The sequence below is a fragment of the Streptomyces sp. NPDC014882 genome (assembly GCF_043081325.1).
GTDB lineage: Bacteria > Actinomycetota > Actinomycetes > Streptomycetales > Streptomycetaceae > Streptomyces.
Map to the genome: position 1 here is coordinate 1 of NZ_JBIBWL010000009.1, position 44,479 is coordinate 44,479.

Here is a 44,479-nt window from a genome sequence, read left to right on the forward strand (position 1 = left end):
CCGACCCCAAGCCCTACATCTGGACGAAGACCGCGGACGAGATCCTCGAACGTCTCGCCAACTATCTGAACAGAATTCCTGACTCAGAAGACTAGGGCGTGTCCGACACGTGCCCGCGGCGTCGCGGTGTCCGGCACACACGCTCGCGGCGTCGCCGGAACGCCTCCGTGGCTCCGCCACGAGGACGCTCCGGCGCCTTGCGGCCGCACGCACCGGACACCGCTCCTTCTCCCGCGTTCACGTGTCGGACACCTCCTGGCCGGCGTCCGCCGGCGCAACCCGTCGGCGCGGGCCGGTGTTCCTCCTGACGTACCGCATCCGAACGGATGCTCACCGTGTCGTCCACCACCCCAGGAGCCCCGATGCCGAACAGCCCAGCCGTGGACACCCAGGTCGCCGTCGTCGGCGGCGGGCCCGTCGGCATGCTGCTCGCCCGGGAACTGGCCCTGCTGGACGTACGCGTCACCGTCCTGGAGAGGCTGCCCGCGCCGACCGGCGAGTCGAAGGCGGGGACACTGCACGCCCGCACCGCGCAGACCCTGCACCGGCGCGGACTCCTCAAGGCCGTGCAGCCCGGACCGCCCGCCCCGCCGGTGGGCCGCGGCCCCGTGCCGTTCCACTTCTCCGGCATGTTCGACCTCGACCTGAGCACGGTCGTCACCGAGGGCCCCGTGATGGTGGGCAGCCCGCAGGCATGGGCGCAGGAGGTGTTCGCGGCCGACGCCGAACGGCTCGGCGCGCGCGTCCGGCGCGACCGCGAACTCGTCGGCCTCGACGAGGAGGCCGACGCGGTACGCCTGACCGTACGCGACTCCCGGGGCGCCACGGAGACCCTGCGCGCCTCCTGGGTGGTCGGCGCGGACGGCGCCCGCAGCGCCGTGCGCAGACTGACCGGCATCCCGTTCACCGGCACGCCCGCCCGCGTCGGCGCCCTGATCGGCGAGGTCCGCCTGCTGGACCCGGCGCGGGTGCCGCAGGGCTGGCAGCGCAACCCGCGGGGCTGGACCCTGGTGTGGCTCAACCTGTTCGGGCGCAGCCGGGTGTGCACCTACGACTTCCGCGGCCCGCACCCGGACCGGCAGGCGCCCGTGAGCCTGGACGAGTTCCGGGCGGAGGTGGAGCGGATCGCGGGCCACCCGGTGCCGATGGACTCACCGAGCTGGCTCACCCGCTTCAGCGACGCCGCCCTGCAGGCCGAGCACTACCGCCTCGGCCGGATCCTGCTGGCCGGCGACGCGGCGCACGTCCACTTCCCGGCCGGCGGCCAGGGCGTCAACCTCGGCCTCCAGGACGCCGTCAACCTGGGCTGGAAACTCGCCGCCGAGGTGCACGGCTGGGCGCCGCCCGGACTGCTCGACACGTACGAGACCGAGCGCGCGCCCGTCGCCGAGGCGGTCCTGGAGAACGTGCGCGCCCAGGTGGCCCTGATGGACCCCGACCCCCGCATGGACTCGCTGCGCACGCTGTTCGCCCGGATGATGCACTTCGACGACGTCAACCAGTACCTCGGCGGCATGATCAGCGGTGTCGACGTCCGCTACGACACCGGCGGTCCCGGCGACCCGCTGGCCGGCCGCTTCGCCCCCGACGTGCTGCTGAAGACCGGCGACTCGGTCACCAGCCTCGCCGAACACCTGCACGGCGCACGGCCGTTGTTGCTGCTGCTGACCGACTCGGAGGAACTCCTCGAGGTCGTCGAGCCCTGGCGCTTCCGGGTGGACGTGGTGACGGCGACGGCGGTCGAGCAGATCGGCACGGACGCCCTGCTGGTGCGGCCCGACGGGTACATCGCCTGGTCGGCCCTGGGCGAGCCCGGGGACGCGGACGCGCTGGCCGGGGCGCTGGGATGCTGGTTCGGGGACCCCGCGTAGGCGGCGGGGCCCCCACGGCGGCCGTCACGGCACCGTAGGGGCCCCGGCCCTCCCGGCGGATCGCTCGCCCGGCGACCGGGAAGACGGTGGACTCAGCGCGGACTCACGCTCCTGGCCGCGCCGCCGGCGTACGCCGGCCGTACGTTGCGATGGATGTCGAGGGCCGCGGTGGACTTGTTGAGCGTGATGTAGTGCAGGCCGGGTGCGCCTTCGGCGAGGAGGCGTCCGGCCATGGCCGTGGCGTGCTCCACGCCGATCCGGTGGCCCTCGGCGGCGTCGTCGCGGGCGTTCTCGAGCCGGTGCGCGAGGTCTTCGGGGAAGGCCGCGTGGGACAGTTCGGCGAAGCGGCGGATCTGACGGACGTCGGTGGCCGGCATGATCTCCGGGACGATCGGGACGTCACAGCCGGCCGCGGCCACCCGGTCGCGCAACCGCAGGTAGTCCTCGACGCGGAAGAACATCTGGGTGACGGCGTAGTCGGCGCCCGCCCGGCACTTGGCGACGAAGTGCCGGATGTCGCTGTCCCAGTCCGGCGAGCGCGGGTGCATCTCGGGGAAGGCCGCCACACCGATGGTGAAGTCCCCCAGCGAGCGGACCAGTTCGACCAGTTCCCGGGCGTAGGTGAAACCGGCCGGGTGCGGCGTCCAGGGGCCGTTCGGATCGCCGGGCGGATCACCCCGCAGCACCAGGACGTCCCTGATCCCCGCGTCCGCGTACTGGCCGATGATGTGCCGCAGTTCGGCCACCGAGTGCCCGACGGCTGTCAGGTGGGCGACGGGCCGCAGGGTTGTCTCGGCGGCGATGCGCCGGGTGACCTCGACGGTCCGCTCGCGCGACGAGCCGCCGGCGCCGTAGGTGACGGACACGAACGTGGGGGAGAGGGACTCGACGCGGCGCACGGAGTCCCACAGGGCACGCTCGCCCCCGTCGGTTCTCGGCGGGAAGAACTCGAACGAGAACGAGGGAACGCCGCTCGCCAGCGCCTCGCGCAGGGAACTCATGGACGGCCTCCCGCGTGGACGTGGCCGGCCGCGACCACCCCGCGGGCGGCCGGTTCCTCCCGCGGCCCGCTCATGACAGCCCCGCCAGGCGCGGCTCCATCTCACGGGCCGCGTCGTGCCCGTACGCACGCTCGACGCGGTCGATCAGATCCGCCGCGAGCAGCTTGTACTCCTGCGTACCGACCGTCTCCAGGACGACCGACGCCAGTGCGCAGCCGAGCTGCGCCGCCCGCTCCTCGGGCCAGTCCCAGCCGAGGCCGGCGAGGAACCCGGAGCGGAACGCGTCCCCCACCCCGGTCGGGTCGGCGATCTTCGCCGTGGGGACGGCGGGCACGTCCAGCCGGGGCAGACCGCACCGGGCCAGGGAGACGCCGTCCGCGCCCCGGGTGGTGACCCACGTACCGACGCGTTGCAGGATCTCCCGTTCGCTCCAGCCGGTGCGCTCCCGCAGCAGGGCGGACTCGTACTCGTTGGTGAACAGCAGGTGCGCCCGGTCCACGAGGCGGCGCGCCTGGGCGTCGTCCAGGCGGGCGAGCTGCTGCGAGGGATCGGCGGCCAGGCGGGTGCCGGTGCGCCGGGCGGCCTCGGTGTGGCGCAGCATCGCCTCCGGGGCGTCGGCGCCGACGAGCACCAGGTCGAAGCCGCCGCAGCGGTCCGCGACCGCGGCGAGGTCGATCTTCGCGGCGTCCGCCATGGCGCCGGCGTAGAAGGTGGCGATCTGGTTCTGCGCCTCGTCCGTCGTGCACACGAACCGGGCGGTGTGCAGCGTCTCGCTGATCCTGACGGAGTCCGTGTCCACCCCGGCGGCGCGCAGCCAGGCACCGTACTCGGCGAAGTCGGCGCCCGCGGCACCGATCAGACGCGGGGTCAGTCCGAGCCGCGCGAGACCGAAGGCGATGTTGGCGGCGACACCGCCGCGCCGCACGTCGAGACGGTCGGCGAGGAAGGAGAGGGACACCTGTTCCAGCCGGTCGGCGATCAGTTGGTCGGTGAACCGACCGGGGAAGGACATCAGATGGTCGGTGGCTATCGAGCCGGTCACGGCGATTCGCACGACGCTCTCTCCTTGAACCCGGGGTCGAAGGGTGCGGCCCGGTGCCCGGCGGCCGGGTCGCGCGGGGCGCCGGGGACGGGCCCCGGCAGCGGGGAACCGCCCCGGCACGCAAGCCTGCCGCGCGCCGCTGAAGCGCCGCTCGAAGCCGCCCGCTGTCCGCCGCCGCCCGCTGTCCGCCGCCGGTCGCCGCCCGCCGCTGTCCGCCGCCGGCCGCGAGGCAGACGTCCGGATACCGCTGGTACGACCGTCCGGGATGATGCACAGTGCCTTCATGGACGGACGACGGCTGGACGGTGCGGCCCTCGCGGCGGCGCCCCGCGGATACACGCTGACCGGCGGCGACGGGCGGCCCCGCCGCAGCGACGTGGCCGGCCGGTTCGGCGGCTACCGGCGCGGACGGATCTACGGACGGCTGGACTGCCCCTCCGCCCTGCGGCACATCGCCCGCGGGAACTACGTGCGCCACCGTGTGTTCTTCGCGGACGAGGCGACCGCCGTCGCCGCGGGATACCGGCCGTGCGCGGTCTGCCTCCCCGAACGCCACCGGGCGTGGCGCACGGGGGAGCCGTCGTGAACGAGCCCTCTCCCCGGCTGCTCCCGGAGACCCTGTCCGACTACGCCCCCTGGCCGGTGGCCCGGCCGCACACCGCCCGCGAACTCGCCCGGCTGCTCGCGCTGCTGGAGGGCTGCGGGTTCCGCGGCGGCAGCGTCGCGCTGGGACACGGCCGGGACGCCGCGTCGAAGGACGCCGCCGCCGCGTTCGCCGACGCCTGGCAGAGGAGCGGCGGACAACTCGCCGCGGTGGCCGACTGGCCGGAGGACGCCGCCTCGTGGCTGCGCCAGGCTCGCCGGCTGACCCGTCCCGAGCCGGACGCCTGGGTGGTGGCCGCGGGGGCGGCCGGCTGGGTCCAGATGAGCCGCCGGCTGCGGCACAGCACCGACTGGGACCCGCGCCGCACCTTCGGCTTCGCGTCCGCCGGCGACTCGCGCGTGGTGACCGCCGCGGGCCCGGGAGTGCTGGACGGGATGCGCGGCGCGACGGCGGACGGCAGGCTGTGGACGATCCGCCGGGGCTGGGTGGTGGAGTCCGACGCCGAGTGACCGCCGGCCGGGCGCGGGGGAACGGATTCCCCGTTCCCCCTCCACTCCTCCTCCGTTCCTCGTGCGCCGCGGTCTCGTCGCGGGAGGTCTCCTCGAGGATGCCGACCCCGCGTTCCCGCCCGGCGGCCGACCCGGTCACGGTGAACCGGGCGGCAGAGGAATCCCACAGGCACGACCGAACCCCTCCCGGCTCGCAGGCACGCAGGTCAGGAGGGGGGACAGCGGTGTAGATCCTGACGGCTCCCAGATGCCCCGGGAGGGACCGGGGAGCGCGCTGACCTGCCGTGATGGGCATGTGATGGCTGCTGACCTGCGTGAATGATCTTTTGGTCTTTTCGCGCTCGTGCCGGTCGATGAGGCTGGAAGTCCCAGAGAAGTCCCAGGGGACTCCCCCTGCTGACGTGCGTCTTTCGGCTCTGTACGTCCGCGCGGGATCGTCGGCGCCTCGTTTTCGACGAGAGCACTGCAACCTTGACGTCGAGCGCCTGGCGCTCAGCCGATGCCGTGCGAGACCGCGGGGTCCTGATGATCGACGACACCCGTCGGCTCCCTCGCCGGCTGGCGCACGTCGGCTCGGGCATCGTGGCCGGCGCCGGTTTCCTCGGCACGGAGGCGACCGGTGCCTGCGCCGCCCGCGGCATCCCGGTCACCGTCGTGGACACCGCCTCACCGCTGGAACGCGTCCGCGGCGGCTGCCTGCCCGCCGCGATCACCGCACACGCTGCGGCGCGCCGTATCCGCTTCGCGCAGTCCACCGGCCTCGTCACCCGACCGGCGATTCCGTCAGCGGTGTGGTACTGCCTGACGACCCTCACGCCGGGAAAACTCAGTCCCTTCGGTGGATCGGTGGATGAGGTACCCCCGGGGGGTGCAGGGGACGCGGGGGGTGCAGGGGACGCGGGGGGTGCGGGGGACGCGGGGGACAAGGGACGGGGGTGCCGGGGGCGGCGAAGCCGGGGAGAGGGGGGTGGGGTGGAATCGGGGGCGTGTCTTCGCGGTGTTTGCGGGTGGTGGTGGGGGTGCCGGGGGCGGCGAAGCCGGGGAGAGGGGGGTGAGGCGGGACCGGGGGCGTGTCTTCGCGGGGCTTGCGGGCGGCGGCGGCCTTGGCACGGTCGAACGCAGCCCGGCCCTTGTTCGCCGCAGCGCGGTTCAGTTCGGAGCCGACGACTCGCCGCATGGTCTCGTGTCCGGCGATCCCCTGCCCGCCGTCCTGGGCGTTCCGGACCGCGTTCTTCCAGGCTGCCCGGCCATCACGGGCCTTGGTGAGCCCCAGGTCCATCGTCTGGGAGAGGCCCTGCCGTGTGGCGCCCCAATCAGGCGTGGGCAGCGTGATGTTGTCGACGGTGGTGCCGGCCAGGCGGTCGGCGAGGGAGCGCCTGCGGCCTCGGAGGGCGGGGACGCCATTGGCCCAGAAGACGGTCACCGCGACCATCCAGCACAACACCGACAGCGCGACTGAGCCGCTGACCAGCACGCAGCAGGCCACCGCGAAGCAGCCGACGTCGGCCAGCGTGGTGACACCGGCTCGGATCGCGGCCCGGCGAGGCCCGAGGACGCCGGGCTCAGTGGGGGAGACGCGCAGGCCGACCAACAGCTTGCCCACTGTGCGGTTGGTCACCACGAGCGCCGTGAAATGGTAGGCAAAGGTGATGAGTACCAACGCGACGAAGGCCTGCTGGACGGCACTCACAGCGGAGCCCCAGACGTGGTCCCACACCTGCTCGGTGGCATCGAGAGGGTGACCTCCCGAGGTGAGAACCTCCCAGGCGCTGCTGCCGACCAGCTCGGTGGTGTCGGTCATCTGCGCGCTGATGCGATCGAAAGTGAAGGAGCCCAGAAGCACGGCCACCACGACCGCGAGGGCGAAATCGATCAGCCAGGCCATGATCCGTCGACTGGCCCCAGGCATATGCGGCCCGTCGGCTAAGACGAATTCTCCGGATGCTCCTGTCCTCGCGGACCTCGAATAGCGAGACATGCACGCCCCCGTGATGAAGAGTCAGCAGGCAAGAGCCGACAGCCACACGTTAGCGCAGCCTCATGGCGTCGGGCAGGTGCGCATGGGCAACGGGAACCGGACGCGGACCGGGGTGCGGTCGTGCGCCGTACAGGGAAGATCGGTGTTTGCTGGTTGTGGCCCCCGGGGAGATCGGGACCGGATACGGTTCGAATCGAGGGGGTAATCGACGTGCCGCAGGAACCGTGGGCCGAGCTGGGGGAGACCATCAGCGTGATTCGCGCCGAGTTGCAGAGCGCCATGGAGACGGGCAAGGAGGAGTCGCTGAAATTCAGGACCGGGCCGGTTGAACTCGAGTTCACGGTGGAGGTCAAGAAGGACAGTGGAGTCAGGACCAGAATCTTCGTTCTTCCGTGGACGGTTGAGGCCCAGGGTGCTGCAAGTTCCAGTCGGAGCCATCGTGTCAAGCTCACTCTGCAGCCGGTCGACGGCGACGACAACGATCTGAAGATCTCCGCCGACTCCCCGCAGCGTCCGAAATAGCGCGTAATGGCGCGTACGGTCCGTGTGGAGACCAGCTCGTCTGGTGAGGGGCAGGACGGGGGATGGACCAGGCACGGGTCATGGAGATCTGGAATCCGGTCTCGAAGAGGTCGGGCAGCGGGTACCTGATCGGTGACCACGTGGTGCTCACTGCGCACCACGTCGTGGCCGGAGTTCCCCTGCGCGGCGGCGTGGAGGTCCGGCAACTGGATCCGGAGGGTGGCACGGACTGGACGGCCGCCGAACCGGTGTGGCTGCCGGAAGCAGCGGCTCCGGGGGTGCTGCCGGACGTGGACGGTGCGCTGCTGCGGATCACCGGGCCGAACTGGCGACCGCCGGTGACTCCCCCGGTGCGCTTCGGGCGGGTCGTGGGCAAGCACCGGTTGCCCTGCCTCGGACTGGGTTTTCCCGACGCGGTGACACGTCCCGGCCACGCACGGGACACCATGCCCATACGCGGACATGTGGACCCGTTGCACGGCATGAAATCGCGGATGACGACGGTGCAGGTCGACGAGGGCATCGTGCCCAGCCGCTCCGGCTGGAGCGGCAGTTCGGGGACCGGGCTACTGTGCGGACCGCACCTGATCGCGGTCGTGACCACGGAGAAGAGCTTGGCCCCCGGCGTGCTGGAGGCCGTTCCCGTCAGTGCTCTCGCCGAACTGCCGGGATTCGAGCAGACCCTGAACGCCCACGGCGTCCACTTCGTCACCGAGGACATCGACGGGGCGCCTCCGGATCCCGACGACGAGCCGGACTACACGCCGATCGCCATGCCTCCGCCCTCCTTACGGCACCGCCTGAGGAAGCTGCTGGCGCCCGCAGCGGCAGGGACGACGACCCTGGCGCTCTTGGCGCTGTCCCCGCCCTCGCCGGGGGTCGCTTGGCCGGTCGGGTCGGCACTTTCCGGTCTTCTGGCCGGGTGGAGTATGGGTTGGTTCCGTGGCCCGCGGTCGGCGGGAGACGGTCGGGAAGCCGCCGTCGGAAAGCTGCGGGAGGCCGTTCGAGCAGAGGTGGGGCGACGTCGCCGGCAACTGCTGGGCAACGACAACAAGGCCATCAACGTCACTTTCGTCACCCTGCCGCAGGACGGCAGGGACGCGGACAGGGCGTGGCCGCGCGGTGATTTCGACGGCATCGCCCGTTACCTGGACGCCCTCCGGCCCCAACGCCTGGTCATCACGGGCGGTCCCGGCTCGGGCAAGACGCTCCTGGCTTATGAACTCGTTCATCGGTTGCTCGCCCGTAAGCACTACAACGGTCCGGTTCCGGTCCCGGTCGACCTGTCGGGGTGGGACACCAGCGTGATGTTCGCCGACTGGTTCAGCGCTCGCCTGGGTCAGGAGTATCTGGGCGGTTCCGAGACCAGGGCACGGGACTTGTTGGCCTCCGGCCGCGTCATGCCGGTCCTGGACGGCCTCGACGAGATGGACCCCGCGGACGGCGCGCGGCCCAGGGCCGTCGCCGCACTCGCCGAGTTCAACCGGTTCTCCGGGCCGTTGGTTCTGACCTGCCGTTCGGACGAGTACGCCGGGCTCAGCCGCGCCGGTCAGCGTCTGCTGGACTGTGCGACGGTGCGGATCGAGAGGGTCCGTCCCGTCGACGGCTGGCGGTTCCTGGACGGGCGGACGAGGGACAGGGCCCGGCTCGCCGAGTTGGAACACGATCTCTGCGCAGCGGGAACGGCCATGGGAGCGGTGCTGTCCTCACCCTGGATGCTCACGCTGGCGTCGCTGGCCTCGCAGACGGAAACCGGAGCCGCGAGACTCCTTGCCTTCATCGGGACGCCGGCCTCGGGTGGCCGAGCGCAGGAAGAGTTACGGGCGACCTTGCTGGAGGAGCTCATTCCGTCCTTGTGCGAGCCGGATCCGGCCGACCGGCGCCGGCGGTACCAGGCGGAAGCCGTGACCCAGTGGTTGCGGCTGCTCACCGCGGGCCTGCGCGGCGGCCACGGGGCACCAGCCGACGGCAGCGGCGCCGTCATGCCGTCCCGAGACCTGGCCATCCACACGCTGTGGCCGGTCGCGGGGCCGCGCAGCGCCCGCTACGCCGCCGCGGCGATCACCATGGCCTGCTGGCTCCCCGCCCTGTTTTCCCTGGCGGTCTGCCTCCACCGCAACCACGCCCTGCCCCTGCCCGGCGCAGTGCTGCTCGCACTGCTGATCCCTGCGCCGCTGCTGTCAGCCTGGAACGCACGCGCACGGTACGTCGAACCCCGCCGCATCCTGTTCCAGCGGCTTGGCAGCAGACTCGGCTGGAGCCGGGTATGTCTGGGGGCCACACTGGGCGGCGTCCTCATGCTGCCGCTGACGCCCGTGTTCGGTCCGGGTTTCGCGTTGGCCGCGGGGACCGGTTCCGCCGCAGTCTTCGGCTTCGGCCTGGCGCTTTCGGTGCGGGCGGACATCGACCGCCCTCATCTGATGGCCGTCAGCATCCCGACCGCCCTGTCGGTGGCAGCGGGGGCGGGATTCCTCGTCGGCCGACTCGGCGATTTCATCGGGCTCATCGCGGGATGCGGTGCCGGAGCGATCGGGTTGGCGGTGGGGGTACCTGCAGGGCTGCGCGCAGCTCGGCGCAACAATGGCGGAGAGCCGGACCCGGATCCGCCCGGGGTGCCAACGCCGCTGTCTCCCTTGCGCAATGACGTGATGGCAGGAGTGGTGTCCGGCGTCGTCGTCGTGGTACTCACGCTCTACGCGACGCTGTGCGTCGAGTGGTTGCGGGTTCCCTGGCCCTTCGCTGTCCTCACGGCCCTGGCCTGCGGTCTGGCTGCCGGGCCCGGTTTTGTCGCAGTCACCGGTCGCCAGTACCTCGGGCTGCTTCTGGCCATGCACGGAAAGCTGCCGTGGCGCCTGACCGCATTCCTCCGCTGGTGCCACGAACGCGGTCTGCTGAGGTCAGCCGGCACCGTCTACCAGGTACGTCACGACGAACTTCTTGAGTGGCTCCGGCGCTGACCCCTGTCGGCGCACCCCGCTTCGGCACGCGGCGTGGTGACAGCCCGCCACCGGCCTCCGGTCTGCGCAGTCAGGACCGGGACGGCGGTCCCCCGGGGTCGAACGCGACCGGGAGACCAGTGAGGCCCCGTCGGCAGGCGCAAGCGCGGCTGCCAGGTGTCCGACGCCGGGTGGAGTACGAGTCGGCCGGGGGTTGTCGCTCTGGTTCGGACGTGATTACTCGATGTCCGGATCATCGGCTTCTTCGAGGAGACGGGCCGCGAGGTCGTCGGCCCACTCCACGGCCCAGGCGCGGAGAGCGGTGATGGTGGCGTCATCGAGCCCGTAGGCGGCGAAGGCTTCGTCGTCGGTCCACTCGGCGCCGGTGAGGTTCGACTGCAGATCCTCGCGCTCGAAGCGGCCGCGGGCGTGGCGGCGGCCGAACTCCTCGAGCTCGGCGTTGGTCCAGCGGCGGGAGGCTGCGAACACGTCGATCAGGTCGCGGGGCGCTCCGCGGTCGGCGAGGGCACGGACTTTGGTCCCGATCACGTCCTCCTCCGCGAGGACGGGTCCGTACGGGCTCTGGGCGACGGGCCGCCAGAAGATCTCCTTGAGGATGTCGACCTCGCACTCCTGCCCGGTGGCCGCGTCGGACACGCTGAAACGGGCGGACAGCGGGGCGGTCTCCAGGGCGTGCACCTTCCAGCCGCGGGCTTCCAGGCCGGCGCGGAGCGTGGCTGCGATGTCGGCCATGGGTGCCGGGTTCTCGGTGGCGACATCGAGGTCCTGGCTGGGGCGATTCACGAGGCGGTGCGCCCGCACGGCATATCCGCCGGTGAGGACCAGGGGATACGGCGAGCCGAGCGCGATCACATCCGCCAGGAGCCGCGTGTGCAGCTCCGGCATGTCCGTCACGCGGCTGCCCGGCTGCCGGAGGCGAGCTGGGGGAAGGCGTCTTCCCACACCGTGCGCACGGTGCGGCCGACGAGGGTGCGCAGCACCGGCCACATCTGGAGGAGAAGATCCCGGTTGAGGAATTGGGGCAGATCGTCGCGCAGGCCCTCGTGCAGGACAGTGCGGTACAGGCCCATGCGCTGACGAGGCTTGCTCATGTCGTACGAGGTCATCCCCGACCAGGCCATGTGCAGCGGCAGCTCCACGACCCCCTGGGTCGGGCCGCGCAACTGGTCCAGCGACTCCGGTAGACGCCGCCGGAACTTCTCCCGGTACAACGCGAGATCCTCGGCGACCGCACCCGAGAGGCCGCTCGGAGCGGGTGCGGGATGCTGTGTGCTGGAGGCCATGACTCCATTATGGCGGCCGGCAAGCTGTGCGGGCACATGATGTGCGAGCTGACGTCTGGAGTGGGTAGCCGGGACCTGTGGTGCAGGGTCATTGAGAAGTGATCTTGTGTCCGGGGTCGTCATGCCAGGCCGAGGGTGGTGAGGGGCGGCAGGTGGTCTCGGGCAGTGTGGCGGAGGGCGGCGGTGATGTTGGTGTGGCTGTTCTGGCGGTGGATGCCGATGGCGAGGTTGCGCAGGCCGGCCATGACGCGGGGCAGGTGGTGGGTGCGGATCTTGGAGGCGTCCTCGTGGAAGGTGCGGTCGCGGACGTGGTGGAGTTGGTTCTCGGTGCGCTAGTGGCCGCGGATCCAAGCAGCGAGTTCGCTGCCGTCGGCCGCGCCGGGCGGCAGGCTCGTGACCAGATGGACTCGCTCGATCGAGAGCTTGCCGGTTCCCAGGTCCCGTCTCCGGCGCACGACTTGGAGGGCCTGGCGGGCGTGCAGGTAGTCGAGGTGGGCGAACGCGGCCGTCTTCAGACGGCGGACTTCGTCGCGGTGGTGGCCCCGGCCGCGTTCGTAGTGGTCCAGGCGGACGTCACGCCAGGGCAGGCGTCGGACCTTCTCGTGGAGAGCGGGGTGGTTCCGCTTGATCATGGCCAGGTAGTGAGCCCCGCGTTCGTGCAGGTAGGTGGCGTGGTCGTGCTGGGTGTGCAGGACGTCGGCGGTGATCACTGCGCCGGTCAGGTTGATGCCGTCGAGAAGTGGGGCGAAGGCCGGGATCTCGTTGCTCTTCGCGTCGATCTGCCGTTGGGTGAGGACTTGGCCGCTGTGGGCCATCGCGGCGATCAGGGCGGTGGCCGTCCGCTCGGCGGTGCGGGAGCCGCGGAGCGTCTTGCCGTCGACTGCGATGACCTTCCGTCCCGGGGCCGGGGACTTGCGTTCCTGGAGGAAGTCGCCGATGGCGCGGTTGAGGGCGTCGTCGTCCGCGGCGGCCAGGACGAGGCGGATGGTCGTGGCATGGGGTGGGCGGATCAGGCCGGTCAGCGGGTCGGGGTGGAACCCGAGCAGGGCCAGAACGGCGGCGGCCGCGGCGGTGACCACTCGCCGATCGTCGTGATCGAGGCGGCGCCGGACAGAACGGCGGCAGTCAAAGCGGTGAGCATCGCCGTCCACGGGTAGCGGATGCCACGACGGGCCCGCGGATCAGGTACTTCGCCCAGATGCTTCCGCAGGTCAGCGCAATGCCGGTGATTTAGGGCATCAATGCAGGTAGAGCACGCGATGACGAGTGTCCTGGGTGAGTGGAACCCTGGGATGCACAGGCGGTCCTCCACGGACTGATGATGCGCCAGGTGATCTCGGGACAGGGCAACGGGGCTCCCGGTAGGACAGGAGATCGACCAAGATCCGACTGCCTGCGAGGGAGCCCCGTTGGGGCTCAGTCTGCCATCGCTGCTGCCCCAGCCGTCACCACGGCGGTCCGTCCGGTGCCATCCCGAAGTCCCCGAAGGCGGTCGGAGCCGCAGTTCGGCGACCGGATCCGGCTCGGCGTACTCACCGAGGAGATCACGCCGGAAGTAGTCGACGAAGTACTGGAGTTGACCGGAAGGACCGAGCGCCGCCGCAGGCTTCTGCCGGCCCGCGCGGCGGTCAGACCGCCGCCATCCGCGTACCTCATGACGAGGATGTAGCACCGCCAACGCCTCCTGTCACTCCACCCTTTCAACCTCGGCGGCAGCCTCGTCAAGTCCATGACCGTCTGGAAGACGGTCAGCATGACCGACTGACCCAGCCGTCCCGCTCGGCAGCCCCGAGCATCCATGCCCATGCCAGCCCGGTCCACGACCTCATCGCGGCCGGGCCGGCGCATGGTCCGGTCACGCTGTTCGCAGGCCTGTACGGCGCGGGCCGCCGCCTGCGAGAGCGGTGACCCGCGTCGTGCTCCGACTCGGGCGCAAAGTCCCAGAGAAGTCCCACGATGTGTCGTCACACCTCCCGGCGGTGTGCATTGCCGCAGTTCAGAGAGGTTTCTCCAGCCATTACCTGATGGTCTTTCAGATGTCCCGGAAGATCTCGATCTGCGCCCCGATCGAGTTCAGGCGCTCGGCCAGGTCCTCGTAACCGCGGTTGATGACGTACACGTTGCGCAGCACCGACGTGCCCTCCGCCGCCATCATCGCCAGCAGGACGACCACCGCGGGCCGCAGGGCCGGCGGGCACATCATCTCGGCGGCGCGCCAGCGGGTCGGGCCCTCCACCAGGACCCGGTGCGGGTCGAGGAGCTGGAGCCGGCCGCCGAGGCGGTTGAGGTCGGTGAGGTAGATCGCGCGGTTGTCGTAGACCCAGTCGTGGATGAGGGTCTTGCCCTGGGCGACGGCCGCGATGGCCGCGAAGAACGGCACGTTGTCGATGTTCAGGCCGGGGAACGGCATCGGGTGGATCTTGTCGATCGGCGCCTCCAGCTTGGAGGGCCGCACGGTCAGGTCCACCAGGCGGGTACGGCCGTTGTCCGCGAAGTACTCGGGCGTGCGGTCGTGGTCGAGGCCCATCTCCTCCAGGACCGCCAGCTCGATCTCCAGGAACTCGATCGGCACCCGGCGCACCGTCAGCTCCGACTCCGTGACGACGGCGGCGGCCAGCAGGCTCATCGCCTCGACCGGGTCCTCGGAGGGGGAGTAGTCCACGTCGACGTCGATGTCCGGCACGCCGTGCACGGTGAGCGTGGTGGTGCCGATGCCCTCGACCGCGACGCCGAGCGCCTCCAGGAAGAAGCAGAGGTCCTGGACCATGTAGTTGGAGGAGGCGTTGCGGATGACGGTCACCCCGTCGTGCCGGGCGGCGGCCAGCAGCGCGTTCTCGGTGACGGTGTCCCCGCGCTCGGTCAGCACGATCGGACGGTCCGGGCGGACGGACCGGTCGACGACGGCGTGGTACTGGCCCTCCGTCGCGGCGATGTCCAGCCCGAACCGCCGCAGCGCGATCATGTGCGGCTCGATGGTCCGCGTCCCGAGGTCGCAGCCGCCGGCGTACGGCAGCATGAAGCGCTCCGTGCGGTGCAGCAGCGGGCCGAGGAACATGATGATCGAGCGGGTGCGCACGGCGGCCTCGGCGTCGATGGCCGCCATGTCCAGCTCGGCCGGCGGCACGATCTCCAGGTCGACGCCCTCGTTGATCCAGCGCGTGCGGACGCCGATCGAGTTCAGCACCTCCAGGAGACGGTAGACCTCCTCGATGCGGGCGACCCGGCGCAGCACCGTGCGCCCCCGGTTGAGCAGCGAGGCGCACAGCAGTGCCACGCACGCGTTCTTGCTCGTCTTCACGTCGATGGCGCCCGACAGCCGTCGGCCGCCCACGACGCGCAGGTGCATCGGCCCGGCGTAGCCCAGTGAGACGATCTCACTGTCCAGGGCTTCACCGATTCGGGCGATCATCTCAAGGCTGATGTTCTGGTTCCCGCGCTCGATGCGGTTGACGGCGCTCTGACTGGTTCCGAGCGCCTCGGCCAGCTGCGCCTGTGTCCAGCCGCGGTGTTGCCGCGCGTCACGGATGAGCCTGCCGATGCGTACGAGGTAGTCGTCTCCCATGAGGCTGAGGTTATCTCAGATATGAGATCGCGCCTCTCGGGGGGTCCGTCCGGGTGACGCCCCGTCAACGCCGCTTGGCGGTACGCGTACGACGCCACCCGAAAGGTCCGGGCAAATCCATCGATGTCGTACGACGTCCGGTGCTGCTGTGGGTGTGGCGCGGGCCGTGCGAGCCGCCGCCGGTGGTGATGGACCACGAGCGCTTGTTGATGTTCAGGCGCACCCCCGGAAGGATGCGGAAGCTCTTGCGGAAGGTGAGGGGCATCGGGGCCTCCTTCTCGTCGGTACGTCGGGAGCGCTCCGAGGGGTGCCGGGGGTACCGGTTCGGTCGCGCAGGTCGCGCCCGCCCCGTCCGCCGCATCCGTCGCGTCCGTCGGATGTGCCGGGCCGGGTGGGTGCGCCGGGAACGCTCCGCTTCCGTCTACCCCCGCCCGGCCGGGTCATGGCCGCCACGCCGCCGTGCTGACGCGCCGTCGGCTGACGCGCCGTCGGGCGCCCGACGGGCCGAGGCGGGCCGGGAAGGGTCGGGTCGGGGTGGGGTGAAGAGGGCCCGGGAGGGTTGGACCGGGCCGAGGCGGGTCGGAGCGGGCCGGGAAGGGTCGGGTCGGGTCGGGATGGGGTGGGGTGGGTCGAGGCGAGGCGGGCCAGAGCGGGTCGGGGTGGAGGGGGCCCAGGCGGGTCGGACCGGGTCGCAGCGGGCCGAGGCGGGTCAGGGTGGGGCCGGGGCGGATCGGAGCGGGCCGGCGTGGGTCCGGGAGCGCCCTCCCGCGGCTCCGCCGCCCCGCCCCGCCCTCGCCCACATCACCGCCCCCGCCCCCGGGAAGGTTCCGTGACGCGGCGGGCCCGGGCATGACCAACCAGCCCCCATGTACTAGAGTTATCTCGACATCGAGATATCTGCCGAGGCGCACCGCAGCCGCCACCCGAGTAAGGGTGACCTAACTTAGCTTGTCCTAAGTGATCGGTCGAGCCCGCGTGACGGCAGGATGCGGTGGTACGCGCACATCAATGAAGGAGACTGTCGTGTCGGCGAACAGCTTCGACGCCCGCAGCACGCTGCAGGTGGGCGACGAGTCGTACGAGATCTTCCGGCTGGACAAGGTCGAGGGCTCCGCGCGCCTTCCCTACAGCCTGAAGGTGCTGCTGGAGAACCTGCTCCGCACGGAGGACGGCGCGAACATCACCGCCGACCACATCCGCGCCCTCGGCACCTGGGACTCGCAGGCCCAGCCCTCCCAGGAGATCCAGTTCACGCCGGCCCGCGTGATCATGCAGGACTTCACCGGCGTGCCCTGCGTCGTCGACCTCGCCACCATGCGTGAGGCCGTCAAGGAGCTGGGCGGCGACCCGGACAAGATCAACCCGCTCTCCCCGGCCGAGATGGTCATCGACCACTCCGTCATCGCCGACAAGTTCGGCACCAGCGACGCCTTCAAGCAGAACGTCGACCTGGAGTACGGCCGCAACCGCGAGCGCTACCAGTTCCTGCGCTGGGGCCAGACCGCCTTCGACGACTTCAAGGTCGTCCCGCCCGGCACCGGCATCGTCCACCAGGTGAACATCGAGCACCTGGCCCGCACGGTCATGGTGCGCAACGGTCAGGCGTACCCCGACACCCTGGTCGGCACCGACTCGCACACCACCATGGTCAACGGCCTCGGCGTCCTCGGCTGGGGCGTCGGCGGCATCGAGGCCGAGGCCGCGATGCTCGGCCAGCCGGTCTCCATGCTCATCCCGCGCGTCGTCGGCTTCAAGCTGACCGGCGAGCTGCCGGCCGGCACCACCGCCACCGACCTCGTGCTGACCATCACCGAGATGCTGCGCAAGCACGGTGTCGTCGGCAAGTTCGTCGAGTTCTACGGCGAGGGCGTCGCCGCGACCTCGCTCGCCAACCGCGCCACCATCGGCAACATGTCGCCGGAGTTCGGCTCGACCGCCGCGATCTTCCCGATCGACGGCGAGACCATCAAGTACCTGAAGCTCACCGGCCGTTCCGAGCAGCAGCTCGCGCTCGTCGAGGCGTACGCCAAGGAGCAGGGCCTCTGGCTGGACCCGAAGGCCGAGCCGGACTTCTCCGAGAAGCTCGAGCTGGACCTGTCCACCGTCGTCCCCTCGATCGCCGGCCCGAAGCGCCCGCAGGACCGCATCGTCCTCGCGGACGCCGCCGAGCAGTTCGCCAAGGACGTCCTCAACTACGTCGAGGTGCCCACCGTCCAGGCCGGCACCGCCGCCTCCCCGGTGGACGAGGCGAGCGCCGAGTCCTTCCCGGCCTCCGACGCCCCGGCCTACGGCAGCCAGGAGAACGGCGCCGGCGCGCCGCAGCACGCCGAGGGCACCGGTGCCGCCGTCCCGTCCCACCCGGTCACCGTGACCGCCCCCGACGGCTCGACGTACGAGATCGACCACGGTGCGGTGACGGTCGCGGCCATCACCTCCTGCACCAACACCTCCAACCCGTACGTCATGGTCGCCGCCGCGCTCGTCGCGAAGAAGGCCGTGGAGAAGGGCCTGACCCGCAAGCCCTGGGTCAAGACCACCCTCGCGCCGGGTTCCAAGGTCGTCACCGACTACTTCGACAAGGCGGGCCTGACCCCGTACCTCGACAAGGTCGGCTTCAACCTCGTCGGCTACGGCTGCACCACCTGCATCGGCAACTCCGGCCCGCTGCCGGAGGAGGTCTCCAAGGCCGTCAACGACCACGACCTCGCGGTCACCTCGGTCCTCTCCGGCAACCGGAACTTCGAGGGCCGGATCAACCCCGACGTCAAGATGAACTACCTGGCCTCCCCGCCGCTGGTCGTCGCGTACGCCATCGCGGGCTCCATGAAGGTGGACATCACGCGTGACGCGCTGGGCGTCGACCAGGACGGCAACCCGGTCCACCTGAAGGACATCTGGCCCTCCGAGGCCGAGGTCAACGACGTCGTGGCCAACGCCATCGGCGAGGACATGTTCAGCAAGTCCTACCAGGACGTCTTCGCGGGCGACGCCCAGTGGCAGGCGCTGCCGATCCCGACCGGCAACACCTTCGAGTGGGACGCCGAGTCGACCTACGTGCGCAAGCCCCCGTACTTCGAGGGCATGACGATGGAGACCACCCCGGTCTCCGACATCACGGGCGCCCGCGTCCTGGCCAAGCTGGGCGACTCGGTCACCACCGACCACATCTCCCCGGCCGGCGCCATCAAGGCCGACACCCCGGCGGGCAAGTACCTCACCGAGCACGGTGTGGAGCGTCGTGACTTCAACTCCTACGGCTCGCGCCGGGGCAACCACGAGGTCATGATCCGCGGCACGTTCGCCAACATCCGCCTGCGCAACCAGATCGCGCCGGGTACGGAAGGCGGCTACACCCGCGACTTCACCCAGCCCGACGCGCCGGTGTCGTTCATCTACGACGCCTCGCGCAACTACATCGAGCAGGGCATCCCGCTGGTCGTCCTGGCCGGCAAGGAGTACGGCTCCGGCTCGTCCCGCGACTGGGCCGCCAAGGGCACCGCGCTCCTCGGCGTCAAGGCCGTCATCGCCGAGTCGTACGAGCGCATCCACCGCTCGAACCTCATCGGCATGGGCGTGCTGCCGCTCCAGTTCCCCGAGGGCCGGTCCGCCGCGACCCTCGGCCTGACCGGCGAGGAGACCTTCTCCTTCACCGGCGTCGAGGAGCTGAACAACGGCACCACCCCGCGCACGGTCAAGGTCACCACCGACACGGGCGTCGAGTTCGACGCGGTCGTCCGCATCGACACCCCCGGTGAGGCCGACTACTACCGCAACGGCGGCATCATGCAGTACGTGCTGCGCAACCTGATCCGCAAGTAACCGGCCGGCCGCACGGCGGTCCGGCAGGCGTACGAGGGCCGTTCCCCCGGTGACGGGGGTGCGGCCCTTCGCCGTGCCCGGCCGCGGACGTCCCGGGGCGCCGGCCGCCCCCGACGCCGCTCGCGGGAGCCGTTGATACGGTCCGGGCATGCCTGAGACCTCCCCGGCGAGCGGCTCGTCCGCGGCCGGCTCCGCCACCACCGGCTCCTCCACGACCGACGGATCCGTCACCGGTTCGCCCACGACCGGTTCGCCCACGACCGGTTCGCCCACGACCGGTTCGTCCACGACCGGTTCGCCCACGACCGGTTCGCCCACGACCGGTTCGTCCGCGGTCGGTGGATCCGTCACCGCCGCCGACGTCGAGTACGCCGTCCGGCTTGCCGTGGACACCCTGCGGGGAGCGGAGGCGCCGGACTGGGACGCCAAGGCCGGCGGCCTGGAGTGGGACTGCTGGGAGACCGTCGAGCACCTCGCCGACGACCTGTTCTCCTACGCCGCCCAACTGGGCCCGCGCAACCCGCCGTCGGACACCCACGTGCCGTTCGTGTGGAGCCGCGCGAGGCCGGGCGGTCCGGCCAACGTCGTCCTCGCCGACCGCGCGGCCGGCCCGGCGGGCCTGCTGCAGGTCCTGGAGGCGTGCGGCGCACTGCTCGCCGCCGTCGTGCGCACCACGCCGCCGACGGTACGGTCGCACCACGTCTTCGGCGCGGCCGACCCGGAGGGCTTCGCCGCGATGGGCGTCGTCGAGACGCTGGTGCACCTGCACGACGTCGCCGGGGGACTCGGCCTCGCCTGGACGCCCGACGCCGCCCTGTGCGACCGGGTACTGGCCAGGCTCTTCCCGGACGCCCCCGCGGACACCCCCCGCTGGCCCACCCTGCTGTGGGCCACCGGCCGCACGGACCTCCCGGACCGCCCCCGCCCCACCCGGTGGCGCTGGTACGGCGCGCCAGCCCACGAGAGGCAGCCGTGACGCGTCCCGGCGCCCGCCGCACGGCCGCTCCCGAAGCCCGGACCCCCGCCCCGCGACCACCGGTCCGGTGCTGCCCGGCCGCGGACCGCGCCCGGCCGCGGACCGCAGGTGTCGGTGCCGTGAGCCATACTCGTGCCGCGACGCCGTCCGGGCGCCGCGGCACGAGGGGAGAGACATGGCCGAGGTGCTGGTTTTCCATCACGGGCACGGACTGACCGACGGAGTCCGCGAGTTCGCCGAGCAGCTGCGACGGGCCGGACACACCGCCCATGTCCCCGACCTGTTCGAGGGCCGGGTGTTCGACAGCCTCGAGGAGGGCATCGGCTACGCCGCGAGCACCGGGTTCGGCACGATCACCGAGCGCGCGACCGCCGCCGCCGAAGGGCTGCCCGCGGAACTCGTCTACCTCGGGTTCTCGCTGGGCGTCCTGCCGGCGCAGAAGCTGGCCCAGACCCGTCCCAACGCGCGGGGCGCGCTGTTGCTCGAGGCGTGCGTCCCGGCCTCGGAGTTCGGTGGCGCCTGGCCCCGGGGCGTCCCGGTCCAGGTCCACGGCATGGACGCCGATCCGTTCTTCGCCGGGGAGGGCGACGTGGACGCGGCCCGCGCGCTCGTCGAGACGGCGCCGGACGCCGAGCTGTTCCTCTATCCCGGCGACAGGCACCTGTTCACGGACGGCAGTCTCCCGTCGTACGACGAGCACGCTTCGGCGCAGGCCGTCCGCCGGGTGTGCGACTTCCTCGACCGCGTCACGGGGCCGACACCCCCGGACCCCCGGGGGGAACCGGCCTGACCCCCGCCGCTCCCCGGCCACCCGCGGTCCGCCCGCGACGCCGGCCGGTGGACCGCACCCGTGCCCGGTCGTCCCGAACCCTCCGCAGGCCGATGCGGGCCTCCCCTTCCGTCCACCGCCGCCGATTCCGTTTACACGTCGGCCCGACAACGCTACTGTGCGCCACGGGTGAGGTGGGAGCGCTCCCACTCGGCGGACCGGAACCTGCCGGGACCGCTCCCGCCTCCCCCCTCCCGCCTCCCCCCTCCCTCCTCCACGCGCCCGCGCCTTCCTCCACGCGCCCGCGCCCGCCGCGTCGTCTCCGGTCCGGTGGGCGGCGAACCGCCCACCGGACCCGCCCGCGGTCAGGACAGCAACTCGACCTCCGTGACGGCCGCCCGGCCGTCGAAGGCCAGCCGGTAGTGCCGGTACGAGGCCGGGCGGGGGACCGAGAACGCCCGGGTCTGCCGGTCCCAGCGGAACGGCTCGGCGGTGCGCCGGTCCAGGTCCGTCCACGTCACGCCGTCGGAGGAGCCCTGGAGCGTCCAGGCCGTGGGCGCGTCGGAGTGCTTCGCGGACGTGAGCGTGTACTGCACGGCCTTCTCCGCGGCGCCGACCGGCAGGTCGACCGTGCCCGACACCTCGGCACCCGTCGCCGACGTGTCGTCGAACAGGGGCCCCTCGCCGGCGAGCACGTCCGTGCGCGGGGTGGGCACCTCGTCGTCCTCGGTGATCGACACGGGGGCCGCGCCCTTCCCGCTGCCCCACGCCGAGGGCCGCGGCCCCATGTCGAAGTCGAGGACCGCGCCCTTCGCCAGCAGCGAGTGGGGGAGCGAGGTCGACGTCCAGGGCCGCCCGTCGACCCTGAGGCCCTGCACGTAGACGTTCCGGGCGCTGTTGCGCGGCGCCCGGATCACCAGGTCCCTCCCGTTCTCCAGGTGCACGGTGGCCTTCGTGAACAGCGGGGAGCCGACCGCGTACTCGCCGCCGCCCATCACCAGCGGGTAGAAGCCGAGCGCGGAGAAGAGGTACCAGGCCGACTGCTCGCCGTTGTCCTCGTCACCGTGGTAGCCCTGCCCGATCGCGCTGCCGGTGTACAGGCGCCCCAGCACCTCGCGGACCCTGGCCTGCGCCTTCCAGGGCTGCCCGGCCGCGTCGTACATGTAGATCGCGTGGTGGGCCACCTGGTTGGAGTGCCCGTACATGCCCATCCGCACGTCCCGCGCCTCCGTCATCTCGTGGATGACGCCGCCGTAGGAGCCGACGAACTCGGGGGAGGCGGTCTCCGGGGTCGTGAAGTAGGTGTCGAGCTTGTGCGCCAGGCCGTCGCGGCCGCCGTAGAGGTTGGCCAGGCCCCGGCTGTCCTGCGGGGCGGTGAAGGCGTACCCCCAGCCGTTGGTCTCGGTGTAGTCGTGGCCCCACACACGAGGGTCGTAGGCCGACGACTCCACCCGCCGGTCGCCCGCGGCGTCCCGGCCCTGGAAGAAGCCGGCCTCCGCGTCGAACAGGTGCACGTAGCCCTGCGCGCGGTTGAGGAAGTACTCCGACTCCTCCTCGTACCGCCGCTCACCCGTCCTCCTGAACAGCTCCCGCCCCATCCGGGCGATCCCGAAGTCGTTGAGGTAGCCCTCCAGGGCCCAGGACAGGCCCTCGTGGGTGTCGGTGGCGGTGTAACCGAGGAAGGGGGAGGTCGCCATGCCCTTGCGGCCCACGCCGGACGACGGCGGCACGACGGTCGCGTTCTTCACCGCCGCGTCGTACGCCGACTCCGCGTCCAGGCCGACACCCTTGACGTACGCGTCGGCGAAGGCGACGTCCGACGAGGTGCCGGTCATCAGGTCGGCGTACCCCGGGGAGGACCAGCGCGAGGTCCAGCCGCCGTCCTTGTACTGCTGCACGAACCCGTCGGCCAGCTCGGCCGCCCTGCCCGGCGTCAGGAGCGAGTACGCCGGCCAGGTCGTCCGGTAGGTGTCCCAGAAACCGTTGTTGACGTACACCTTGCCGTCCACGATCTTCGCGCCGGTGTGCGTCGGGGTGTCCGGGCCCGGCATCGGCGAGAAGGGCGAGGCATACTTGTACGTCGAACCGACCTTCTCGAAGCCGGAGTTGGGATACAGGTACAGCCGGTACAGGCTGGAGTACAGCGTCGTCAGCTGGTCCGGGGTGGCGCCCTCGACCTCCACCGTGCCGAGCAGCTCGTCCCACTGCCGCTGGGCCCGCCGCTCGACGGTCTCGAAGGAGGTCCCCTCCGGGATCTCCTGGCGCAGGTTGTCGCGGGCCTGGTCGACGCCGATCAGGGAGGTCGCCAGCCGCAGGGTGACCGTGCGGTCGGCGCCCGCGTCGAACCGCAGGTACCCCTTCGCCCCGTCCGACGATCCCGCCGTCACCGGCGCGTCGAACTCGCCGTACACGAACAGCCGGGTGGCGCCCGTGGAGAGCCCCGACTTGACGTCCGACCAGCCGGTGACGACGCCCCTGCCGGTGTCGAGCGTGAGACCGGCCTGGTCGGTGACGTTGTCGAAGACGACGCTCGCGTCGTCGCCCGGGTAGGTGAAGCGCAGGGCCGCCGCGTGGTCGGTCGGCGCCATCTCCGCCGTCAGCCCGTTCTCGAACCGCACCCCGTAGGAGTACGGCCGGGCCGTCTCGTTCGCGTGCCGGAACGGCAGCGTCCGCGCCGTCCGCCCGGTGTCCGGGACGCCGGCCGCCGCGGACGGCATCACCTGGAACGTCTGCCGGTCGCCCATCCACGGACTGGGCTCGTGACTCGCGCTGAACGCCTGGATCGTCGGCAGGTTGTCGGCGTTGTTCGCGCGGGAGTAGTCGTAGAGCCAGCCCAGGCTGGAGGCGTCGGTCACCGGGGTCCAGAAGTTGAAGCCGTGCGGCACGGCGGTCGCGGGGAAGGTGTTGCCCCGCGAGAAGCTCCCGCTGGAGTGGGTGCCGCGCGTGGTCAGCGCGTAGTCCGACAGGTGCGCCTTCGGGGCCTCGGGCGGGACCGCGCGCAGCGCGACGTCGTCCACCCAGCCCCGGAACCGCGCCGGCCCGCCGGGGGAGTCGTAGGCGAGGAGGATCCGGTCGACGGTCTTCCCGGCCGCCACCGCACCGATCCCCGCGACGACGTCGTTCCACTGGTTGACGTACAGCGACCTGGCCGCGCCCTGCCCGCGGGGCGACAGCGCGAAGCCGTACTGGTCCCTCGCCCCGAGGTCGCTCAGGTAGGTCCCGTCCGTGAACGCCAGGTCCACCGACACGTTCGTCGCCGCGTAGTCCAGGTCCCCCTCGGCCATCGCCGGGAAGACGCGGTACGCCAGGCGGGTGCGCGCGACGACCCGCACGTTCACGTCGAAGACCTTGTTGTACGAGTAGCCGCGCCCGCCGGCGGTGTGGCGCCCGGCGTAGCGCAGGGCCCGCAGCCCCGTGAAGCCGGCCCGCGCCTTCGCGGTGGGGGACCCGCTCGGGCCCCGGTCGACGACGGTCTGCATGTCCGGCGGCACGGGGTCGCCGTCGCCGCCCGTGCCGAACCGCACGTCGGCGAGCTGGAGGATCCCGGCGCCGTGGTTCCTCGTCACCTCCAGCCGGAAGTGCCGGTAGGAGGCCGGCGCGCCGAGCGCGTACGTCTTCGTCTGCAACCGTCTGTCGAAGGACTCGCCGGAGCGGGTGTCGACGGTCGTCCAGTCGCCGCCGTCCGCCGAACCCTTCAACGTCCAGTCCGCCGGGTCGCGTGCGGCGGCGTCGTTGGCGGACGTCAGCGCGTACGCGGTGACCGCCGCGGGTTCGGGCAGGTCGAACTCCACCCAGCCGGTGGCCTCGAAGGCCAGCCACTTGGTGCCGGCCTCGCCGTCGACGAGGTTCTCCTTCACCTCGCCGCCGGCCGTGTTCTCGGCGCTCGCCCGGACGCCGGTGACCCGGTCCGTCACGTCGCCGGGGAGTCCGCCGCCGTAGCCGCCGTCGACGCCCGACGCCCGTCTGCCGCCGCCCGGCACCGACTCGACGGTGCTCCGCCAGTCGGGAGCCCGCTCACCCTCCTCGAAGGAGGAGGCGAACTCCCGGTCGGGCACCGGCACCCGGTCCGGCAGGGCGACCGCCGCCCCCGGCGCGCCCGCCGCCATGACCAGGGCGGCCGTGCCCACGACCGCCCGTCTCCATCGGATCCACCTCGACCGAGCTCCGAAGCGCTGCATCCGCGAGCACCCTCCCTGCGCCGGACAACGTTGTCTTCTTCGATGCGCAGGAATCAGTAGGTGGCCAAGTGGCAAGTGATGTCAAGGATGTTGAGCGCGCCATCCGAGTCCTCCGCGGTGGAGTCCTCCGCGGTGGCCGGGACGGGCGCCGCGTGCGCCGCGCCGCGCCGCGGGCCGCCTCCGGTCGTGCGCCGCACCGCGCCGCGGGCCGCCTCCGGTCGTGCGCCGCACCGCGCCGCGGGCCGCCTCCGGTCGTGCGGGGCGTCCCGTCCGGCCTCGCCGCGGACCGTCCGGGGCGTCCCGCCGGGCCTCGCCGCGGATCGCCGAGCCGTCCTTCCCGGAGCCGACGCGGACCGCCCGGACCTCCCGCCCCGGGCCCTTCGCGGATCGCCCGGACCTCCCGTCCCCGGTTCGCCGGAACTCCGTCACGGGCTCGTGTCCGGCCTCGCCGCGGACCGCCCGGACCTCCCGCCCCGGGTCCTTCGCGGATCGCCCGGACCTCCCGCCCCGGGTCCTTCGCGGATCGCCCGGACCTCCCGTCCCCGGTTCGCCGGAACTCCGTCACGGGCTCGTGTCCGGCGATTTTCCGGCCGGACGGCCGCGGCGGGTTCGTATTTCCGTCAGGTCTCAACTCGGAAAAGACCCATGGCCAACCTTGCATTCGATCTTGTCCGGTGGCGGGAAGTGGACTATACCTGTCGGCGATTCACCCGATCCGCACGACCCTGCTTGACCCGACCGCGGTGCCGGGAAGGATCCGGTTCACCGCCTGAGTCCTGGAGAAGGCGAGGACTTGAGCATGGGATCCACTTCTGTGTCCGATTCGGCTGATTCAACTCGTTCAACTGGTTCGACTGGTTCGACTGACGCGACGGGTTCGGCCGGGCCGACCGGTTCGACCGGGAATCGCGGCGCGAAAGGCGTCGGCCGCCGCGATCTGATCAGGAGATCGGCCGCGCTCGGACTGATCTCCGTCCCCGCGGTGGGTTTCCTCTCCGCCTGCGCCAGCAGCGGGGGCGGCGGTGACGAGGACAAGGCCGCGGCCGGGAAGAAGACCGACAAGAACCCGCTCGGCGTGAACGACACCACCCGAATGGAATTCGTCCTGTTCGACGGCGGTTTCGGCAAGGAGTACGCCGAGGACGCCGTGAAGATCTACGAACAGCGTTTCCCGAAGGCCGAGGTGAAGTTCTCGGCCACCCAGAAGATCCAGTCCACCCTCCAGCCCCGGTTCAACCAGGGCACCCCGCCGGACCTCATCGACAACTCCGGCGCCGAGCAGATGGACATGGGCGTCCTGGTCGGCAAGGGCCAACTGGCCGACCTCACCGCGCTGCTGGACGCGCCGTCCTACGACGACCCGGCGAAGAAGGTCCGCGACACGCTGCGCCCCGGCATCGTGGAGATGGGCCAGTTCGACGGCGAACCGGTCTGGATCATGTACTACGCCTACACCGTGTACGGCGTCTGGTACTCGCAGAAGGCCCTGGACTCGCTGGACGCCGCCTACCCCGAGACCTGGGACGAGATGCTCGCGGTCTGCGAGAAGGCCAGGAAGAAGGGCATGGCGGCCTGGACGTACGCGGGCAAGTACCCGTACTACCTGCCCTTCTCGCTGTACCCGATGATCGGCAAGGTCGGCGGCCGCGAGGTCCTCGACGCCATCGACAACCTGGAGCCGAACGCCTGGAGGCACCCGGCGGTCAAGGCCTGCTTCGACGCCTACTACGAGCTGTACAAGAAGGGTTACGTCCTCCGGGGCACGCCCGGCCTGGACCACATCCAGTCGCAGACCGCGTGGGCCCAGGGCAAGGCCCTGTTCCTCCCCAACGGCTCCTGGGTGGAGAACGAGTCGGCCAACGTCATCCCCGACGACTTCGGCCTCGCCGTCTCCGCGCCGACCGGCCTCGACGGCTCCGACAAGCTGCCGTTCGGCACCATCTGGGCCTCCGGCGGCGAGCCGTTCGTCGTCCCGGCCAAGGCGAAGAACCCGGCCGGCGGCATGGAGCAGCTGCGCATCATGCTCGGCGAGGCGTCCTCGAAGAACTTCACCTCCAAGGTCAAGTCGCTGACCGCGTACGACGGCGGCACCGACGGCATCACCCTCACCCCCGGCCTGAAGTCGGGTGTCGCCGCGCTGGAGAAGGCCGGCCGGAACGTGGTGAACCCGCGGCTCCAGGACTGGTACGTGCAATTGCAGAAGGAGAAGATCGGCGTCTCCGGCCTCGGCGAGATGATGGCCGGCCGGCTCACCCCGGCGGAGGCGATCAAGAAGATCCAGGGATACGCCGACGAGGCGGCCAAGGATTCCTCGATCAAGCACTACAAGCACCAGTGACCGGCGCCATCACGCCAGACATCACGACACCGGAGTGGCGATGCAGCACGGCAAGTACCGGTTCATCGCGGGGTTCCTGGCGCCGCCCCTGGGACTGTACGCGCTTTTCGTGGTGTGGCCGTTCGTCCAGTCCATCTACTACTCGTTCACGGACTGGACCGGCCTGAGCCCCGAATTCGAGATGGTCGGCCTGGACAATTACCGCAGGATGCTGGACGACGACATCTTCTGGAAGTCCCTGCGGCACAGCCTGGCGTTCGCGGTCGTGCTGCCGCTGGTGACGATCGGCCTGGCGCTCTTCCTCGCCTTCATGATCAATGTCGGGGGACGGCGGAGAAGGGGCGGACCGGTCGTCTCCGGTGTGCGCGGATCGGCCTTCTACAAGATCGTCTATTTCTTCCCGCAGGTGCTGTCGATCGCCATCGTGGCGCTGTTGTTCGCCTTCGCCTACAACCCCGACAGCGGCGCCCTCAACTCGTTGCTGCGGGGGGTCGGCCTGGACGGCGTGCAGCCGTTGTGGCTGGGCGATCCGGATCTCGCGCTGTGGTGCGTGATGGCGGTGCTCGTCTGGTCGACGGTCGGCTTCTTCGTGGTGCTGTTCTCCGCGGGCATGGCGTCGATCCCCGTGGACCTGTACGAGGCCGCGCTGCTCGACGGAGCCGGCCGCGCCGCCACGTTCTTCCGCATCACCCTGCCGCTGCTGTGGGACACCGTGCGGTCCGGCTGGGTCTACCTGGGCATCCTCGCGCTCGGCGCGGAGTCGTTCGCGGTCGTCCAGATCATGACGACCGGCCCGGGCGGGCCCGACTACTCGACCACCGTCATGGTCCTGTACGTGTACCAGAAGGCGTTCCGCGACGGTCAGGCCGCCTACGCCACCACCATCGGAGTCGCCCTGCTCGTCGTGACGCTGGCCTTCGCCGCGCTGGTGCTGCGGCTGGGCCGGCGCGAACGGCTGGAGTACTGATCATGAGCCTCGAGAAGACCGCGGAACCCCCGGCGCCCGTCCCCGTCACGAAGACGGACGCTCCGCCGGCCGCCGCACCGCCCCGGGCGCGGAGGGAGGGGCAGGTCCTCAACGCCTTCTCGCACGGCATCCTCGTCCTGTGGGCGGTGATGGTCGTGCTGCCGCTGCTGTGGGCGGTGATGACCTCCTTCAAGGACGACGCCTCCATCTTCGGCTCGCCCTGGTCGCTGCCCGACACGCTGCACCTCGACAACTGGTCGCGGGCCTGGACCGAGGCCGACATGGGCGACTACTTCCTCAACACCGTGCTGGTGGTGGGGGGTTCGCTCGTCGGCACCCTGGTGCTCGGCTCGATGGCGGCGTACGTCCTGGCCCGGTTCGACTTCCCCGGCAACCGGTTCGTCTACTACCTGTTCGTCGGCGGCATGAGCTTCCCGATCATGCTCGCGCTGGTCCCGCTGTTCTACGTGGTGAACAACATGGGCCTGCTGAACACGATCCACGGCCTGATCCTGGTCTACATCGCCTACTCGCTGCCGTTCACGGTGTTCTTCCTCACGGCGTTCTTCCGCACGCTGCCCTCGTCGGTGGCGGAGGCGGCCTTCGTCGACGGCGCCTCGCACAGCCGGACGTTCTTCCAGATCATGCTGCCGATGGCCAGGCCCGGCCTGATCAGCGTGGGGATCTTCAACTTCCTGGGCCAGTGGAACCAGTACATGCTCCCCACGGTCCTCAACACCGATCCGGACAAGCGCGTCCTCACCCAGGGGCTGGTCCAGCTGGCCGTCAGCCAGGGCTACAAGGGTGACTGGTCGGGTCTCTTCGCGGGCCTGGTGATGGCGATGCTGCCGGTGCTCGCCGCGTACGTCGTCTTCCAGCGGCAGGTGGTGCAGGGGCTGACCGCGGGGGCGCTGAAGTAGTCCTTCCCCTTGATCACTTGGACGCCGCGGTAGCACTGCGCAGCCGCCCGTACGCGCGCCGTTCCCGACTCGGGGGACGGCGCCGTTCAGTGTGCGCATGAATGCGATTAGTGTTCAACCTCTTGACGGGAGGCAACCCGAACAGCTCAGCTTAGAGTTCACTAGTTGGACATAGACGGGGCCTCATCGAAGCGGTCCCGCGCGCAGGAGGTCGTCGTGGAGACTCCGGGGTCGCAGTCGTCGCTGCACCGAGCCAACCTGGAGCGGGTGGTGCGTGCCGTGCGCCTGGCCGGGTCCCTCACGCAGGCGGAGATCGCCCGGACGACGGGCCTGTCCGCGGCGACCGTGTCCAACATCGTGCGTGAGCTGAAGGACCGCGGGACCGTCGAGGTCACGCCCACCTCGGCGGGCGGCCGCAGGGCCCGCAGCGTCAGTCTGAGCGGGGACGCCGGCATCGTCATCGGCGTGGATTTCGGGCACACCCACCTACGGGTCGCCGTGGGCAACCTCGCCCACCAGGTGCTGGCCGAGGAGTCCGAACCGCTGGATGTGGACGCCTCCTCGGCGCAGGGCTTCGACCGGGCGGAACAGCTGGTCAACCGCCTGATCGAGGCCACCGGGGTGAGCCGTTCGAAGATCGCCGGAGTGGGCCTCGGGGTTCCCGGGCCGATCGACGTGGAGTCCGGCTCGCTCGGCTCGTCCGCGATCCTGCCCGGCTGGATCGGCGCCAAGCCCGCCGAGGAGCTGCGGGGGCGGCTCGGCGTGGCCGTGCACGTGGACAACGACGCCAATCTCGGCGCCCTCGGCGAACTGGTCTGGGGCAGCGGCAGAGGCGTTCGTGATCTTGCTTACATCAAGGTCGCGAGCGGTGTCGGAGCCGGTCTGGTGATCGACGGGAAGATCTACCGGGGCCCCGGCGGCACCGCGGGAGAAATCGGGCATATTACACTCGATGAATCCGGCCCCGTCTGCCGCTGCGGAAACCGGGGCTGCCTGGAGACCTTCACGGCCGCGCGCTACGTGCTGCCGCTCCTGCAGTCCAGCCACGGCACGGACCTGACCATGGAGAAAGTCGTGCGGCTGGCCAGGGACGGAGACCCGGGCTGCCGTCGGGTGATCGCCGACGTCGGCCGACACATCGGCAGTGGAGTCGCCAACCTCTGCAACCTGCTGAACCCGAGCCGGGTGGTCCTGGGCGGTGATCTCGCCGAGGCCGGGGAGCTGGTGCTCGGGCCCATCAGAGAGTCCGTCGGCCGCTACGCGATCCCCAGTGCGGCACGGCAACTGACCGTTCTCCCGGGGGCACTCGGGGGCCGTGCGGAGGTGCTCGGAGCGCTCGCTCTCGCACTCGGCGAGATGGGTGATTCAACCCTTTTGGACGGCACGCTCTCGGCCAACACCCCTGTCTTCACTTAGAGAACGAATGACGCCGTTGCCATCTCGTTAAGTATTTACTTCTTGACGTCGCACGCGTGGCCGAGTTGACTTCCAGCCACCTCGGCCGCAGCGTTGCGGCCCTGTCAGGGAGGCACACCCCAATGAACGCAACGATGCGTAGAGTCGTGATCGGCGCCACCGCCGTCTCCATGGCCCTGTCGATTGCCGCATGCGGCAAGGCGGGCGACGACGACTCCGGCAGCAGCAGCTCCGACAACAAGTCGATCGGCCTGCTGCTCCCCGACAGCGTCACGGCGCGCTACGAGAAGTTCGACAAGCCGCTCTTCGAGGCCAAGGTCAAGGAGCTCTGCTCCGACTGCGACGTGCAGTACGCGAACGCCGCCGCCGACCCGGCCAAGCAGGCCCAGCAGATGAGCAGCATGGTCACCAAGGGCGTCAAGGTGATCGTCGTCTCCGCGCAGGACTCGGCCGCCATCAAGTCCTCCATCAAGTCCGCCGTGGACAAGGGCGTCAAGGTCGTCGCCTACGACCGCCTCGCGCAGGGCCCGGTCTCGGCGTACGTCTCCTTCGACAACGTCAAGGTCGGCGAGCTCCAGGGCCAGGCCCTCCTCGCCGCGCTCGGCTCGAAGGCCACCCCCTCGGCCAACGTCGTCATGATCAACGGTGACGACGCCGACCCGAACGCCGGCCAGTTCAAGGAAGGCGCCCACAAGGCCCTCGACGGCAAGGTCAAGATCGCCTACGAGCAGTCCGGCCTGTGGAAGGACACCGTCGCCGCGCAGAAGATGTCCGCCGCGATCACGCAGCTCGGCGCGAAGAAGATCGCGGGCGTCTACGCCGCCAACGACGGCATGGCCGGTGGCATCGCCAACACCCTCAAGGGCGCGAAGATCAGCGGCATTCCGCTGACCGGCCAGGACGCGGAGCTCGCGGGCATCCAGCGCATCGTCGCCGGCACCCAGTCCTCCACCGTCTACAAGGCCTTCAAGCCCGAGGCCGACGCCGCCGCCCAGCTCGCGGTCAACCTGCTCGAGGGCAAGGACATCAAGTCCCTCGCCACCACCGAGCTGACCAGCGGCTCCGGCGACAAGGTGCCCTCGCAGCTGCTGACCCCGGTGTCGGTCACCAAGGCCAACATCAAGGACACGGTGATCGCGGACAAGCTGTACACGGTCGAGGAGATCTGCACCGCCGAGTTCGCCGCCGCCTGCAAGGCCGCCGGCCTCCAGTAGCGGCCCCGCGCCCCGCGCGCACCCGGCTCGGGTCCCCCCGCGGGTCCCGGGCCACCGGCCGCACAGCGGCCCCGTGAGACCCCGCCGACGCTCGCCCCACCTTCACACCCCGCTGCCGGGGCGGGCGTCGGACGGAACCGTTGCCAAGTGCGGCGGACTCGCGCATGTTCATCTTGTAAACCTCGTGCGTCAGCGCCCGCAGCAGTCGGCGCTGAGCACACCCTTCCGCGCCTGTCCCACAGCGCGGCATCCCCGCCGGTCAGGCGGCGAAGGAGATGGTTCACGTGTCCGCTACGCCCGTGCTGGCGTTGCGCGGAGTCTCCAAGCGATTCGGTGCGGTGCAGGCACTCACCGACGTCGAGCTGGAGGTCCACGCCGGAGAAGTGGTCGCCCTGGTGGGCGACAACGGCGCCGGAAAGTCCACCCTGGTCAAGACGATCGCGGGTGTCCACCCCATCGACGAGGGCGTCATCGAGTGGGAGGGCAAGCCGGTCAGCATCAACAAGCCGCACGACGCCCAGGGCCTCGGTGTCGCGACGGTCTACCAGGACCTCGCCCTCTGCGACAACCTCGACGTCGTCGGCAACCTCTACCTCGGCCGCGAACTGCTGCGCCGCGGTGCCATCGACGAGGTGGCGATGGAGAAGAACGCCCGCGAGCTGCTGTCCACGCTCTCCATCCGCATCCCGAGCGTGCGCATCCCGATCGCGAGCCTCTCCGGCGGCCAGCGCCAGGTCGTCGCCATCGCCCGCGCGCTCATCGGCGACCCCAAGGTCGTCATCCTCGACGAGCCCACCGCCGCCCTCGGCGTCGAGCAGACCGCGCAGGTCCTCGACCTGGTCGAGCGGCTGCGCGAGCGCGACCTCGGCGTCATCCTCATCAGCCACAACATGGCCGACGTCAAGGCGGTCGCCGACACCGTCGCCGTCCTGCGCCTGGGCAAGAACAACGGCTCCTTCCCCGTGAAGGACACCAGTCACGAAGAGATCATCGCCGCGATCACGGGTGCCACGGACAACGCCGTGACCCGTCGTGCGGGGCGTCGCACCGCGGAGGCGGCAAAGTGAGCGACACGTCCAAGACCGTGAAGAGCGACACCACCAAGGTGGAGAAGACCGAGGGCGTGGTGGAGGACCAGACCACGGTCGCCCCCGCCGACGACCCCACGGCCGCCCCGGTCGCCGTCGTCGACCCGCGCCTGCTGGTCCGCGAAGAGGGCCTCAAGGGCTACGTCACCGAGTTCAAGCGCAAGGTCAAGGGCGGCGAGCTGGGTTCGCTGCCGGTGGTCCTCGGCCTGATCGTCATCTGGACGATCTTCCAGCTGAACAACGACCGCTTCCTGAGCGCCGAGAACCTCTCGAACATCAGCTACTACATGTCGGCGACCGGCATGCTGGCCATCGGCCTGGTGTTCGTGCTGCTGCTCGGTGAGATCGACCTGTCGGTCGGTTCCGTCAGCGGCCTGGCGTCCGCGCTGTTCGCGGTGTTCGTGGTGGACCACTCCATGAACCCGTGGCTGTCGCTCGCCCTGACGATCCTCACGGGCATCGCCATCGGCGCCCTGCACGGCTGGTTCTTCGCCAAGATCGGCGTACCCGCCTTCGTGGTGACCCTGGCCGGCCTCCTGGCCTGGAACGGCCTGATGCTGTGGCTGCTGGGCTCCAACGGCACCATCAACCTCCCGTCCGACTCCGGCCCCATCCACCTGTTCGGCCAGAACTCCTTCTTCATGGACCAGGCCATCATCGGGGCCTACCTGCTGGCCGGACTCGCCGTCGTGCTCTCCCTGATCGGCAACTTCGGCGAGCAGCGCCGCCGCCGGGCGGCGGGCGTGCCGTTCCGCGCGACCGGCGAGATCCTGCTGCGCGTGGGCCTGCTCGCGCTGGCGGCGTTCGTGTCGGCGGCCGTGCTGAACAACGCGTCCGGTGTCTCCAACGCGCTGGTGCTCTTCCTGACGGCGCTGGTGATCGTGGACTTCGTGCTCCGTCGTACGACGTACGGCCGCAAGGTGTTCGCGGTCGGCGGCGGCATCGAGGCCGCCCGCCGCGCCGGTATCAACGTTCCGATGGTCCGGATCACCGTGTTCGCCATCGCCGGCGGCTTCGCCGCGCTCGGCGGCATGTTCTTCGCCGGCCAGACCGCGGGCGCCTCGCTGAGCGCCGGTGCCGGTGACACCCTGATGCTCGCCATCGCGGCGGCCGTCATCGGTGGCACCAGCCTCTTCGGCGGCCGCGGTACCGTCTGGTCCGCCCTCCTGGGCATGCTGGTCATCCAGTCCATCCGGACCGGCCTCGACCTGCTGAACATGAACACCTCGATCCAGTACATGATCACCGGTGGTGTCCTGCTCGGCGCGGTCGTCATCGACTCCGTCTCCCGCAGGAGCCAGAAGGCCGCCGGTCGCGGCTGACCACGGCGGCGACCGACCTCGTGCCCGGTACCCGCGTGGGTGCCGGGCACAGGCATGCCGGGCCCGTCCGGGGAGACCCGCATCCGGGGGACGGCCGATCCGTGAATCCCCGAGGACCCCTTGAACCAAGGGGTGGGCGCCGCCCGCCGGGGCGGAAGATTAGACTCGCAGGGCCCGGCAACAGCTCGATCAGCTCTACTGCAAGGAGGCACGGGTGCCGCTGCTGACCCGCATCAGGGGACCGCGCGATCTGGACCGGCTCAGCCTGGAGGAGCTGGACCAGCTGGCAGGGGAGATCCGCACCTTCCTCGTCGACGCCGTGTCCAAGACCGGCGGCCACCTCGGCCCCAACCTCGGCGTGGTCGAGCTCACCATCGCCCTGCACCGGGTCTTCGAGTCCCCGAAGGACAAGGTGCTCTGGGACACCGGCCACCAGTCCTACGTGCACAAGCTGCTCACCGGCCGGCAGGACTTCTCCCGGCTGAAGATGAAGGACGGCCTGTCCGGCTACCCCTCGCAGGCCGAGTCCGAGCACGACGTCATCGAGAACAGCCACGCCTCCACGGTGCTCGGCTGGGCCGACGGCATCGCCAAGGGCAACGAGATCCTGAAACGGGACAGCCGCGTCGTGGCGGTCATCGGCGACGGCGCCCTGACCGGCGGCATGGCCTGGGAGGCGCTGAACAACATCGCCGAGGCCAAGGACCGCCCGCTCGTCATCGTCGTCAACGACAACGAGCGTTCCTACGCCCCCACCATCGGCGGCCTCGCCAACCACCTGGCGACCCTGCGCACGACCGACGGCTACGAGCGCTTCCTCGCCCGCACCAAGGACATCCTCGACCGCACCCCGGTCGTCGGGAAGCCCCTCTTCGACACCCTGCACGGCGCCAAGAAGGGCCTGAAGGACTTCATCGCCCCGCAGGGCATGTTCGAGGACCTCGGCCTGAAGTACGTCGGCCCCATCGACGGCCACGACATCGAGGCCCTGGAGTCGGCGCTGACCCGCGCCAAGCGCTTCGGCGGCCCCGTCATCGTGCACTGCCTCACCGAGAAGGGCCGCGGCTACCAGCCCGCCCTGGCGGACGAGGCCGACCGCTTCCACGCCGTCGGCAAGATCCACCCCGACACCGGCCTGCCGATCACCAGCAGCGGCGCCGACTGGACCTCCGTCTTCGGCGAGGAGATGGTCAAGCTCGGCACCGAGCGCGAGGACGTCGTCGCCATCACCGCGGCCATGCTCCAGCCCGTCGGCCTGGACAAGTTCGCCAAGGCCTTCCCCGAGCGCGTCTACGACGTCGGCATCGCCGAGCAGCACGGCGCCGTCTCCGCGGCGGGCCTCGCCCACGCGGGCGTGCACCCCGTCTTCGCGGTCTACGCCACCTTCCTCAACCGCGCCTTCGACCAGGTCCTCATGGACGTCGCCCTGCACAAGTGCGGGGTCACGTTCGTGCTCGACCGGGCCGGCGTGACGGGCACCGACGGCGCCTCCCACAACGGCATGTGGGACATGTCCATCCTCCAGGTCGTCCCGGGCCTCCGGCTGGCCGCGCCGCGCGACGCCGACCAGGTCCGCGCCCAGCTGCGGGAAGCCGTCCAGGTCGACGACGCGCCGACCGTGGTGCGCTTCTCCAAGGGCGCCGTCGGGCCCGCCGTACCGGCCGTGGGACGCGTCGGCGGCATGGACGTGCTGCGCGAGCCGGGCACGGACCGGCCCGACGTGCTGCTCGTCTCCGTGGGCGCCCTCGCCCCGATGTGCCTGGAGATCGCCGCCCTCCTCGACCGGCAGGGCATCTCCACCACCGTCGTCGACCCGCGCTGGGTCAAGCCCGTCGACGAGGCCATGGCCCCGCTCGCCGAGCGCCACCGCGTCGTCGTCACCGTCGAGGACAACTCGCGCGTCGGCGGCGTCGGCTCCACGATCGCCCAGGCCCTGCGCGACGCCGGGGTGGACGTGCCGCTGCGCGACTTCGGCATCCCGCCCCGCTTCCTCGACCACGCCTCCCGCCCCGAGGTCATGGCCGAGATCGGGCTCACCGCCCCCGACATCGCCCGCCAGGTCACCGGCCTGGTCTCCCGGCTCGACGGGCGGTACGACAGGACGGCCGCCGAGGTCGAGCCCGCGCGCGACTGACGGGAACGCACGCGACCGGCGGGAGGCGCACGACGCGCGCCGCCACACCGTCGCCGGGCCGGTTCCACCGCTGAGAGAGTGGTGGAACCGGCCCATTTGCGTGATGGAGCACGCTCCGGGGCATACGGACTACGGCCCCTCTCGATCATGTCGGGGACGACACCGCGTGGGAGGTAAACCCGTGAGCAACGCCCTCTTCCGGACGAAGAAGGTCGAGCAGTCCATCCTCGACACCGAAGAACCCGAGCACGCGCTCAAGAAATCCCTGTCCGCGCTCGACCTGACGGTCTTCGGCGTCGGCGTCATCATCGGCACCGGCATCTTCGTCCTGACCGGCACGGTCGCCAAGAACAACGCCGGCCCCGCCGTCGCCCTGGCCTTCGTGGCGGCCGGCGTCGTCTGCGCGCTCGCCGCGCTCTGCTACGCCGAGTTCGCCTCCACCGTCCCGGTGGCCGGCTCCGCCTACACCTTCTCCTACGCCTCCCTCGGAGAACTGCCCGCCTGGATCATCGGCTGGGACCTGGTCCTGGAGTTCGCGCTGGGCACGGCGGTGGTCGCGGTCGGCTGGTCCGGCTACATCGCCTCGCTGATGGACAACGCGGGCTGGCACCTGCCGGAGGCGCTCAGCGGCCGGGACGGCGCCGAGGGCTTCGGCTTCGACATCCTCGCCGCCGCGCTCGTCCTGGTCCTCACCGCCATCCTCGTCGTGGGCACCAAGCTCTCCGCGCGCGTCACCTCGGTGGTCGTCGCCGTCAAGGTGACCGTGGTCCTCGTCGTGATCATCGCGGGCGCCTTCCTCATCAAGGGCGACAACTACGACCCGTTCATCCCGAAGGCGCAGGAGGTGCCGGCCGGCGACAGCCTCCAGGCCCCGCTCATCCAGCTGATGTTCGGCTGGGCGCCGTCCAACTTCGGCGTGATGGGCATCTTCACCGCCGCCTCCGTGGTCTTCTTCGCGTTCATCGGCTTCGACGTGGTCGCCACGGCCGCCGAGGAGACCAGGAACCCGCAGCGCGACATGCCCCGCGGCATCCTCGGCTCCCTGATCATCTGCACCGCCCTCTACGTCGCGGTGTCGATCGTCGTGACCGGCATGCAGAACTACACCGAGCTGTCCATCACCGCGCCCCTCGCCGACGCGTTCAAGGCCACCGGCCACCCCTGGTTCGCCGGCTTCATCAGCTTCGGCGCCGCCGTCGGCCTCACCACGGTCTGCATGATCCTGCTGCTCGGCCAGACCCGCGTCTTCTTCGCGATGAGCCGTGACGGCCTGCTGCCGCGGTTCTTCTCCCAGGTCCACCCCCGGTTCAAGACCCCGCACCGGCCGACCATCCTGCTCGGCGTGCTCATCGCGATCCTGGCCGGCTTCACGCCCCTGAGCGAACTCGCCGAACTCGTCAACATCGGCACGCTCTTCGCCTTCGTGGTCGTCGCCATCGGCGTGATCATCCTCCGCCGGACCCGTCCCGACCTGCCCCGCGCCTTCCGCACCCCCTGGGTGCCGGTGCTGCCGGTCCTGTCGGTGCTGGCCTCGCTGTGGCTGATGCTCAACCTGCCCGCCGAGACCTGGCTGCGTTTCGGGATCTGGATGGTGATCGGCTTCGTCGTCTACTTCCTCTACGGCCGCTCCCACAGCCGCCTGGGCCGCGGCGAGACCACCCCCGCCGGCCGGACGGCCGCCCCCGGCGACGGCCACTGAGGCCCCCGGCCGCACGGCCTGCCGCACTCCGGCGCACGGCCCCGCACGCTCCGCCCCGGCGGCGCCTGCGGGGCCGTGCGCCGTGCTCCCGGCCGTGTCCCCGCCCGGTCGTGCGCCGTCCGACCGCGTGCCCGCCCGGTCGCGTGCCGTCCCGCCGCGCGTCGTCGGCCGGGGTGCGTGCGGGTGCCCCGGCCGCCTACGCCCGCACGGTGCGGGGCCCCGCCACCTCGGCGCCCAGCGCGGTGACCCGTCGGCGCAGCTCGCGGTCGGCCGTGACGACCAGGCGGCGGCGGTCTCCCGCCCCGGCCGCCAGGCCGACGATGTGGTCGTCCCCGCTGCCGGACGCCGACTCCACCCGTACGCCGGGCACCGACGCCACGCCGCGTGCGGCGCCCTCGACGACCAGGACGAGCTCCACGGGCCCGGAGTGCCCCGGCAGCCCGTCGGCGGCCAGCCGGTCCCGCAGCCGCTCCGCGGCGCCCCGCCGGTCGCGCCACCACCCGTCGGGCACCGACCCCACGACGTTCGCGGCGTCGACGATCACGAGCAGCGGGCCGTTGTCGTCGTCCATGGCGCCCAGGGTGCCACGGACGACGGCCGGTGACGGCCTCGGCGCAGTCCTGCCCGGGGGGCGCCGTCGACGGGCCGTCATAAAGTGACCGGGTGAACGGCGAATGGCTCGTACGTGGCCGCGACGGGCGGCTCTGTGTCTACCTGACGTCGGACGACGCGCTCCTGCGCCGCGCGGAGCGCACCCCGGGCGGCGCCTGTGACCGGCCCCGCAGGGTCGGTGGCGACCAGAAGCTGCGCGCGGTCCCGGCGGTCGGCCGAGGGGCCGGGTGGCCTTCGCGGCGTACCCCACCGAGGAGGAGGGCGCCGGCGCCCGGTGGACCGAGTCCGGACCGGCTCCGCCCGCCGACGCCGAGGTGGCCCTCGCCCGCGACCACGAGGACCGGGTGGTCGCCGTGACCCTGTCCCCGTCGGCCGGCCGGCTCCTGGTCACCCGCCGCAAGGACGAACCCGGGCTGGCGCTGACGGCGTGGCAGGAGGTCTGAGGGGCCACACCGGGAGGCCCGGCGGGAACGTGAGGAGGGCCCCCGCCGACCGGCGGAGGCCCTCCTCACGTCGTGCGCGCGCGTCACACCGGGATCGACGCCACGCCCGGGGCCAGGAACCTCTTGCCGTTCACCCGCTCCGACACGCCCTCGCGGTCCAGGTACGGCGTGATGCCGCCCAGGTGGAAGGGCCAGCCGGCACCGGTGATCAGGCACAGGTCGACGTCCTGCGCCTCGGCGACGACGCCCTCGTCGAGCATGAGCCCGATCTCCTGCGCCACCGCGTCCAGGACGCGCGCCCGCACCTGCTCCTCGGTCAGGATGGTGTCGCCCTGCTTCAGCAGTGCGGAGACCTCCGGGTCCAGCTCCGGCTTGAAGCCGTTCTCGGCGGAGTAGACGTAGAAGCCGCGCTTGCCCGCCTCGACGACCGCCTTGAGGTTCGGGGAGACCGTGAAGCGGTCCGGGAACGCCCGGTTGAGCGTCTCCGAGACGTGCAGACCGATGGCCGGGCCGACCAGTTCGAGGAGGACCAGCGGGGACATCGGCAGGCCGAGCGGTTCCACCGCCTTCTCCGCGACCTCGACGGGGGTGCCCTCGTCGATGACGTTCTGCACCTCGCCCATGAAGCGGGTCAGGATGCGGTTCACGACGAACGCCGGGGCGTCCTTCACCAGGACGGCCGTCTTCCTGAGCTTCTTGGCGACGGCGAAGGCGGTGGCCAGCGACGCGTCGTCGGTCGCCTCGCCGCGCACGATCTCCAGGAGCGGCAGGACCGCGACCGGGTTGAAGAAGTGGAAGCCCACGACCCGCTCGGGGTTCCTCAGCTTCGACGCCATCTCCGTGACGGAGAGGGACGAGGTGTTGGTGGCGAGGATCGCGTGCGCCGGGGCGACCGCCTCGACCTCCGCGAACACCTGCTGCTTGACGCCGATCTCCTCGAACACGGCCTCGATGATGAAGTCCGCGTCCGCGAAGCCCTCGGCCTTGTCCAGCACACCGGTCACCAGCGCCTTGAGGCGGTTGGCCTTGTCCTGGTTGACGCGGCCCTTGCCGAGCAGCTTGTCGATCTCGGCGTGGACGTAGCCCACACCCTTGTCGACGCGCTCCTGGTCGATGTCGGTCAGCACGACCGGCACCTCCAGGCGGCGCAGGAACAGCAGGGCGAGCTGCGAGGCCATCAGGCCCGCGCCCACGACGCCGACCTTGGTGACCGGGCGGGCCAGGCTCTTGTCCGGGGCGCCGGCCGGGCGCTTGCCGCGCTTCTGCACCAGGTTGAACGCGTAGATGCCGGCGCGCAGTTCACCGCCCATGATCAGGTCGGCGAGGGCCTGGTCCTCGGCGTCGTAGCCCTGCTGGAGGTCGCCGTTCTTGGCGGCGGCGATGATGTCGAGGGCACGGTAGGCGGCCGGGGCCGCGCCGTGCACCTTGCCGTCCGCGACGGAGCGGCCCCGGGCGACGGCCTGGTCCCAGGCCTCGCCGCGGTCGATCACCGGGCGGTCGACGACGATCTCGCCCCTGAGGACGGACGCCGTCCAGATCAGCGACTGCTCCAGGAAGTCCGCACCCTCGAACAGGGCGTCGGCGATGCCCAGTTCGTAGACCTGGGCGCCCTTGAGCTGCTTGTTCTGGTTGAGCGAGTTCTCGATGATCACCGAGACGGCCTTGTCGGCGCCGATCAGGTTCGGCAGCAGCGTGCAGCCGCCCCAGCCGGGGACCAGACCGAGGAAGACCTCGGGGAGCGAGAAGGCGGGCAGGGCCGCGGACACCGTGCGGTAGGTGCAGTGCAGACCGACCTCGACACCGCCGCCCATGGCCGCGCCGTTGTAGTAGGCGAAGGTCGGCACGGCCAGGCCGGAGAGGCGCTTGAAGACCTCGTGGCCGCCCTTGCCGATGGCGAGCGCGTGCTCGTGCTCCTTCAGCAGCTCGACGCCCTTGAGGTCGGCGCCGACCGCGAAGATGAACGGCTTGCCGGTGACACCGGCGGCGACGATCTCGCCGGCCGCGGCCTCCTTCTCGACCTGGTCGATCGCGGTGTTCAGGTTCGCGAGGGACTGCGGGCCGAAGGTGGTCGGCTTGGTGTGGTCCAGGCCGTTGTCGAGGGTGATCAGGGCGAAGCGCCCGGCACCCAGCGGCAGGTCGAAGTGGCGTACGTGCGCCTGCGTGACGACCTCGTCCGGGAACAGCTCGGCCGCGCCCTTCAGCAGTTCAGCGGTGGTGCTCACTTGTCCCCCTCGAAGTGCGGGTTCTCCCAGACGACCGTCGCGCCCATGCCGAAGCCGACGCACATGGTGGTCAGGCCGTAGCGGACGTGCGGCTGCTCCTCGAACTGACGGGCCAGCTGCGTCATCAGCCGGACGCCGGAGGAGGCCAGCGGGTGGCCGAAGGCGATGGCGCCGCCGTACTGGTTGACGCGCTCGTCGTCGTCGGCGATGCCGTAGTGGTCCAGGAAGGCCAGGACCTGGACGGCGAAGGCCTCGTTGATCTCGAAGAGGCCGATGTCGGAGATGGACAGACCCGCCTGCGCGAGGGCCTTCTCCGTGGCCGGGATCGGGCCGTAGCCCATGACCTCCGGCTCGACGCCCACGAAGGCGTAGGAGACCAGGCGCATCTTGACCGGCAGGCCGTTCTCGCGCGCGAAGTCCTCGGAGGCGATGAGGGAGGCGGTGGCGCCGTCGTTCAGACCGGCCGCGTTGCCGGCGGTGACCCGGCCGTGCACGCGGAACGGGGTCTTCAGCCCGGAGAGGTTCTCCAGGGTCGTGCCCGGACGCATCGGCTCGTCGGCGGTGACCAGGCCCCAGCCCGTCTCACCGGCCTCGGGGCTGGTGCGCCGCACGGACACCGGCACCAGGTCGGCCTGGATCTTGCCGTCGGCGTAGGCCTTGGCGGCCTTCTCCTGCGAGCGCACCGCGTACTCGTCGGCACGCAGCTTGGTGATCTGCGGGTAGCGGTCGTGCAGGTTCTCCGCCGTCATGCCCATGAACAGGGCGGACTCGTCGACCAGCTTCTCGCTGACGAACCGCGGGTTCGGGTCGACGCCCTCGCCCATCGGGTGGCGGCCCATGTGCTCGACACCGCCCGCGATGGCGACGTCGTAGGCGCCGAAGGCGACGGAGCCGGCGACCGAGGTGACGGCCGTCAGGGCGCCCGCGCACATGCGGTCGATCGAGTAACCGGGCACCGAGGTCGGCAGACCGGCCAGGATGCCGGCGGTGCGGCCGATGGTCAGGCCCTGGTCGCCGATCTGCGTGGTCGCGGCGATGGCGACCTCGTCGACCTTCTTGGGGTCGAGACCGGGGTTGCGGCGCAGCAGCTCCCGGATCGCCTTCACGACGAGGTCGTCGGCCCGGGTCTCGTGGTAGATGCCCTTCGGGCCCGCCTTGCCGAACGGGGTACGGACGCCGTCGACGAAGACGACGTCCCTGACGGTACGAGGCACGATGGCTCTCCTCCAGGTGCGGGATGGCACTGCTGCGTGGCGCAAGCGCTGAGCGCGCGCTCAGAACCCATGCTACTTGTGGGTAACGTAGCTGCACACCCCCATCCGGCGGAGCGGTGAATGTCACACGTCCGGCGTGACCGCCGCTCCGCGTCCCGGGCGCCGGTCCGCCGCGTACCCGCACGAGATCTTGGCCGGATCCCGACCTCGCGGCACCGCTTCCGCGCCCGCGGCCCGGTCGCACCGCGGGTGCGGGCACCGCACGCGGCACCGCTCACGGTCGGTGGCCGCCGTATGACAGCGATGTCCACGGCGGCTACGCGGACCCCTGACCCCCGGCCTCCGGCGCACCGCTTCCCTGCGCGCCCGCGCCCGTGCCCGCGCCGGTGCCCGCGTCCTGGCCCTTCGCCGACAGCGCCGACACCAGCAGGGGCGTCGCCTGCTCCACCTGCCAGGGGCGGGCGCCGAGGGCCGTGAGCGCCGAGGCGACGGAGTCCGCCGCGGCCGGCTGGGGCGGCTCCCAGCAGACGCGCCGGACGGTGTCCGGGGCGATCAGGTTCTCCTGCGGCATGTTCAGTTCCTCGGCCAGTGCCGAGACGGCCGACCGCGCCGCCGCGAGGCGGGCCGCGGCCTCGGGGTCCTTGTCCGCCCAGGCCCGCGGCGGCGGCGGCCCCGTGACCGACTGCCCCGGCTGCGGCAGCTGCGACTCGGTCAGCGCCCTGGCCCGGTCGACGGCAGCCTGCCACTGCTCGAGCTGGCGCCGGCTCATCCGGTGCCCGAAGCCGTTCAGCGCGGCCAGCGCGTGCACGGTGGCCGGCACGGCGAGCGCGGCCTCCACGATGGCGGCGTCGGACAGCACCTTGCCGGGCGACACGTCCCGCCGCTGGGCGATCCGGTCCCGCGTCTGCCACAGCTCCCGCACCACGCCGAGCTGGCGGCGCCGGCGCACCTTGTGCATGCCGGACGTACGGCGCCAGGGGTCCTTGCGGGGCTCGGGCGGCGGCGCGGAGGCGATCGCGTCGAACTCCTGCCGGGCCCACTCCAGCTTGCCCTGCCGGTCCAGCTCCTTCTCCAGCGCGTCGCGCAGGTCGACGAGGAGCTCGACGTCCAGGGCGGCGTAGCGCAGCCACGGCTCGGGCAGCGGGCGGGTGGACCAGTCGACGGCGGAGTGCCCCTTCTCCAGGACGAAACCGAGGACGCCCTCGACCATCGCGCCGAGTCCGACGCGCGGGAACCCGGCCAGCCGTCCGGCCAGCTCGGTGTCGAACAGCCGGGTGGGCACCATGCCTATCTCCCGCAGGCACGGCAGGTCCTGGGTGGCCGCGTGCAGCACCCACTCCACGTCGGACAGCACCTCGCCGAGCGCGGAGAGGTCGGGGCAGGCGACGGGGTCGATCAGCGCGGTGCCGGCGCCCTCGCGGCGCAGCTGCACCAGATAGGCGCGCTGGCCGTAGCGGTAGCCGGAGGCGCGCTCGGCGTCCACGGCGACGGGGCCGGTGCCGGCGGCGAAGGCGGCGATCGTCTCGGCGAGCGCGGTCTCGTCGGCGATCACGGGCGGAATGCCCTCGCGAGGTTCGAGCAGTGGTGTCGGCGCCCCGGTGGCAAGCGGTCCGTCGTCTTCCGGAGGGGCGCCCCCGGTGGTTCGCAGTGAGCTGGCTGCTGCGGTTTCTTGGGCGTCGGTCACCTGTCAAGGGTATCCGTGTGCGGACGGGGGGCGCCCCCCGGACGGTGAGGCGGGGGGCCGCCCCGGGGGGGCAAACACACCAGGGCGGGGGGGGGGGGGGGGAACCCCCGGGGCGCGCGGGGGGGCCCCGGGGCT

General features: G+C 71.3%; 32 protein-coding genes and 1 pseudogene. 19 read left to right on the forward strand and 14 right to left on the reverse strand.

Annotated features, from left to right (window positions below):
• Positions 1-362 precede the first annotated feature (362 nt).
• Positions 363-1,871, forward strand: a complete 1,509-nt coding sequence (locus tag ACF09K_RS20905; protein ID WP_392245565.1) for an FAD-dependent monooxygenase — start codon at positions 363-365, stop codon at positions 1,869-1,871.
• Between the two features lie 92 nt (positions 1,872-1,963).
• Here the strand turns inward: ACF09K_RS20905 and metF are convergent, their stop codons facing one another.
• Both metF and ACF09K_RS20915 read right to left on the reverse strand, forming a co-directional pair.
• Positions 1,964-2,872 carry a methylenetetrahydrofolate reductase [NAD(P)H] gene (metF, locus tag ACF09K_RS20910; RefSeq protein ID WP_392245567.1) on the reverse strand — a complete coding sequence of 303 codons (909 nt, stop codon included), beginning with the start codon at positions 2,870-2,872 and terminating at the stop codon, positions 1,964-1,966.
• A gap of 70 nt (positions 2,873-2,942) precedes the next feature.
• Positions 2,943-3,926 (reverse strand): carbohydrate kinase family protein, encoded by a 984-nt coding sequence (locus tag ACF09K_RS20915; RefSeq protein WP_392245569.1) that lies wholly within the window; start codon positions 3,924-3,926, stop codon positions 2,943-2,945.
• A 271-nt stretch (positions 3,927-4,197) separates the two neighbouring features.
• Between ACF09K_RS20915 and ACF09K_RS20920 the strand changes: the two genes are divergently transcribed.
• Together ACF09K_RS20920 and ACF09K_RS20925 are read left to right on the forward strand one after the other, a co-directional pair.
• The gene (locus ACF09K_RS20920; RefSeq protein WP_392245571.1) at positions 4,198-4,500 is read left to right on the forward strand and encodes an Ada metal-binding domain-containing protein; all 303 of its coding nucleotides are present in this window, start codon (positions 4,198-4,200) and stop codon (positions 4,498-4,500) included.
• Positions 4,497-5,027, forward strand: a complete 531-nt coding sequence (locus ACF09K_RS20925) for a hypothetical protein (RefSeq protein ID WP_392245572.1) — start codon at positions 4,497-4,499, stop codon at positions 5,025-5,027. The genes ACF09K_RS20920 and ACF09K_RS20925 overlap by 4 nt, the downstream gene beginning before the upstream one ends.
• A gap of 826 nt (positions 5,028-5,853) precedes the next feature.
• On the opposite strand, the gene ACF09K_RS20930 is transcribed toward ACF09K_RS20925, so the two are convergent.
• Complete coding sequence (locus ACF09K_RS20930; RefSeq protein ID WP_392245574.1) at positions 5,854-7,005, reverse strand: RDD family protein; 1,152 nt, start codon at positions 7,003-7,005, stop codon at positions 5,854-5,856.
• Between the two features lie 210 nt (positions 7,006-7,215).
• On the opposite strand from ACF09K_RS20930, the gene ACF09K_RS20935 reads away from it, so the two are divergent.
• Positions 7,216-7,527, forward strand: a complete 312-nt coding sequence (locus ACF09K_RS20935; protein WP_392245576.1) for a trypco2 family protein — start codon at positions 7,216-7,218, stop codon at positions 7,525-7,527.
• Between the two features lie 62 nt (positions 7,528-7,589).
• Positions 7,590-10,484 (forward strand): hypothetical protein, encoded by a 2,895-nt coding sequence (locus tag ACF09K_RS20940; protein ID WP_392245578.1) that lies wholly within the window; start codon positions 7,590-7,592, stop codon positions 10,482-10,484.
• Between the two features lie 216 nt (positions 10,485-10,700).
• Here ACF09K_RS20940 and ACF09K_RS20945 read toward each other — a convergent pair whose 3' ends face one another.
• From ACF09K_RS20945 to ACF09K_RS20960, 4 genes are all read right to left on the reverse strand, one after another.
• Entirely contained in the window at positions 10,701-11,369 is a 669-nt protein-coding gene (locus ACF09K_RS20945) for a nucleotidyl transferase AbiEii/AbiGii toxin family protein (RefSeq protein WP_392245580.1), read from the reverse strand.
• Between the two features lie 5 nt (positions 11,370-11,374).
• Positions 11,375-11,767, reverse strand: coding sequence for a hypothetical protein (locus ACF09K_RS20950; protein WP_392245582.1), 393 nt, complete (start codon positions 11,765-11,767; stop codon positions 11,375-11,377).
• Between the two features lie 332 nt (positions 11,768-12,099).
• Positions 12,100-12,846 carry an ISAs1 family transposase gene (locus tag ACF09K_RS20955; RefSeq protein WP_392245584.1) on the reverse strand — a complete coding sequence of 249 codons (747 nt, stop codon included), beginning with the start codon at positions 12,844-12,846 and terminating at the stop codon, positions 12,100-12,102.
• Positions 12,786-13,079: a transposase family protein gene (locus ACF09K_RS20960; protein WP_392245586.1), complete on the reverse strand. Its 294-nt coding sequence runs from the start codon at positions 13,077-13,079 to the stop codon at positions 12,786-12,788. Before ACF09K_RS20960 ends, ACF09K_RS20955 begins: the two co-directional genes overlap by 61 nt.
• Before the next feature lie 9 nt (positions 13,080-13,088).
• Here ACF09K_RS20960 and ACF09K_RS20965 point away from each other — a divergent pair, with 9 nt between their 5' ends.
• On the forward strand, positions 13,089-13,436 hold the full coding sequence (locus ACF09K_RS20965) for a transposase domain-containing protein (protein WP_392245992.1): 348 nt from the start codon (positions 13,089-13,091) through the stop codon (positions 13,434-13,436).
• A gap of 363 nt (positions 13,437-13,799) precedes the next feature.
• On the opposite strand, the gene ACF09K_RS20970 is transcribed toward ACF09K_RS20965, so the two are convergent.
• Together ACF09K_RS20970 and ACF09K_RS20975 are read right to left on the reverse strand one after the other, a co-directional pair.
• A complete protein-coding gene (locus ACF09K_RS20970) occupies positions 13,800-15,329 on the reverse strand; it encodes a helix-turn-helix domain-containing protein (RefSeq protein WP_392245587.1) in 1,530 nt (509 codons plus the stop codon).
• Positions 15,330-15,393: 64 nt separating this feature from the next.
• A complete protein-coding gene (locus ACF09K_RS20975) occupies positions 15,394-15,594 on the reverse strand; it encodes a DUF4236 domain-containing protein (RefSeq protein ID WP_363090398.1) in 201 nt (66 codons plus the stop codon).
• A 758-nt stretch (positions 15,595-16,352) separates the two neighbouring features.
• Between ACF09K_RS20975 and ACF09K_RS20980 the strand changes: the two genes are divergently transcribed.
• The 3 genes from ACF09K_RS20980 to ACF09K_RS20990 all read left to right on the forward strand — a co-directional run bounded on the left by ACF09K_RS20980 (position 16,353) and on the right by ACF09K_RS20990 (position 20,914).
• Positions 16,353-19,148, forward strand: a complete 2,796-nt coding sequence (locus ACF09K_RS20980) for an aconitate hydratase (RefSeq protein ID WP_392245589.1) — start codon at positions 16,353-16,355, stop codon at positions 19,146-19,148.
• A gap of 385 nt (positions 19,149-19,533) precedes the next feature.
• Positions 19,534-20,124, forward strand: coding sequence for a hypothetical protein (locus ACF09K_RS20985; protein ID WP_392245994.1), 591 nt, complete (start codon positions 19,534-19,536; stop codon positions 20,122-20,124).
• Between the two features lie 175 nt (positions 20,125-20,299).
• Positions 20,300-20,914, forward strand: a complete 615-nt coding sequence (locus ACF09K_RS20990) for a dienelactone hydrolase family protein (RefSeq protein ID WP_392245591.1) — start codon at positions 20,300-20,302, stop codon at positions 20,912-20,914.
• A 344-nt stretch (positions 20,915-21,258) separates the two neighbouring features.
• Here ACF09K_RS20990 and ACF09K_RS20995 read toward each other — a convergent pair whose 3' ends face one another.
• Entirely contained in the window at positions 21,259-24,999 is a 3,741-nt protein-coding gene (locus ACF09K_RS20995) for a GH92 family glycosyl hydrolase (protein ID WP_392245995.1), read from the reverse strand.
• Positions 25,000-25,870: 871 nt separating this feature from the next.
• Here ACF09K_RS20995 and ngcE point away from each other — a divergent pair.
• The 9 genes from ngcE to ACF09K_RS21040 all read left to right on the forward strand — a co-directional run bounded on the left by ngcE (position 25,871) and on the right by ACF09K_RS21040 (position 38,169).
• Complete coding sequence (gene ngcE, locus ACF09K_RS21000; protein ID WP_392245592.1) at positions 25,871-27,409, forward strand: N-acetylglucosamine/diacetylchitobiose ABC transporter substrate-binding protein; 1,539 nt, start codon at positions 25,871-25,873, stop codon at positions 27,407-27,409.
• Between the two features lie 40 nt (positions 27,410-27,449).
• Positions 27,450-28,376, forward strand: coding sequence for a carbohydrate ABC transporter permease (locus ACF09K_RS21005; RefSeq protein WP_392245594.1), 927 nt, complete (start codon positions 27,450-27,452; stop codon positions 28,374-28,376).
• Positions 28,377-28,378: 2 nt separating this feature from the next.
• Positions 28,379-29,296 (forward strand): carbohydrate ABC transporter permease, encoded by a 918-nt coding sequence (locus tag ACF09K_RS21010; RefSeq protein WP_392245596.1) that lies wholly within the window; start codon positions 28,379-28,381, stop codon positions 29,294-29,296.
• A 216-nt stretch (positions 29,297-29,512) separates the two neighbouring features.
• Positions 29,513-30,712, forward strand: coding sequence for an ROK family protein (locus ACF09K_RS21015; protein ID WP_392245598.1), 1,200 nt, complete (start codon positions 29,513-29,515; stop codon positions 30,710-30,712).
• A 122-nt stretch (positions 30,713-30,834) separates the two neighbouring features.
• Positions 30,835-31,926 (forward strand): sugar ABC transporter substrate-binding protein, encoded by a 1,092-nt coding sequence (locus tag ACF09K_RS21020; RefSeq protein WP_392245600.1) that lies wholly within the window; start codon positions 30,835-30,837, stop codon positions 31,924-31,926.
• A 275-nt stretch (positions 31,927-32,201) separates the two neighbouring features.
• A complete protein-coding gene (locus ACF09K_RS21025) occupies positions 32,202-32,993 on the forward strand; it encodes an ATP-binding cassette domain-containing protein (protein ID WP_392245602.1) in 792 nt (263 codons plus the stop codon).
• A complete protein-coding gene (locus ACF09K_RS21030) occupies positions 32,990-34,336 on the forward strand; it encodes a sugar ABC transporter permease (RefSeq protein WP_392245604.1) in 1,347 nt (448 codons plus the stop codon). Before ACF09K_RS21025 ends, ACF09K_RS21030 begins: the two co-directional genes overlap by 4 nt.
• Before the next feature lie 214 nt (positions 34,337-34,550).
• On the forward strand, positions 34,551-36,470 hold the full coding sequence (gene dxs, locus ACF09K_RS21035; protein ID WP_392245606.1) for a 1-deoxy-D-xylulose-5-phosphate synthase: 1,920 nt from the start codon (positions 34,551-34,553) through the stop codon (positions 36,468-36,470).
• 181 nt (positions 36,471-36,651) lie between these two features.
• A complete protein-coding gene (locus ACF09K_RS21040; RefSeq protein WP_392245607.1) occupies positions 36,652-38,169 on the forward strand; it encodes an amino acid permease in 1,518 nt (505 codons plus the stop codon).
• Positions 38,170-38,365: 196 nt separating this feature from the next.
• Here the strand turns inward: ACF09K_RS21040 and ACF09K_RS21045 are convergent, their stop codons facing one another.
• A complete protein-coding gene (locus ACF09K_RS21045; RefSeq protein WP_392245609.1) occupies positions 38,366-38,740 on the reverse strand; it encodes an NTP pyrophosphohydrolase in 375 nt (124 codons plus the stop codon).
• A 262-nt stretch (positions 38,741-39,002) separates the two neighbouring features.
• On the opposite strand from ACF09K_RS21045, the pseudogene ACF09K_RS21050 reads away from it, so the two are divergent.
• Positions 39,003-39,224: pseudogene (locus tag ACF09K_RS21050) on the forward strand (hypothetical protein); the annotation flags it as partial.
• An 83-nt stretch (positions 39,225-39,307) separates the two neighbouring features.
• On the opposite strand, the gene ACF09K_RS21055 reads toward ACF09K_RS21050, so the two are convergent.
• From ACF09K_RS21055 to ACF09K_RS21065, 3 genes are all read right to left on the reverse strand, one after another.
• Positions 39,308-41,446 carry a 3-hydroxyacyl-CoA dehydrogenase NAD-binding domain-containing protein gene (locus tag ACF09K_RS21055; protein WP_392245610.1) on the reverse strand — a complete coding sequence of 713 codons (2,139 nt, stop codon included), beginning with the start codon at positions 41,444-41,446 and terminating at the stop codon, positions 39,308-39,310.
• Complete coding sequence (locus tag ACF09K_RS21060) at positions 41,443-42,660, reverse strand: thiolase family protein (RefSeq protein WP_392245611.1); 1,218 nt, start codon at positions 42,658-42,660, stop codon at positions 41,443-41,445. Before ACF09K_RS21060 ends, ACF09K_RS21055 begins: the two co-directional genes overlap by 4 nt.
• A 316-nt stretch (positions 42,661-42,976) precedes the next feature.
• On the reverse strand, positions 42,977-44,344 hold the full coding sequence (locus ACF09K_RS21065) for an HRDC domain-containing protein (protein WP_392245612.1): 1,368 nt from the start codon (positions 44,342-44,344) through the stop codon (positions 42,977-42,979).
• Positions 44,345-44,479 lie beyond the last annotated feature (135 nt).

What these genes read in the sequence shown, in the direction of transcription:
- ACF09K_RS21005 (WP_392245594.1), top strand. Translation starts at nt 27,450, where the DNA reads ATGCAGCACGGCAAGTACCGGTTCATCGCGGGGTTCCTGGCGCCGCCC.
- ACF09K_RS20975 (WP_363090398.1), bottom strand. Translation starts at nt 15,594, where the DNA reads ATGCCCCTCACCTTCCGCAAGAGCTTCCGCATCCTTCCGGGGGTGCGC.
- ACF09K_RS20965 (WP_392245992.1), top strand. Translation starts at nt 13,089, where the DNA reads ATGCGCCAGGTGATCTCGGGACAGGGCAACGGGGCTCCCGGTAGGACA.
- ACF09K_RS20930 (WP_392245574.1), bottom strand. Translation starts at nt 7,005, where the DNA reads ATGTCTCGCTATTCGAGGTCCGCGAGGACAGGAGCATCCGGAGAATTC.
- ACF09K_RS21020 (WP_392245600.1), top strand. Translation starts at nt 30,835, where the DNA reads ATGAACGCAACGATGCGTAGAGTCGTGATCGGCGCCACCGCCGTCTCC.
- ngcE (WP_392245592.1), top strand. Translation starts at nt 25,871, where the DNA reads ATGGGATCCACTTCTGTGTCCGATTCGGCTGATTCAACTCGTTCAACT.
- ACF09K_RS20945 (WP_392245580.1), bottom strand. Translation starts at nt 11,369, where the DNA reads ATGCCGGAGCTGCACACGCGGCTCCTGGCGGATGTGATCGCGCTCGGC.
- ACF09K_RS20995 (WP_392245995.1), bottom strand. Translation starts at nt 24,999, where the DNA reads ATGGCGGCGGGCGCGCCGGGGGCGGCGGTCGCCCTGCCGGACCGGGTG.
- ACF09K_RS20950 (WP_392245582.1), bottom strand. Translation starts at nt 11,767, where the DNA reads ATGGCCTCCAGCACACAGCATCCCGCACCCGCTCCGAGCGGCCTCTCG.
- ACF09K_RS21025 (WP_392245602.1), top strand. Translation starts at nt 32,202, where the DNA reads ATGGTTCACGTGTCCGCTACGCCCGTGCTGGCGTTGCGCGGAGTCTCC.
- ACF09K_RS20970 (WP_392245587.1), bottom strand. Translation starts at nt 15,329, where the DNA reads ATGGGAGACGACTACCTCGTACGCATCGGCAGGCTCATCCGTGACGCG.
- ACF09K_RS20905 (WP_392245565.1), top strand. Translation starts at nt 363, where the DNA reads ATGCCGAACAGCCCAGCCGTGGACACCCAGGTCGCCGTCGTCGGCGGC.
- metF (WP_392245567.1), bottom strand. Translation starts at nt 2,872, where the DNA reads ATGAGTTCCCTGCGCGAGGCGCTGGCGAGCGGCGTTCCCTCGTTCTCG.
- ACF09K_RS20940 (WP_392245578.1), top strand. Translation starts at nt 7,590, where the DNA reads ATGGACCAGGCACGGGTCATGGAGATCTGGAATCCGGTCTCGAAGAGG.
- ACF09K_RS21010 (WP_392245596.1), top strand. Translation starts at nt 28,379, where the DNA reads ATGAGCCTCGAGAAGACCGCGGAACCCCCGGCGCCCGTCCCCGTCACG.
- ACF09K_RS21045 (WP_392245609.1), bottom strand. Translation starts at nt 38,740, where the DNA reads ATGGACGACGACAACGGCCCGCTGCTCGTGATCGTCGACGCCGCGAAC.
- ACF09K_RS20920 (WP_392245571.1), top strand. Translation starts at nt 4,198, where the DNA reads ATGGACGGACGACGGCTGGACGGTGCGGCCCTCGCGGCGGCGCCCCGC.
- ACF09K_RS20990 (WP_392245591.1), top strand. Translation starts at nt 20,300, where the DNA reads ATGGCCGAGGTGCTGGTTTTCCATCACGGGCACGGACTGACCGACGGA.